Annotated in this window: 53 protein-coding genes (1 of these 53 only partly in view); 22 read left to right on the top strand and 31 right to left on the bottom strand. The window is 59.5% G+C overall.

All coding sequences use genetic code 11. The features are described from left to right. Nucleotides 1-386 carry the 3' portion of a gamma carbonic anhydrase family protein gene (locus ABRP87_RS03955; RefSeq protein ID WP_349867813.1) on the top strand. Its footprint begins 154 nt before the window's first position, so only the last 386 of its 540 coding nucleotides appear in the window; the start codon falls outside the window, past its left edge; its stop codon occupies nt 384-386. Nucleotides 387-393: 7 nt separating this feature from the next. On the opposite strand, the gene ABRP87_RS03950 is transcribed toward ABRP87_RS03955, so the two are convergent. Continuing rightward, nucleotides 394-1,047 (bottom strand): hypothetical protein, encoded by a 654-nt coding sequence (locus tag ABRP87_RS03950; RefSeq protein ID WP_349867812.1) that lies wholly within the window; start codon nt 1,045-1,047, stop codon nt 394-396. Nucleotides 1,048-1,230: 183 nt separating this feature from the next. Between ABRP87_RS03950 and ABRP87_RS03945 the strand changes: the two genes are divergently transcribed. Genes ABRP87_RS03945 through ABRP87_RS03935 form a run of 3 tightly spaced genes read left to right on the top strand, consistent with a single transcriptional unit; the run spans nt 1,231 to nt 5,408 of the window. After that, nucleotides 1,231-3,609 carry an MMPL family transporter gene (locus ABRP87_RS03945; RefSeq protein ID WP_349867811.1) on the top strand — a complete coding sequence of 793 codons (2,379 nt, stop codon included), beginning with the start codon at nt 1,231-1,233 and terminating at the stop codon, nt 3,607-3,609. After that, the gene (locus tag ABRP87_RS03940) at nt 3,602-4,201 is read left to right on the top strand and encodes a TetR/AcrR family transcriptional regulator (RefSeq protein ID WP_349867810.1); all 600 of its coding nucleotides are present in this window, start codon (nt 3,602-3,604) and stop codon (nt 4,199-4,201) included. The genes ABRP87_RS03945 and ABRP87_RS03940 overlap by 8 nt, the downstream gene beginning before the upstream one ends. Nucleotides 4,202-4,226: 25 nt before the next feature. Next, a complete protein-coding gene (locus ABRP87_RS03935) occupies nt 4,227-5,408 on the top strand; it encodes a DUF6882 domain-containing protein (protein WP_349852462.1) in 1,182 nt (393 codons plus the stop codon). Here the strand turns inward: ABRP87_RS03935 and ABRP87_RS03930 are convergent. Further along, nucleotides 5,398-6,432, bottom strand: a complete 1,035-nt coding sequence (locus ABRP87_RS03930) for a 3-hydroxyisobutyryl-CoA hydrolase (RefSeq protein WP_349867809.1) — start codon at nt 6,430-6,432, stop codon at nt 5,398-5,400. The genes ABRP87_RS03935 and ABRP87_RS03930 overlap by 11 nt on opposite strands. A 68-nt stretch (nt 6,433-6,500) precedes the next feature. On the opposite strand from ABRP87_RS03930, the gene ABRP87_RS03925 reads away from it, so the two are divergent. After that, the gene (locus ABRP87_RS03925; RefSeq protein ID WP_349867808.1) at nt 6,501-7,298 is read left to right on the top strand and encodes an HAD family hydrolase; all 798 of its coding nucleotides are present in this window, start codon (nt 6,501-6,503) and stop codon (nt 7,296-7,298) included. Nucleotides 7,299-7,436: 138 nt separating this feature from the next. Continuing rightward, nucleotides 7,437-10,490: an acyltransferase family protein gene (locus ABRP87_RS03920; protein ID WP_349867807.1), complete on the top strand. Its 3,054-nt coding sequence runs from the start codon at nt 7,437-7,439 to the stop codon at nt 10,488-10,490. Nucleotides 10,491-10,716: 226 nt separating this feature from the next. Here the strand turns inward: ABRP87_RS03920 and ABRP87_RS03915 are convergent, their stop codons facing one another. The 4 genes from ABRP87_RS03915 to ABRP87_RS03900 form a co-directional block, all read right to left on the bottom strand. After that, a complete protein-coding gene (locus ABRP87_RS03915) occupies nt 10,717-11,040 on the bottom strand; it encodes a putative quinol monooxygenase (protein WP_005279956.1) in 324 nt (107 codons plus the stop codon). Between the two features lie 100 nt (nt 11,041-11,140). Next, nucleotides 11,141-11,719: a hypothetical protein gene (locus tag ABRP87_RS03910; RefSeq protein WP_349863020.1), complete on the bottom strand. Its 579-nt coding sequence runs from the start codon at nt 11,717-11,719 to the stop codon at nt 11,141-11,143. A 138-nt stretch (nt 11,720-11,857) separates the two neighbouring features. Beyond that, entirely contained in the window at nt 11,858-13,591 is a 1,734-nt protein-coding gene (locus tag ABRP87_RS03905) for an alpha/beta-hydrolase family protein (RefSeq protein WP_349867806.1), read from the bottom strand. Then, entirely contained in the window at nt 13,558-15,366 is a 1,809-nt protein-coding gene (locus tag ABRP87_RS03900) for an ABC-F family ATP-binding cassette domain-containing protein (protein WP_349867805.1), read from the bottom strand. Before ABRP87_RS03900 ends, ABRP87_RS03905 begins: the two co-directional genes overlap by 34 nt. Nucleotides 15,367-15,457: 91 nt before the next feature. Between ABRP87_RS03900 and ABRP87_RS03895 the strand changes: the two genes are divergently transcribed. Further along, the gene (locus ABRP87_RS03895) at nt 15,458-16,777 is read left to right on the top strand and encodes a hypothetical protein (RefSeq protein ID WP_349867804.1); all 1,320 of its coding nucleotides are present in this window, start codon (nt 15,458-15,460) and stop codon (nt 16,775-16,777) included. 51 nt (nt 16,778-16,828) lie between these two features. Here the strand turns inward: ABRP87_RS03895 and ABRP87_RS03890 are convergent, their stop codons facing one another. The 4 genes from ABRP87_RS03890 to ABRP87_RS03875 form a co-directional block, all read right to left on the bottom strand. Next, nucleotides 16,829-17,809 (bottom strand): 4-(cytidine 5'-diphospho)-2-C-methyl-D-erythritol kinase, encoded by a 981-nt coding sequence (locus ABRP87_RS03890; RefSeq protein ID WP_349863013.1) that lies wholly within the window; start codon nt 17,807-17,809, stop codon nt 16,829-16,831. Then, the gene (gene rsmA, locus ABRP87_RS03885; RefSeq protein WP_023026016.1) at nt 17,806-18,669 is read right to left on the bottom strand and encodes a 16S rRNA (adenine(1518)-N(6)/adenine(1519)-N(6))-dimethyltransferase RsmA; all 864 of its coding nucleotides are present in this window, start codon (nt 18,667-18,669) and stop codon (nt 17,806-17,808) included. The genes ABRP87_RS03890 and rsmA overlap by 4 nt, the downstream gene beginning before the upstream one ends. A gap of 100 nt (nt 18,670-18,769) precedes the next feature. Continuing rightward, entirely contained in the window at nt 18,770-19,945 is a 1,176-nt protein-coding gene (locus tag ABRP87_RS03880; protein ID WP_023026014.1) for a resuscitation-promoting factor, read from the bottom strand. A gap of 271 nt (nt 19,946-20,216) precedes the next feature. Further along, on the bottom strand, nt 20,217-21,056 hold the full coding sequence (locus ABRP87_RS03875) for a TatD family hydrolase (RefSeq protein WP_349867803.1): 840 nt from the start codon (nt 21,054-21,056) through the stop codon (nt 20,217-20,219). Between the two features lie 25 nt (nt 21,057-21,081). Here ABRP87_RS03875 and ABRP87_RS03870 point away from each other — a divergent pair, with 25 nt between their 5' ends. Both ABRP87_RS03870 and ABRP87_RS03865 read left to right on the top strand, forming a co-directional pair. After that, nucleotides 21,082-21,576 (top strand): GNAT family N-acetyltransferase, encoded by a 495-nt coding sequence (locus ABRP87_RS03870; protein WP_349867802.1) that lies wholly within the window; start codon nt 21,082-21,084, stop codon nt 21,574-21,576. A 10-nt stretch (nt 21,577-21,586) separates the two neighbouring features. Next, nucleotides 21,587-22,087, top strand: coding sequence for a GNAT family N-acetyltransferase (locus ABRP87_RS03865; RefSeq protein ID WP_023026007.1), 501 nt, complete (start codon nt 21,587-21,589; stop codon nt 22,085-22,087). Between the two features lie 94 nt (nt 22,088-22,181). Here ABRP87_RS03865 and metG read toward each other — a convergent pair whose 3' ends face one another. From metG to rsmI, 3 genes are all read right to left on the bottom strand, one after another. Beyond that, the gene (gene metG, locus ABRP87_RS03860) at nt 22,182-24,014 is read right to left on the bottom strand and encodes a methionine--tRNA ligase (RefSeq protein WP_349867801.1); all 1,833 of its coding nucleotides are present in this window, start codon (nt 24,012-24,014) and stop codon (nt 22,182-22,184) included. A gap of 134 nt (nt 24,015-24,148) precedes the next feature. After that, nucleotides 24,149-26,005: a BCCT family transporter gene (locus ABRP87_RS03855; protein ID WP_349867800.1), complete on the bottom strand. Its 1,857-nt coding sequence runs from the start codon at nt 26,003-26,005 to the stop codon at nt 24,149-24,151. Between the two features lie 282 nt (nt 26,006-26,287). Next, nucleotides 26,288-27,136: a 16S rRNA (cytidine(1402)-2'-O)-methyltransferase gene (gene rsmI / locus ABRP87_RS03850; RefSeq protein ID WP_349867799.1), complete on the bottom strand. Its 849-nt coding sequence runs from the start codon at nt 27,134-27,136 to the stop codon at nt 26,288-26,290. A gap of 24 nt (nt 27,137-27,160) precedes the next feature. Here rsmI and pmt point away from each other — a divergent pair, with 24 nt between their 5' ends. Beyond that, on the top strand, nt 27,161-28,786 hold the full coding sequence (pmt, locus tag ABRP87_RS03845) for a protein O-mannosyltransferase (protein ID WP_502879276.1): 1,626 nt from the start codon (nt 27,161-27,163) through the stop codon (nt 28,784-28,786). A 20-nt stretch (nt 28,787-28,806) separates the two neighbouring features. On the opposite strand, the gene ABRP87_RS03840 is transcribed toward pmt, so the two are convergent. Both ABRP87_RS03840 and ABRP87_RS03835 read right to left on the bottom strand, forming a co-directional pair. After that, nucleotides 28,807-29,508: a zf-HC2 domain-containing protein gene (locus tag ABRP87_RS03840; protein ID WP_349863004.1), complete on the bottom strand. Its 702-nt coding sequence runs from the start codon at nt 29,506-29,508 to the stop codon at nt 28,807-28,809. Further along, nucleotides 29,495-29,908 carry a DoxX family protein gene (locus ABRP87_RS03835; RefSeq protein WP_005279936.1) on the bottom strand — a complete coding sequence of 138 codons (414 nt, stop codon included), beginning with the start codon at nt 29,906-29,908 and terminating at the stop codon, nt 29,495-29,497. The genes ABRP87_RS03840 and ABRP87_RS03835 overlap by 14 nt, the downstream gene beginning before the upstream one ends. A gap of 172 nt (nt 29,909-30,080) precedes the next feature. On the opposite strand from ABRP87_RS03835, the gene ABRP87_RS03830 reads away from it, so the two are divergent. Then, nucleotides 30,081-30,740: a DNA-3-methyladenine glycosylase I gene (locus ABRP87_RS03830; protein ID WP_349852424.1), complete on the top strand. Its 660-nt coding sequence runs from the start codon at nt 30,081-30,083 to the stop codon at nt 30,738-30,740. Here ABRP87_RS03830 and sepX read toward each other — a convergent pair whose 3' ends face one another. From sepX to ABRP87_RS03810, 4 genes are all read right to left on the bottom strand, one after another. Then, nucleotides 30,741-32,207 (bottom strand): divisome protein SepX/GlpR, encoded by a 1,467-nt coding sequence (gene sepX, locus ABRP87_RS03825; protein WP_349867798.1) that lies wholly within the window; start codon nt 32,205-32,207, stop codon nt 30,741-30,743. A gap of 145 nt (nt 32,208-32,352) precedes the next feature. Further along, complete coding sequence (locus tag ABRP87_RS03820) at nt 32,353-33,063, bottom strand: GNAT family N-acetyltransferase (RefSeq protein WP_023025989.1); 711 nt, start codon at nt 33,061-33,063, stop codon at nt 32,353-32,355. Further along, entirely contained in the window at nt 33,063-34,397 is a 1,335-nt protein-coding gene (gene glp, locus ABRP87_RS03815) for a molybdotransferase-like divisome protein Glp (RefSeq protein ID WP_023025986.1), read from the bottom strand. Before glp ends, ABRP87_RS03820 begins: the two co-directional genes overlap by 1 nt. Before the next feature lie 75 nt (nt 34,398-34,472). Continuing rightward, nucleotides 34,473-35,399 carry a UTP--glucose-1-phosphate uridylyltransferase gene (locus ABRP87_RS03810; RefSeq protein WP_034659306.1) on the bottom strand — a complete coding sequence of 309 codons (927 nt, stop codon included), beginning with the start codon at nt 35,397-35,399 and terminating at the stop codon, nt 34,473-34,475. Between the two features lie 68 nt (nt 35,400-35,467). On the opposite strand from ABRP87_RS03810, the gene ABRP87_RS03805 reads away from it, so the two are divergent. Continuing rightward, nucleotides 35,468-36,049, top strand: coding sequence for a 5-formyltetrahydrofolate cyclo-ligase (locus tag ABRP87_RS03805; protein ID WP_349867797.1), 582 nt, complete (start codon nt 35,468-35,470; stop codon nt 36,047-36,049). 41 nt (nt 36,050-36,090) lie between these two features. Beyond that, nucleotides 36,091-36,816, top strand: a complete 726-nt coding sequence (locus tag ABRP87_RS03800) for an SAF domain-containing protein (protein ID WP_349862995.1) — start codon at nt 36,091-36,093, stop codon at nt 36,814-36,816. Between the two features lie 53 nt (nt 36,817-36,869). Here the strand turns inward: ABRP87_RS03800 and ABRP87_RS03795 are convergent, their stop codons facing one another. Together ABRP87_RS03795 and dcuC are read right to left on the bottom strand one after the other, a co-directional pair. Further along, nucleotides 36,870-38,201 carry a lyase family protein gene (locus ABRP87_RS03795; protein ID WP_349862993.1) on the bottom strand — a complete coding sequence of 444 codons (1,332 nt, stop codon included), beginning with the start codon at nt 38,199-38,201 and terminating at the stop codon, nt 36,870-36,872. A gap of 48 nt (nt 38,202-38,249) precedes the next feature. Next, complete coding sequence (gene dcuC / locus ABRP87_RS03790) at nt 38,250-39,617, bottom strand: C4-dicarboxylate transporter DcuC (RefSeq protein ID WP_023025975.1); 1,368 nt, start codon at nt 39,615-39,617, stop codon at nt 38,250-38,252. A 243-nt stretch (nt 39,618-39,860) separates the two neighbouring features. Between dcuC and mscL the strand changes: the two genes are divergently transcribed. Further along, complete coding sequence (mscL, locus tag ABRP87_RS03785) at nt 39,861-40,358, top strand: large-conductance mechanosensitive channel protein MscL (protein WP_349867796.1); 498 nt, start codon at nt 39,861-39,863, stop codon at nt 40,356-40,358. Nucleotides 40,359-40,468: 110 nt separating this feature from the next. Here mscL and ABRP87_RS03780 read toward each other — a convergent pair whose 3' ends face one another. The 5 genes from ABRP87_RS03780 to ABRP87_RS03760 form a co-directional block, all read right to left on the bottom strand. After that, nucleotides 40,469-40,702 carry a hypothetical protein gene (locus ABRP87_RS03780; RefSeq protein WP_349867795.1) on the bottom strand — a complete coding sequence of 78 codons (234 nt, stop codon included), beginning with the start codon at nt 40,700-40,702 and terminating at the stop codon, nt 40,469-40,471. 28 nt (nt 40,703-40,730) lie between these two features. Further along, a complete protein-coding gene (locus ABRP87_RS03775; protein ID WP_023025969.1) occupies nt 40,731-41,339 on the bottom strand; it encodes a MogA/MoaB family molybdenum cofactor biosynthesis protein in 609 nt (202 codons plus the stop codon). 61 nt (nt 41,340-41,400) lie between these two features. Continuing rightward, entirely contained in the window at nt 41,401-42,882 is a 1,482-nt protein-coding gene (locus tag ABRP87_RS03770; RefSeq protein WP_349867794.1) for a S1C family serine protease, read from the bottom strand. A 463-nt stretch (nt 42,883-43,345) separates the two neighbouring features. Further along, complete coding sequence (rpmF, locus tag ABRP87_RS03765) at nt 43,346-43,519, bottom strand: 50S ribosomal protein L32 (RefSeq protein ID WP_005279913.1); 174 nt, start codon at nt 43,517-43,519, stop codon at nt 43,346-43,348. 15 nt (nt 43,520-43,534) lie between these two features. Further along, nucleotides 43,535-43,804, bottom strand: coding sequence for a type B 50S ribosomal protein L31 (locus tag ABRP87_RS03760; RefSeq protein WP_005279912.1), 270 nt, complete (start codon nt 43,802-43,804; stop codon nt 43,535-43,537). Between the two features lie 517 nt (nt 43,805-44,321). Between ABRP87_RS03760 and rpmB the strand changes: the two genes are divergently transcribed. The 6 genes from rpmB (at nt 44,322) to ABRP87_RS03730 (ending at nt 47,242) form a co-directional block, all read left to right on the top strand. Further along, nucleotides 44,322-44,558 (top strand): 50S ribosomal protein L28, encoded by a 237-nt coding sequence (gene rpmB / locus ABRP87_RS03755; RefSeq protein WP_005279911.1) that lies wholly within the window; start codon nt 44,322-44,324, stop codon nt 44,556-44,558. A 2-nt stretch (nt 44,559-44,560) separates the two neighbouring features. Continuing rightward, nucleotides 44,561-44,725 carry a 50S ribosomal protein L33 gene (rpmG, locus tag ABRP87_RS03750; RefSeq protein ID WP_023025964.1) on the top strand — a complete coding sequence of 55 codons (165 nt, stop codon included), beginning with the start codon at nt 44,561-44,563 and terminating at the stop codon, nt 44,723-44,725. Nucleotides 44,726-44,728: 3 nt separating this feature from the next. Beyond that, complete coding sequence (gene rpsN / locus ABRP87_RS03745) at nt 44,729-45,034, top strand: 30S ribosomal protein S14 (RefSeq protein WP_005279906.1); 306 nt, start codon at nt 44,729-44,731, stop codon at nt 45,032-45,034. A gap of 15 nt (nt 45,035-45,049) precedes the next feature. After that, nucleotides 45,050-45,304 (top strand): 30S ribosomal protein S18, encoded by a 255-nt coding sequence (rpsR, locus tag ABRP87_RS03740; protein ID WP_023025961.1) that lies wholly within the window; start codon nt 45,050-45,052, stop codon nt 45,302-45,304. A 324-nt stretch (nt 45,305-45,628) separates the two neighbouring features. Next, nucleotides 45,629-46,411, top strand: a complete 783-nt coding sequence (locus ABRP87_RS03735; protein ID WP_023025943.1) for a putative nucleotidyltransferase substrate binding domain-containing protein — start codon at nt 45,629-45,631, stop codon at nt 46,409-46,411. 111 nt (nt 46,412-46,522) lie between these two features. Further along, the gene (locus tag ABRP87_RS03730) at nt 46,523-47,242 is read left to right on the top strand and encodes a TetR/AcrR family transcriptional regulator (RefSeq protein ID WP_349862984.1); all 720 of its coding nucleotides are present in this window, start codon (nt 46,523-46,525) and stop codon (nt 47,240-47,242) included. A gap of 60 nt (nt 47,243-47,302) precedes the next feature. On the opposite strand, the gene ABRP87_RS03725 is transcribed toward ABRP87_RS03730, so the two are convergent. The 5 genes from ABRP87_RS03725 to ABRP87_RS03705 are packed head-to-tail and all read right to left on the bottom strand — an operon-like array spanning nt 47,303 to nt 52,889. Beyond that, a complete protein-coding gene (locus ABRP87_RS03725; RefSeq protein ID WP_349867793.1) occupies nt 47,303-47,914 on the bottom strand; it encodes a hypothetical protein in 612 nt (203 codons plus the stop codon). Between the two features lie 32 nt (nt 47,915-47,946). After that, a complete protein-coding gene (locus ABRP87_RS03720) occupies nt 47,947-48,936 on the bottom strand; it encodes a hypothetical protein (RefSeq protein ID WP_023025936.1) in 990 nt (329 codons plus the stop codon). Between the two features lie 31 nt (nt 48,937-48,967). Then, the gene (purH, locus tag ABRP87_RS03715) at nt 48,968-50,500 is read right to left on the bottom strand and encodes a bifunctional phosphoribosylaminoimidazolecarboxamide formyltransferase/IMP cyclohydrolase (RefSeq protein ID WP_349862978.1); all 1,533 of its coding nucleotides are present in this window, start codon (nt 50,498-50,500) and stop codon (nt 48,968-48,970) included. A gap of 27 nt (nt 50,501-50,527) precedes the next feature. Further along, complete coding sequence (gene purN, locus ABRP87_RS03710; protein ID WP_349867830.1) at nt 50,528-51,136, bottom strand: phosphoribosylglycinamide formyltransferase; 609 nt, start codon at nt 51,134-51,136, stop codon at nt 50,528-50,530. 22 nt (nt 51,137-51,158) lie between these two features. Continuing rightward, nucleotides 51,159-52,889 (bottom strand): cell division protein PerM, encoded by a 1,731-nt coding sequence (locus ABRP87_RS03705; RefSeq protein WP_349867792.1) that lies wholly within the window; start codon nt 52,887-52,889, stop codon nt 51,159-51,161. 517 nt (nt 52,890-53,406) lie between these two features. Here ABRP87_RS03705 and ABRP87_RS03700 point away from each other — a divergent pair. Then, the gene (locus ABRP87_RS03700; protein WP_349867791.1) at nt 53,407-54,162 is read left to right on the top strand and encodes a M23 family metallopeptidase; all 756 of its coding nucleotides are present in this window, start codon (nt 53,407-53,409) and stop codon (nt 54,160-54,162) included. Between the two features lie 247 nt (nt 54,163-54,409). After that, on the top strand, nt 54,410-56,050 hold the full coding sequence (locus ABRP87_RS03695; protein ID WP_349867790.1) for a histidine-type phosphatase: 1,641 nt from the start codon (nt 54,410-54,412) through the stop codon (nt 56,048-56,050). The last annotated feature ends 197 nt before the right edge of the window (nt 56,051-56,247 follow it).

Below are 56,247 nucleotides of genomic sequence, written 5' to 3'. Positions count from 1 at the left end.
TTGGCAGCCGGTGCAATATTCAAGACAATAGCGTTGTCCACGTGGAGCGGGACGCGCCGTGCGTCCTTGAAGACGATGTCACGGTAGGCCACATGGCCATGCTCCACGGCACCCATGTGGGCGCTGGCAGCCTGGTGGGCATGTCCGCTACCCTGCTGTCTCGCTCCACCATTGGGCCCGGTTCGCTCATCGCCGCCGGCGCGCTGGTGCGCGAGGGCGCAGATATCCCGGCGCGTTCCTTGGCCGCCGGTGTCCCGGCCACCGTGCGCCGCGAGCTTTCCGCCGAGCAATCCGCGGCGTTTATCCCGCACGCCGCGCGCTACGTGGACATAGCTAAGCAGCAATCCGGCACCGAACTGACGCTGGATGATGTTTACTTTGACTAGCGCATCCTTATAGGTTCACGACACCCATGATGATGAGGAAGGCGGCGACGACATAGCCGCTGATGAGCGCGACCCGCGTGCTGTTTTCGCGCGCCGCCGCAAAGACTCGGCCCGCAGCTGAGTCTGGGTGGGCGCGCACCACGGCAATGAAGAGTCCGCACACCACCGGCAGGGAAAGCGCCAGGGTGGCGTACCACAGCAGGCCGCCGTATTGGGCGGCGAGCGACAGATCCTCGGTGGCCAAGAACATGAGGCCGAAATAAAACGGCACGGAGGTCAGCGATTGAACTACGCCCATCACAAACCCGATAAGCACGGTGACGAAAGAGGGCGTGCGCAGCGGCTGCAGCATGCGCCCGATCAAGGCATTGGGTTTTCCTTGGGAATGCCAGGCGGCGAAGGCCAGGGCGATACCGACGATGATGAGGATGCCGCCGGCAATCGGTGACTCCAAGATGGCCGCGATCTGCTCGCGCACGCCCAACAGGACGAAAATGACCACGGCAGCGGCGGTAAGAACTCCCAACCAATCGCCCAGGATGACCAGGCCTGCGATCCAGCGGTACTTCCCGCGCGGGAGCATGATGCCGATGGCCACGAGGATGCCAATGAGCAAGGCATTGACCGAATCCAAGAGGGCGAAACTTACCGCGTGAATCATGCGCGATAGTCTACCTATCCTTCGCGCCACCCTGTGCTCCCTGGCCGCGCGTGGGTTATAGGTCACTCTAAAGAGCTACTATGCCTACCTGCACCTTACTTTGCACCATTTCCGCAAGATTGCATAAACTATGCAAGGTTTCAGAAGCAGCGTCCACTCTCTCACTCGTAAAGGAGATCGCCCATGTCCAGATTCCTCTACCGACTGGGAAGCTGGTCATACCGCACGGTATGGCCCTTCCTTGCCTTCTGGCTCATCGTCTTGGTAGCGATGGTTGGCCTCACCGCCGGCTTTGCCAAGACCCCGAATCCCAACTTCGCCATGCCGGAGATGGACTCCACCACCACTCAAGAAGAGATGATGGAGCACTTCGATCAAGACACCGATGCTATGAGCGCCCCAGAGGGCACCGTGGTCATCCAGGCACCTGAGGGCAAGGAGCTGAGCGATGATGCCGTTGCCGGGGACATCGACAAGCTGCTCCAAGACCTCAAAGACACCGGTGCACTGAAGAACGAGGATGAGCTGGTCAGCCCGGTGCTCGCCGCTGCCGGCATGGAAAAGCAGATGGGCGAGCAGATGCGGGCCCAGGGCATGCCCGAAGAACAGGTTGCGAAGAACCTGCAGCAGCTGTCCCCGCTGAGCGAGGATAAGACCACCGGCACCGTCACCATCGCCTTCGATGCCAAAGACGTCATGGACATCAATGATGACGATATGGCTGCGGTAACGGATGTCCTGCACGAGCATGACGGCGACGGCCTTTCCGTTAAGTACCAGGGCAATGCTTTCGCGATGGCCGAGGCCGGCATGAACGGCAGCGCCGAGCTCATCGGCATGGTGGTTGCCGCCATCGTGCTGCTGGTGACCTTCGGCTCCTTCATCGCGGCCGGCATGCCGCTGATTTCCGCGGTTATCGGCGTGGGGATCGGCATCTTCGGCGTGCAGCTGGCCACCGTCTTTACCGATACCGTCTCCGATATGACCCCGACGCTGGCCTCCATGATCGGCCTGGCCGTGGGCATCGACTATGCCCTATTCATTGTCAACCGCTTCCGAAATGAGCTCATCACCTCCTCCGGCCTGAATAACTTGACGCCCAAGGAACTGGCCAAGGAGCTGAAGAAGATGGATAAGGGAACCCGCGCCCACGCCATGGGCATGGCGCTGGGCACCGCCGGCGGCTCCGTCGTCTTTGCCGGTACCACCGTGGTCATCGCCCTAGCAGCCCTGACCATTATCGGCATCCCGTTCCTATCCACCATGGCTATCGCCGCTGCGGGCACCGTGGTCATCGCCGTGCTAGTGGCCAATACCTTTATCCCCGCCGTGCTGGGCTTGCTGGGCACCAAGATCTTCGCCGGGCGCGTGCCCGGCCCCAAGGTTCCAGACCCCGAAGACGAGAAGCCAACCATGGGGCTGCGCTGGGTCCGCCGCGTGCGCGCTCACCCGTGGCTGCACCTAGGCGTAGGCGTTATCGTGCTTGCCATCCTGGCCATCCCGTTTGCGAATATGCGCCTGGCCATGCCCACCGATGGCTCCGCCAAACCTGGCACCCCACAGCGCGAGGCCTACGAGATGTCCGAGGAGGCCTTTGGTCCAGGCCGCAATGCCCCGATGATCGCCTTTGTCAATGTGGAAGACGTCTCCGAACAAGACCGCATGCCGGCCTTCCAGGATCTGCTCCACAAGTTCAACGACACCGAAGGCGTGGAAAACGCCCAAATCATCCAAACCACGGACAATGGCGATGCCGCCCAGATCATGATCACGCCGACCACCGGCGCAACCGATGAGAAAACCACCGAAACCTTGGAGCGCCTGCGCGAGTACCAGGGCGAGTTTTCTAAGGACGGCGGCTCCTACGGCATTACCGGCATCACCCCGATCTTTGACGATATTTCTGAGCGCCTGAGTAGCGTGCTCGTGCCGTATGTTGCCATCGTCTTGGGCCTTGCCTTCATTGTCTTGATGCTGGTATTCCGCTCCATTTGGGTTCCACTCATTGCGGCCGCGGGCTACGGGCTTTCCGTAGCCGCCACCTTCGGCATCACCGTTGGCATCTGGCAAGAGGGCATGTTCGGCCTCGTCAACGACCCGCAGCCGCTGCTATCCGTCCTGCCCATCATGCTCATCGGCCTGACCTTTGGCCTGGCCATGGACTACCAGGTCTTCCTGGTCACCCGCATGCGCGAGGGCTACGTCAGCGGCAAGACCGCCGCCAACGCGACCTCGAATGGCTTTAAGCACGGCGCGCGCGTGGTGACGGCCGCAGCGCTCATCATGATCTCGGTCTTCGCAGCCTTCATCTTGATGGACGAGCCATTCATCAAGACCATGGGCTTTGCCCTGGCAATGGGCGTGCTTATCGATGCCTTCGTTATCCGCATGATGGTCATCCCCGCCACCATGTTCCTCTTGGGAGACAAGGCGTGGTGGTTCCCTAAGTGGTTGAATAATATCGTGCCTAATATGGATATCGAGGGCGAGGCCCTGCACAAGGAGCGCGAGACACTCATGCGTTTTCAGCACGACAAGGTAAGAAAGGTTCATCGTGACTAGTTTGCGCGAATCCAAGAAGCGAGCAACGCGCCAAGCCATGTCTGATGCCGCGGCCCGCCTCGCCTTGGACGGCGGCGCTGAGGCAGTCACGGTTTCAGGTATCACCAGCGCCGTCGGGGTCTCCCCGCGCACGTTCCACAATTATTTTTCTTCCGTGGCGGATTCTCTCTTGCACTACACCGCGGATGTCCTCGAGGCATTCGCAGAAGATATTCCCACCGCATTTCCCGGCGAGCCCATCTCTTCGGTCTTGGAATTAACGCTCATTGATGCCCTGGACAATGAATACATGGAGCTGCGCTCGCTGCACAGCCTGTTCAAGATCGGCGAGGCGATGGAAAACCTCAGCCACACCGCCGAGGAAAAGAAGAAATTCGATAGCGTGACACACCGTGTCATCGTTGCCTTTCAAGATCGCTACCCCGAATATTCGGCCTTTGAGCTCACCATCATCTTGAACGCGTGTGGCAGCACCGGCAATGCCTGCCAACAAGAGCTGAAAAGGCGCTGCGAAAAGGGCAAGACACCCAGCAAACGGGAACGCGACGAGCTGGTCCACCACGCCTTTGCCACCCTGCGCGAGCTCGTATGAGGTTTCAGTATCCTCGTAGGTAATTATGGATACTTCAAATTCGCTTGCCCAGGCCACCCGTGACGCCTGCTTTATTCAGGCGGGCCTTGATGCCGCCTTCCGGGCCCGCCTGGGCGATACCACCGATGTGGAATTTAATTTCCTCACCCCCTCAACGGATTCCGAGGGGCACCTCAACCACAATCAGTCCGTGGAGATCCGCTGCAGCTCGCCCTCCGGCGTCAAAGACTTCCGGGGCACGCGCATCGCCGTCATCGATTGCGCCGGCTCGCCTACCTGGCGGTGGGCGATGCAGGCAGAGGCTGACCTGCCACAGGGCGGGGATGACCCGGCGAAGTTTATCCCCCTCGCCCGCCTCCTGGCCGGCAATGCCCCGGTGCTGCGTGCGTGGCAAGGCGATCATGAGGCGATCATTGCCGTGGATTTTCACCCTCGCCTCGACTTTCCCACCAGCATTGCCGCGGGGCTTCGCCGCAGTTCGCCGGACATCGATGAGCAGCGCGCGGTGCACGAACTCGCCCACCACTTGGGCATTACGCTCGCGGAATCTGCCGCGGATGCTGCTACGGAGACCGCCGAGCATTTCTCCGATGGAACGACGCTGCATTTTTCTAGCGCACTAGGCGCGCCGCAGATCACGGCCATCGAGCCGGGCATGAAGGATACCCGCATCATCGAGGATGCCTTTTATTACGGTATGGAGCACCAGATGTACTTCCAGGGCAATTTCCCCGAGTCCACGGTGCACCTCAATGCGGACGAGGCTACGGCGGAAATCCGCTATTCTGGCGGGAAATCCGAGGCCATGGCGGTACTTATCGCCACCATTTCGGAGGAACAATTCCTGTGGGCGTGGGCCGATCCCGCGGTCAAGGACACCGCGGCCGCGCAGGCCGCCGCGAACCTGTACCGCTTCGGCATCGATCACCAAGTCCCAGCCTTGATCAGGCCCGCGCTGCCCTTGGACTACGCGCGCGCCCGGCAGGTACCGCAACTAGCCCTGCCCATCCTGGGCATGTGGACGTTGGTGGGCACCACGCTTGCCGATGGCCGCGTCGGCCTCGTCCTCCTCGATTCCGAAGCCCTGCATTTACCGCAACCTACCTCCGCGGCCACGGAGGCCACGCTGGCGGCTACCCCACCCCGAGAGATCAATGAGGCGCAGGCCCGATCGGCCTACGCCTCTTTCCGCGGGATTAGCCTTTAGCTAATACGTCACGGATAGCGTCTACATCCACCTCCGCGACGCTTGCGGGGTTAAATGCCGCGTCATTGGATTTATCCACCAATACCGCGCGCACGCCATCGGAAAAGTCATCGCGGCGATACATATAAGCGCCGAGTTTCTTTTCCAGCTCGAGGGCATCGCGAATGCTCGAGCACTGCGCCTCTGCCCGGTAGAGCTCCAGCGCGGCCACGATGGAGGTTGGGCAGGCCTGCGCGGTGAGCTTTTCTACCAGCTCCTTTAGTTCCGGGTATTCCTCTGCGGCCGCGGTGATGTCTTGCCAGGAATCGTGGCGGAAGCTAGCCTCGATTCCCCCGATGAGCTCCGCAAGTGGGGCCTCGTCTTCCGGCTGCACGGAGTGCTGTTCCAGCGCGGCATCAATACCTTTGTCAATGACGTCGTTGGCAAAGGCATCGCCGTCTTTGACGTAGTCCGTGGCCAGCCCGCTCCATACGAGGTCTGCGGCGTACATGCGGTAGCCGGTAATGCCCCAGAACTTCGCGAGCTCTGGCGAAGCCTTGCCGCGCGTGCCCACGGCATTTTGGGAGGCATAGGCCATGCCCACATCCGTGACGTAGCCGATATTCATCTCCGGCATGGAGGCGAAGGTCTTATCCGTGACCACGCAGTGCGAGCCGTGCGCGGACACACCCAGCCCGCCGCCCATAGCGATGCCATCGACCAGCGCGATGACCGGCTTGGGGTATTCCGCAATATCCCCGTTGAGGGTGTATTCCGAGGCAAAGAAGTCATCCACCTCGTCGTAGTTGCCGTCGACGATGCCATCGCGGGCCAGGCGGACATCGCCGCCCGCGCAATAGGCCTTGGGGTTGGTAGAGGTCAAAAGGACCTGCTCTACCTCGTCATCGGCGCGCCACTTATCCAAGGCAGCGGCGATGAGATCGATCATTTCTGGGCTCAGGGAGTTGAGAGCCTTTGGGCGGTTGAGCTCAATGACTCCGGTATGGTTGCGGATTGAGGACACGATAGGTGCATCATTAGTCATATCCTCTATTGTGACACACAACTCATGTACCTAGCTACCGTTTGCGACTTCACAGATAGGTCTTAATCTTGCTTCCACAGCTTATCGCCCTAGACATGGACGGCACCCTACTCGATGGAAACGGCGACTTGCCGCCAGGATTCGCGGCGACCAGCGAGCGCGCAACCGAGCTTGGCATCACCCTCGTTCCGGCATCGGGGCGCCAGCTCGCCACCCTGCAAGAGATGTTTCCCCATGAAGAGACCTTTATTGCAGAAAATGGCTCCGTGGTTGTGCACAATAACGAGCTGCTGAGCACCACGCCCCTGCCGTCATCGGCCGTCCACGCTGCGGTAACCGCGCTCAACGCGGTAGCCCAACCCCACACCGTGGTGCTGTGCACGCCGGCTACGGCGTTTGTGGAAAGGGGCATCGACAAGCAAGCCTCCGCCGAGATCTCTAAATACTATAAATCCATCATCTGGGTGGATGACTTGCACGATCCGCTCGATGAAGAAATTATCAAAATCGCGGCCTTCTGTGCCGATGGTAGCGAGAAACACCTCCACGATCCGCTGCGCGAGGCTGTGCCCGAACACAATATTGCGGTATCTGGGGCGGTGTGGCTCGATGTGATGGCGGCCGGGGTCAATAAGGGCGTGGCGCTAGAAACCATGGCGTCGCTGCTAGGTATCCCCCAATCCCGCACCGCGGCGTTTGGAGACTTCCTCAACGATTTCGAACTACTCCAGGCCGCTGGAACCGCCATTGCGATGGACAATGCGCACCCTAAACTCAAGGCCATCGCAGATACCATCGCGCCGCCCAATACCGAGTATGGGGTGCTGACAGTGCTTAATCAGCTTTTTGCCAGCGAACAGGACTAGACTCTTTTCTTTCACCATCTATCCGTTAAATTTTGCCAATTTCCCGCGCCACGCCGTGCTCTCTACTTTGAGTAATGGCACTGCTCGCGGTCTAAAATTGGCCGATTAGTACATTTTCGTAGTGCAATGGGAGTTCATGTGAATCGTTTTCTGCGCTCGCTGCTGGGGAAGAAAGATTCCGAGCGTAATGAGGCCACGCCGCCGCCGACGCGGCAAAAAGATGGGCCTACAGGTGATTCCTCCACTGAGGCTTCCACGCCTAAATCCACCGCACCCGCCGAACCGAATGCGGAAAGCCACACTGATAAAGGCGCGCGGGAGCAACAACAGGCTCCCAGCTCGAGTGGGCAAAACAGCAAGTCAACACCACAGTCCAAAGGCAAACAGGACAGTAAGAAAGCTGCACAAACAAAGCCCACGGACATCGACCGTGGTCTCGCGCGCCAGTCGCGCCAGATAGGTACGCCCACGCCGCAACAAAAGCAGGCTACCCGCGCTCAAAATGCGAAGGCTGCCAAATCCGCTCCGACTAAGAGCACTACCCAAAACAAACAGAACGGTTCCGCGCAGAAAAAAGCCGAAGCGAAAAAGCGCCAACCGATAAAGCCAGCCACGGCCAAAGGATCTAAGAAACCGCAGCAACCCGCGGCCGAGACGAAGGAATTCCCAGCGAGCCCCGCCGGTACGTCCAGCAGTCCTAGTACTTCCCGCCCTAAAAACTCCGCTAGCGCATCCCAGTCTTCCGGTGCTACTCGGTCTTCCGACGCCGCTCGGCCTTCGGGTACGGCTAAGCCTTCTGGCCCTGCAAAGCCTGCCGATGATTCGGCGAACGCCGCACAGGGAACCCCTGAATTTCCCACCCAGCAGTCTTGGCCCGCCCAAAAGCCCAAGCAACACACGCCTGAGCAAGCTAAGCCCAAACAGCACAAGCCTGAACAGCGCGCATCTAGTCGCAAGCGACCAGAGCAACGCCAAACCGCACAAGAATCTGCCGCTGCCCAAGGGCCCGCCTCTGTCCAGGAGCCTGCCTCTGCGCAAGAACAGAAGACTGGGAACCCGGGTAGAGAAAAGACCGCACCCACGAGGGCCGCTCAGCCTCAGCGCATTCCTGCCGAAGAGAACGCGCGAGAACAACAGCCTGCAACCGATCACTCTGCAGAGAAGTCATCTTCGCAGGGCAAGCAGGGCGCCAATAAATCGAAATATTCCTTGCAGAATCAACAAAACGACTCTGAAGTACTCGCAATACCGCCAGAGGATAAAAACGTGCGCAAGAAGCGGCACGCGCGGCTACGCCAAGTCAAGGGCCTTGATGGCCTGCGCGGCCTAGCCGTTGTCGCTGTGGTCTTATACCACTTTTTCGGTGGCGCCCTACCCGGCGGCTACTTGGGCGTGGACATGTTCTTCGTCCTCTCCGGCTTCCTTATTACATCGCTCCTCGTGCGCGAATACCGCACGTCCGGGACGATTAGCCTGAAGGACTTTTGGGCCCGACGCTTTAGGCGCATCCTGCCGGCCGCCGTCGCCGTGCTCGTTTTCTGTACGGCAATCGTTGCGTGGATTGGCGGAGATTTGGCCGTCGGCCTGCGTCAGCAATTCTTCGGCACTCTGTTCTTTGTCAATAACTGGACACAGATTGCCACCTCGCAATCCTATTTTGCTGATAACGAGATACAGGTATTCGCCCACTACTGGTCACTCGCCGTAGAAGAGCAGTTCTACCTCATTTGGCCGCTGCTCATGCTGGGTTTTTTCCGCATCTCATCGCGCCAGCCGCGCCGCCTTCCAGTCGTGGTCGCGAGCGTGCTGGGGCTTGCCTCCTTCGCGGCCATGTGGTTTATCTTCACCCCAGGCGAAGATCCCACCCGCGTGTACTACGGCACGGATACCCACGCTTTCGGCCTGTTGACCGGTGCAGTCCTCTCCTTGTTGATGACCTCTACGAAGTCCGATCCCAACGCGGATTCCTGGGCCACCACCGGCAGGGTAGAAACCCGCGCCGCCGGCATCATTGGCTTCTTGGCACTTATCGGCTACGTTGCGCAACTATTCCTCATGCCTGACGATGCCGAATTTACCTACCGCGGCGGACTCTTCCTCACCAGCATCCTTGGTGCCCTCATGGTGTGGGGTGTCATTCACGAGTACGGCCCGATGACGCCGCTATTTAGGACCAAAGTCATGCGATGGTTCGGTCAGCGTTCCTTCTCGCTGTACCTCTGGCACTGGCCGGTCATCATGATTTTGCAGGCGCTATTCCACGGCAATCAGAACTCTGAGAATACTTGGATTCTGGGTCTTGTCGCCGTCCCCATCTCCCTGATCCTTTCGGAGATCTCTTATCAGTTCATCGAGAATCCTTTCCGCCGCGGCGGATACAAGAAGACGTGGAAGAACTACTGGGCCTCGCGCCCGAGCTTCAGCGAACTCAAGGATGGTTTTGGCAAGGCCATGTGGCCAGTGGTCCCATTCTTGGTTGTCGCCTCTCTGGTTGGTGTTGTCTACGGCGTGGTCAATTCCAGCGACAAGACCGAGTTGGAGCAGCAGCTCGACCAGCTCCAGCAGCAAAACGAAAGCAATAACCCACCTCCACCGGAGGCATCCGCGCCATCGACAGCATCGACTGAAGACGATAAAGACGGGGCGAAGGAAAAGGACGACGCCAAGACCCGCCCCATCCCGAAGGGAACGGACATTACCGCGATCGGTGATTCGGTGATGCTGGCGGCTAGTGATGCCCTCAGCCAACGGTTCCCTGGCATTTATATCGACGCCCAGGAATCCCGCCACTACACGGTGGGTATCCAAATCCTTCAGCAAATGAAGGATGCCGGTACGTTGCGCGATACCGTATTCTTGGGATTCGGTACCAACGGCGCCGCCCAGCCAAATCAAATCAGCCAGGCCATGGACATCATCGGCAAAGACCATACCGTGGTAATGGTGGTTCCCTACGGTGACCGCGAGTGGATGGCGCAGTCCCAGCAGGACGTCATCGACGCCGCCAAGGAATACGACAATGCCTATATCGCTGACTGGTGTGGCTACGCCGAAAATAATCCGGACATGCTCTACTCCGATGGCGTCCACCCGCTTCCCGAAGGCGCCACCGGCTATTCCGACGCCTTCTATGACGCTCTGAAGCAATATTCCAAATACGACAAGAGCGTGTCCTCACAATGCCAGGCTTAACGGAGAGCGCGGCGGTAGGCAGTTAGCGCATGTGCGTCGGCTTCCTACCTTGGCCCCACCCTCGCCCGCCCCTTCGCGCTCGCGGGGTGGTTCGATCTCACCGGGCGGGTTCCCCGCCCGTGACCGCGAAGGGCGGGGTTATAAGCTCCGACTCGCAGGTGAACGCATAAATGAAGACCGCACCTATGGTTCACATGAGTGCGGTCTTTAGTATAAGGCAGCGTAATTAATCGACGGCGAACTCGCCCATCTTGTCCCACCCGGTGCGTCCATCGATGTGGACGTTGATGATGTCTGGGGTCTCTACGAGGTACTTAGGGAATTCGTCGCAGGCGCGCTTGAAGTGCTCGCCCTGAACGTGCTCTACGTCCTTGCCATCTGCGTAGGACTCGAGCAGCAGGAAGCGCTGAGAGTCTTCCGGATCGCGGTACCACTTGAAGTCGATGCAGCCAGGCTCGGCGTTGCAAGCCTCGGTGTACCAGTTGATCTCATCAAGGAAGGTATCGGCGTATTCAGGCTTTACGTGGAACTGTACGTTAATCAAAATCATGCCCCCGATTCTACCAATGATGTGTCCACTACGTCATGGCTGTTCTGCCATGCACGCGGACCTCGGAAGAATCGGGGGCAGGTTCCGCGGAAGCTAAGAACTAGTTGAGGAAGTACTCCGCGATGTAGATGAACTCGCCGTCAAAGGCGGTGGCGACGCCATAACCGTACTCAGGTCCGGGGGTTACCTCGAGGCCCCGGTTAAACCAGTTGAGGCGCTCCTGGGCTTGCTCTTCGGACAGACGGTAAACATTGCCCTGCCCTTCTTCAGTGTGGGTCACGCCGCTTGCCACATCGCCGTAGTACTTTAGCTCACCGTTTGCACCCTGGTTTGCCCATTCCTGCGCGATAGCGCTTGCGGTCTCATCCGGGTGGTGGCCAGCCTGGGCTAGGTGATCAGCGGTGGCTACCTGCAAGTCAGCGGCAACCTGCGGGGCTTCGAAGGCTTCAGGCTCCGGTGCGGCTTCAGCCGTAGGCGCTTCTTCCGCTGCTACTTCCGGTTCAGCTTCGGGTGCGGCCTTTAGAAAGCTGGGCAAAGTAACGTTGTATTTTTCAGCAAAGGTAGACACCTGCTGAACCTGCGGGGCCGCGTTAAGCTCCGCAGAAGCCACTGCCGTGGTGCCGGACAGGGCGAGTACGGTGGTCAGGACTGCTGCGGTGGCGCTTCGAATCGGCTTCATAATTTTCAGCCTGTCATAACTTTTCAGAGGGCGAAAGCATATCGCCGGTTCCACCGCACTTCGATATGGCTTTGTTATAGAAACGGCGCTCGGTGAGTTCTCGGCTACCTCGCGGTAGTGAAGAAGCCTCCAGGAGGCCTAATAAATACCTACATCGAGTTCATCGAATTGCCGCTGCAGCTCCTCCGAATCAATGGAGCGGGCAACATCGGGCCCGGCGATGGCCGCAAAGCCATCGAGGACAGAGTTCCCGTAATTATGGCCCACACCATCGGGAACATCCTTGGCTCCGGGTAGATCCGCGGCAACTTGCAGGTAGGTAATAATAGGCATCCACTGCATCACGCGTTCACGGGAATAGGGGGTATCTTCTTTCATCCAATCCGGCTCTTTGAAGGCCAATTCGGGCGACCACCAGCTCACTGGATCGGAAGGATGCTGAATATACAGCATGCGGGTCCTGCCCCACTCCTCTTCCGGAACGCGTCCCCAGCGGCGAACCTGGTCCACGTCGTTGGCAAAGCGAACCACGAGGCCGCCGGCGTAGACCGGCGAGATTTCTGTGGACCCGGGATCACGGCGCTCCACAAACTGCGAGCGCAACTGGTTAAAGTGCGGCGGGCCAGTCAATAAGATGCCATCGACGGAATTGGCAATATCGCGCACCCCGGAAAAGGCGGCCTCGATGCCGGTTGTGCCTAAGGACTCGCCGTAGAGGTAGAGCTTGGGCCGGTCATCTTCTGGCAGTGAATTCCACCAGTCCACGATGGGGTTGATGAACTCTTCCCCGGCGCGCTCTACTTGGCCGCCGCCGCCAAGGAAGTGGAATACAGACGGCATGGCGGAATACTGCGCCGCGGCAATGGCGGTATCCCCACCATAGAGTAGTTCGAAGGCTTGCGCGGAATAGGACGATACCCAGCCGGTGCCGGTAGTCATGGTCAACAGGAGGGCCTTGCGGTCTTGGGCGTGGGTGCGCTCGAGTTCATCGATAAGCAGCTGCGCCCGCCCCTCATTGGAGTCGCGGTTACCTAGGCCGGCGTAGGCGCGGATGGGTTCTTTGGCAGGTTTCCCGGTCACCTGTTCTAGCTCGGCCTTATGCGCGCCGGAGCTGAGGAACCGGGAGCCTTGCAGGCCGACGCCGTGCCAATCGACATCGGAAGTAGGCGATCCGGAGCGCTCACTCAGGGTGGGGCGCTGAGTGTCCGGATCGGGGTCGGCGTTCTGGGCGGTAAATACCCTATCGCCCAAGCTCACGATGGCACCGGGAATGATGTTTTCAACGGTGTAGATAGCGATGACCGCAACGATGAGTACTGCCCCGAGGCGGCGGTATGTGGAGCGGAACCGCTGCGGGAAGCGCCGCGCTAACCAGCGCACCAGAAAGATAATGGAGCGCAGGATGAGCAGGAAGACGGTAAATACCGCCAGCGCCAGGGGCACTACCAGCAGGTAGCTGGACATAGACGGCACGGGCACGGAATATACGCTCGCGAGCTCGTGCTGCCAGCGCACGGCGATAATGACGAAACCGACCAGCCAAGCTATGAACGCACCTGTGGCGATGCGCGCGAGCAGCCGGTAGTGTTTTGGCTCCCATGCGGAGGCGGCAAGCCAGGGATACTTATCCGCCCATTTGCTCACGACGAAGCGGTACCACACCAGCTTCACGCCGATGCCCACCACATAGCCGAACCCGGCGGCAAGGCCCGAAATCAGGCCTTGATAGGGCCAATCGCGGGGCAAAATGGACGGAGTAAGGCCCAGCGTAGACAAAATGGCGGCGCCGATAATGCCCCACGGATCGAGGTGGCGGACAATATCGGCGATGCGAGCTTCTACTGCTCGAGCTTCTCCCCTAACTCCAGCCATTCCATCTCCAAATCCTCATAGGCGCTGCGATTGTCCTTTAATTCCGTATCGAGGCGAGTCATCGCTTCGGTATCGACTTTTTCTGCCGCCGCGGCCAATTTCTCATTGATCTGCGCGGCGGATTTTTCCAGCTTCTGCATCTTCCGCTCAAGCGCGTTCATCTTCTTGGTGATTTCGCGCTCTTGCTGGGAAGAAAGCTTCTTTTCCGGCTTCGGCGCCGGCGCGCCCGTCTTCTTTTCTCCCAGGTTTATAACCCCTGTGTTCTTGCCGGCCTCGATTTCTTCGCGCTTGCGCAGGTACTCGTCGATGCTACCGGGAAGGTTCGTCAGGTTGCCATCCCCAAAGAGCGCATACGTATTATCCGCAATGCGCTCGATCAGGTAGCGATCGTGCGAAATGACCACCAGGGTACCCGGCCACGAATCGAGTAGGGATTCCAGTTCCTGGAGCGTATCGATATCCAGGTCGTTGGTGGGCTCATCGAGGAGTAAAACATTGGGTTCTGCCATGAGCACGCGGGTGAGCTGGAGGCGGCGGCGCTCGCCACCGGAGAGATCACCGACCGGGGTGCGCTGGCGCTTGGCGGAAAAGCCGAGGCGCTCGGCCAGCTGAGAGGCGCTGAGCTCCTTTTTGCCTAGCTGCACGTAGGTGGCAACATCCTCGACGGCATCGAGAAGCCGCCGCTGCGGATCCAAGTCATCGAGTTCCTGGCGCAGCCAACCTAAGCGCACGGTTTGGCCCTCGATGCGCTTTCCGGCTGCGAGCTCGTATTCGCCAGCCAGTGTGCGCAGCAGCGTGGTCTTTCCGGAGCCATTAACACCCACGAGGCCGATGCGCTCGCCTGGGGCCAGGCGCCAAGTGAGGTGATCGACCAAGGTGCGGCCATCCGGGGACTTCACGGTGGCATCTTCTAGCTCGATGACCACGCGGCCCTGACGCTGCTTGGAAAAGGACATGAGCTCGACCTTGTTGCGCGGCTCGGGGACATCAGAAATCAGCGCTTCCGCAGCCTCAATCCGGTAGCGCGGTTTCGAGGTACGCGCCGGTGCCCCGCGGCGCAACCACGCCAATTCCTTGCGGGCTAAGTTTTTGCGGCGTTGCTCCATCGCATCGGCCTGGCGGGCGCGCTCGGCGCGGGCGAACGTCCAGTCGTTGTATCCGCCCTCATATGCATCGACCGTGCCGTCGTGGACCTCCCACGTCCACGTGGCAATGGTATCGAGGAACCAGCGATCGTGGGTGACCACGATGACGGCAAGGTTGCGCTTGAGCAGGTGATCCGCCAGCCACTGCACACCTTCCACGTCAAGGTGGTTCGTGGGCTCATCGAGCACCACCAGGTCTAAATCCTGCACCAACGCGGCCGCGAGGTTCACGCGGCGGCGCTCGCCACCGGACAGGGAGCTCACGGGAGTATCCAGCCCTAGGTCCACGATGCCGAGTCCACCGAGCACATCGCGCACCTTGGCATTGGAGGCCCATTCGTAGGTCTCGAGCTCGAGGGGTTCAATGATCGCCTGAGCGATGGTGAGCTCTTCGGGCAGATCAAAGCGCTGCGTCACCACGGCCATGCGCAGATCCGAGGTGTGGGAAACGCGGCCGGAATCTGGCGGCTCGATGCCGGTGAGCACCTCCAGCAGGGTGGTCTTGCCGCCGCCGTTGACGCCCACGATGCCGATGCGGTCCCCGGTTTGTACGCCGAGGGATACCCCATCAAGGAGAGTTTTTAAGCCATAGGACTTGGTGACTTGCTCGAGGTTAATCAGGTTTGCCATAACAGGGACTCATCTTAATACCTCCCTACCTCCACCCCCGCATTCCCAAACATGTTGCTACCGAATTTCACTTGCAATACTCTGCGTGTGTATGAAGAAGCACACACTTACCCTCTGCACTATCCTCTCTGCCTCAGCGCTCACCATCGCTTCCTGCTCGGCGCCGGAAGAAGACACCGACGCCCAAAACACCAGCGAATCCACCACCGCGGAAAGCCACGAACATGACCATGACCACGATCATGATCACGAGGGCCACTCCCACGACGGCATGGAGGCAGAAGAAGGACAGACCGAGGTAGCCCAGCTTCCCACGCGCATCGTCTTCTCCCACGCTGATGGTCTGACCACCTACGATGCCAAATCTGGAGACGTCCTCGATGAAGAAGAGATGAATGCCTTCCTTCGCCTCAATGACGCCGGCAACGACCGCCACGTCATGGTAACCAAGGGCGATAACTTCCTCACCTACGACACCGGACTCATCACCAAGGCTCACGGCGACCACAACCACTACTACACTGCGGATCCAGAGCTGGGCGATGACAAGATTAAGGCGCCCCACGCTGGCCACGTAGTCCACCACGATGGTTTTACCGCCCTATTTTCTGATGGCGATGGCGTAGCCAAGATTTATAAGACCGAGGACATCGGCTCCAAGGACGCCAAGCCCGTCAACACCGTCAAGACGGGCGAGGCGCACCACGGCGTGGCCGTCCCGCTTGAGGATGGCTCCGTGGTCATCACCAAGGGTACCGAGGACGAGCGCCACACCATCCAGCACCTGGACAAGGACGGCAAGGTCTTGGATGAGACCACCAAGTGCCCCGGCGTCCACGGCGAAGCAGCCGCTGGAAATGGAAAGCTCTTCTTTGGCTGCGAAGACGGCCCCGTAGTCTTTGATGGCTCCAAGTTCCACAAGGTAGACGTCTCCGGCTATGCCGGTGCCGATGGCTACCAGCGCTCCGGAAACGCCGCGGGTTCTGAGGAATCGAACGTCATCCTGGCCGATAATAAGACCGACAAGGACGCCGAGTCCGAGCACCCCACCTCCGTGACGCTGATCAATACCGAGGACTACTCCGCCAAGAAGGTGGACTTGGACGGCTCCTACTGGTTCCGCTCCCTGGCACGCGGCCCGATGGGCGAGGCTCTGGTGCTGACCACCGACGGCAAGCTCAATGTCATCGACCCAGACTCCGGCGAAATCACCAAGCAGATCGACGCGATTTCCCAGTGGAAGGAAAACGAGGAATGGCAGCAGCCGGGCCCAATCCTGAAGGCCGCCAATGGCTATGCCTACATCACGGACGCTCAGAAGAAAGAACTCGTCGTCATCGACCTCCTGCGCGGTAAGGAAACCGACCGCTACGAGCTGGACTTCGAGCCCACCGAAATGGCCGTGCTCTAAGTCTCCAGCGCTCTAGTGCTCGTGCTTGGCGATGCCCCCACTCGCCCCAAGCTAGAGCACCTCCGCACCCGCAGCCGGGCCCTGGGCTACAACGCCCTTGGTGCCCGGTATTTCTATGCTGACCTGTGCTGCGACTTCCTCCGCATCTTTGCGGGTAGCGCATAAGAACGCGCAGGTGGGACCGCTGCCGGAGACGATACCGTTGAGCGCGCCCGCATCCATGCCCGCCTCCAACGTCTTGCGGAGATCTGGGCGCAGGGATAGCGCGGCGGGCTGTAGATCATTGTGTAGGTGCGCCGCCACACGGTGGGCATCGCCGGAGATAAGCGCCTGGGAAACCTCCGTCGTATCGAGCGCCGGCGCGGTTACCCGCCCTGCATCACGCAATTCATCGAGTTTGCTGAACACACTTGGTGTTGAGAGCCCACGGTCAGAAGCGATCAGCGCCCAGTGATAGGTGCCCCTGGTCATCATGGAGGTCAACTGCTCCCCGCGCCCAGTACCAAGCGCTGTGCCGCCCAGCAAGGTAAACGGCACATCGGAGCCGAGGGCGGCGCCCAAGGCATTCAGAATGTGATCTCCTACCGAATCAATCCCGTAATAACGGCCGTAGCAGCGCTCGGCAAGGCGCAGCGCCGCCGCGGCATCCGCAGAACCGCCCGCCATGCCGCCGGCGGTGGGAATCGCCTTGTGAATCTCAAGGCCCACCTCTGGAATCTTGATGCCGCCGCGGGTGACATACAGGTGCTGCATGATGCGGTCTACCGCAGTCCAGGCCAGGTTCGTATCGTCCTCGGGCACGCCCGCCGCGTGCGGACCGGATACATTGAGGTGCTGCACGCGGGGCTTATCCACTTCGGGGTTGCCTAAATCAGTCAGCGTTACCGTATCGTGCAGGCTCAGGGACTGAAAGACCGTGACTAGCTCATGAAAGCCATCCTCCCGCGGTTCCGCCACGCCAAGGTGCACATTGACCTTGGCGTGCGCATGTGCGGTATAGGTGATCGGCTCGCTTTCGTGTGGTGCGCTCACTGTAGTCCTGCCAATCGTACAAAGTCTGCAACAGCGAGCTTTTCCCCGCGCTGCTTCGGATCGATTCCGGCCGCGCGCAAGGCCTCCTCGGCGGCCGCGCCGGAGCCGTAGTGGCCCGATAGCGCGGCGCGGAGGGTTTTGCGGCGTTGGGCAAAGGCGGCATCGACAAGCGGCCAGACCGCAGCGCGCGCGGCATCGTCAACCGGCCAAGGCGGGGTATCGAAGACATCGATGCGCACCAAGCCGGAGGCAATATTGGGCGCGGGCCAAAAGACATTCTTGCCAATGGTCCCAGCTTGGCTCACCGTGCCATAAAATCCGGCCTTCACGGAAGGCACGCCGTAGATCTTGCTGCCGGGCTCCGCGGCGAGGCGCTGCGCCACCTCCAGCTGCACCATGACGAGCACGCGGCGGATGGAAGGAAACGTCTCCAAAAAGTGCAAGAGCACTGGCACCGCCACGTTATAGGGCAGGTTGGCCACCAGCGCCGTAGGAGCCGCTACATCCTCGCTGGTCACGCGCAGCGCGTCCTTTTCCACCACACGCAGGCGCTCGGCGTAGTCCGCGGCGCGCTCGCCCACCGTTACCGGCAGCTGCGCAGCCAAGCGCGGATCGATCTCCACCGCGGTGAGATCTTCAACGATCTCCACCAGCCCTAGGGTCAGCGACCCCAATCCGGGGCCGACCTCCACGACGCGGTCTGCGGGATCCAGATCCGCGGCCGCGATGATGCGGCGAATGGTATTGGGATCATGGAGGAAATTCTGCCCCAATTTCTTGGTGGGCGTGATATCCAGTTTCTCCGCTAAAGCTCGGATTTCTACTGGGCCTAAAAGCGCGGCGCCCGGGGAATCAGTCATGCTCTCTAACCTAGTTGAAGAATGCAGAAAGTCGCACCCCGCGCCGTGGTGACGCGGGGTGCGGTGCAGAATGCGCGGTGCTGCGGGTGCTTTATGCTTTTTAACGCAGGCCCAACTTAGAGGTACATGCCGGCCATGCGCCCCAGCCCTGGGAGGCTTGTACCTTTTGTGCCACGGCGATTTGCTGCTCGCGGGTGGCCTGCCATGCCTCAGGCGCGTATTCGGTGCCGCCGAAGCCAGCCCAGGTGGACGGCGTGAATTGCAGGCCACCGGAGAAACCGTTGCCGGTATTGATGGACCAGTTACCGGTGGATTCGCACTGCGCGATGGAATCCCAGACGGAGCCATCGGCCACGGCGGGGGCAGCCGCGCCCGAGTTACCGCCTTGCGGCTCCGGCTCCGCCTGCTTGGTACCGCGGGCGATGGTCGCGGGCTTTGGCCCTACAACGACCTCATCCTTGATGACCTCTTCGGATTCCTTCTTGCCGTTCTTCATAACCACCTTGCGGGTGATTTCGCGCTTGCCCTTTTCGCCCTGCTCGCGCACCTCTTCGGCGCCGGCTTCCAGCTCAGGGTCATCCACGAAATGCGGCTCGGCGTCGAATTCCTCGGTGGCATTCTCGGTCTGAATGTCTATCCGCTCAACCTTGATAGACATGCCCTCGGTGACTTTTTCTTCCTTGGCTGGGAAGACGCGGTCATCCTCACCGAGCTTGATACCGCGCTCCTTGAGCACATCGCCCACGGTCTTGGCGGCAATCTTGGTGTAGGTATTCTTGCCGCCATCGTTAATCTTGATGATCTTGGGGGAAACGACCTCTAGATCCATGCCATCTTTTAGCTGGGTATCTTTGTCCACGTCATCCTCGCCAGACTTCACGGCAGCTCCCGGGTTTACGCCCTGCAGGTTATTGAGCAGATCAGAAACGGTGAGATCGGTAGTGGAAAGCTGCTGCTGTTCACCATCGATGGATACGGCGACTGGCTTGGCGGTGCGCACGGAGATCTCATCGCCATCGGTCACGGACTCAGATGGTGCGGGCGAGACGATGTCCTCTTCGCCCACCTGAACGCCGGCGGCCTGCAGGGCGCCGTCCACGTCCTTGGCAAAGGTAGCCAGCTCCACCTTGTCGCCGTTGACGTCTACGACCAGGTCTTTCTGCGCAGCAATCGCCACGACACCGCCTACAGCGAGGGTGCTCAATACGCCACCCGTTGCCAGGCGCAGCGGCAGGGAACGTGAATTATTAATGCGCTTAATGTGGTGAGGTGCCATGTGTAGTTAATCTCCGGTAGTGCTGTCTATCCAGTATCAGAATTGTTACCGCTGGCTAGGGAAACCAGCGGCGGTGCCCGCTACTGCCCCGACTGTGGAGCAGCGCGGTGGGAAGGTAGAGACATAAAGCCTCAACGAACAATCAATAACAATACGATAACGAGTAAGGAAAGTCGAGAAACGTTGCGCCACAGCTATAACTGGCGAAAACAGTTGTCACATCAAGCACCCATACCACCAGCGACCAGCGGGTTTAATTTTGTGACACTCCTCACTCATCTTCCGTGTTAATCCCATACACGCGATCAAAAGTCTCGTTGACCTCCGCCGCCAAAGCCTGAGTGGTCTGGTGGCGCGCCCGGGCAATGCAGTCATAGGTGTGTCCGATCAGGGAAGGCTCATTGCGCTGCCCGCGGAACGGCTCTGGGGCCATAAACGGCGCATCGGTTTCCACCAGCAATTGTCCCGCCGGGGCCAGCGCCGCCGCCTGGCGCAGTTCCGCATTGCGCTTGAAGGTGACATTGCCAGCAAAGGACAACACGTAGCCTCGCTCGAGTGCTTCTTCTGCTACCCGCAGCGGCGAGGAGAAGCAGTGGAGCATGACGGTGGCGGGCGCGGGGGCATCGGCAAGAATGCGCAGCAAATCCTCATCCGCCTCGCGGTTATGGATCATAAGCGTCTTGCCGGTGCGCACCGCCAGATCGATATGCCAGCGCAGGGATTCTTCTTGCTGGACCAAGCTCGCGGTGGTCTCCGGTTCGTGGTGGACCCAGTAGGCGTCCATGCCGGTCTCCCCCACCGCCACGCACTGCGGATCCGCCACCATGTCCTCCAAGGCGGCCTTGGTGGGTGTATCTAACTCATTTGCCCGCACTGGATGGATGGCGCAGGCAGCGTAGACATTGGGAAATGCGCGCGCGGTGGCAAGAGCCGCTTCGGATTCGCGGCGGTCATCGCCTACCGTTACCAGGCGGGATACCCCGGCTGCGCGGGCGCGATTGACCAGCACCTCATCGGTATCTTTATGCGAGAAAAGGTGGGTATGCGCATCACTGAGCCCGCTGAGCCCTGGGGCCGGAATGGGAGTAGGACGTGGCTTCTTTTTAGACATACCCGCAATTGTAATATTGGCAGCTATGTTGATCAGACCAGCGGACCTGAGCGATGTCCCCGCCATAACCGATACCCTCAACTGGGCCATCGAGCATACCGACGTCATCTTTAACTCCACCCCAGTCACCGTGGCTGAGCGCGAAGAACACCTGCGCCGCATCCAGGACATGGACTGTCCCTTCCTCGTTGCCGAAACCGATGCTGGCGAATACTTGGGCTGGGCGCTCTACCACCCCTACCGCGATCCCCGCATCTGGCAGGGCTGCTATGAAACCACGATTTACCTTTCCCCCAATGCCCAGGGCCAAGGCGTGGGCACCGCCCTTATGGGTGAGCTGGTAGACCGCGCCCGGGCGGATGACAAGGTGCATTCGCTGCTCGCCTTGATCGTGTCTACTAATACGGCATCATTAAAGTTGCATGAAAAGTTCGGGTTTGAAAACGTGGGAACTCTCAAAGAGGTAACCTACAAATTCGATCACTGGCTTAGCCTCACCCACTTAGAACTTCTGGTGTAAAGGACTTTTGATGCATATTCGCCCCGCCGAGCTTGCCGATGCCCCCTCCATTTCCGCCATCTACAATGCTGCCTCCGCTGCTAAACCGGCGAATAACCTCATTACCTGGCAAGAAGAGGTCTCCGACCGCGAAGATTGGCTGAAGGACATGTCCAAGGCGGGCTCGCCCGTGCTCGTTGCCGTAGACGATGATGAAATCATCGGCTGGGCCGCCTACTTTCAATTCGTCACGCCCGCCATCTATTACGGCACCGTCGAAGATTCCGTATACATCTCCCCCGTCGCCCAGGGCAAGGGCGTAGGCTCTGAGCTTCTCGATGCCCTCATGGACATTGCCGCCGACGATCCCTATATCGAAACCATGATTACCTACATCGTGGATACCAATGCCGGTTCCATTGCGCTGCACAAGAAATTTGGGTTCACAGAAACTGGCCGCATGCCCAATATCCACACCAAGGACGGCGTGCGCCTAGGCCTGGTTCACCTGCAGCGCGATTTCCAGCACTAGGCAGAACCTTTAAGGCATCGCAAAAGCGCGGTGGCCCTCCCTTTTCATTGGGACTGGCCACCGCGCTGTGTGTATCTAGCGGGACGTTACCGCGCTAGTTCATCACCGGCGCCCATTCCGGGCCGGTTTCGCCGAGCTCTGGATCCAGCTTGGAAATGAGCGGCTTCGGTTTTGCCAAGGGAGTACCTGGTGCCACCTGGATGCGCTCCCACTTGGCCTGCTGCTGGGTGTAGTCACCCATAATGACAGGATATTCGTGGTTTTCTGGGGGAAGCCCCGCGCCCACGAGCTCAACCGGGATATCGTCCTTGACCTCGCGCACCTCAGGCTGCGCGGCCCATTCGCCGGTGCGGCCCAAGGTCTCGTGCACCCTTTGCGCGGTAAACGGCAGGAATGGGGTGAGCATGACATTGCAGTCAGACACGACCTGCAGGGCGGTCCACAAGACGGTAGCTAGGCGCTCGCGCTGGGTTTCATCCTTGGCAAGCTTCCACGGCTCTTGGGAGGCAATATAGGCATTCGCCTCGCCCACCACGTGCATGATGGAGACGATGGCCTGCTTGAACTTGGATTGCTCCAGCAGGTCACCGGCGGTGGTGAAGGTCTCCTCCGCCAGCTGCAAAATGGCCTCGTCGCGCTCCTCCAGGGCCGCCGGAACCGGAACCTCGCCAAAGTTCTTGTGCGCCATGGATACGGTGCGGTTGACCAGATTGCCCCAGCCATTGGCCAGCTCATTATTCACGCGGCGCACGAATTCATCCCACGTAAAGTCCGCGTCGTTGTTTTCCGGGCCAGCTACGGCAATAAAGTAACGCAGCGGATCCGGGCCGAACTCCGCAAGGAAGTCCTTAACGTAGATCACCACGCCCTTGGACGAGGAGAACTTTGAGCCGGACATAGTCAAGTATTCCGAGGACACGATTTCCGTTGGCAGGTCCAACTCACCGTACTGGTGCAGCTCGCCGCCCTTTGAGCCCTTGCCGGCATAGCCCAGCAGTTCCGCCGGCCAGATCTGCGAGTGGAAGGTGATATTGTCCTTGCCCTGGAAGTAATAGTGGCGGGTTTCTGGGTCCTGCCAAAATTCCTTCCACGCCTCCGGCTGGCCGGTGCGGTGCGCCCACTCGATGGAGGCGGACAGGTAACCCACGACGGCATCGAACCACACGTACAGCTTCTTCGCGTTATTGTCCTGCCAGCCTTCCACCGGAATGGGAATGCCCCAGTCAATATCACGGGTCATGGTGCGCGGACGCATATCCTCCAGCAGGTTCAAAGAGAACTTCAGCACGTTCGGGCGCCAATCCTCGCGGGTGGAAAGCCACTTTTGCAGCTCGTCCTTAAGCGACGGCAGATCCAGCAGGAAGTGCTCGGTCTCCACGAACTGCGGTGTTTCGCCGTTGATCTTGGACACTGGGTCAATCAGGTCTACCGGGTCCAGCTGGTTGCCGCAGTTATCGCACTGGTCACCGCGGGCGCCATCGGCACCGCAAATGGGGCACGTGCCCTCGATATAGCGGTCCGGCAGCGTGCGGCCGGTGGACGGAGAGATTGCCCCCTTTGTGGTCTCTTTTAGCATGTAGCCGTTCTCATTGAGACCCTTGAACAGCTCCTGTACCACCGAATAGTGGTTGCGGGTGGTGGTGCGGGTAAAAAGGTCATACGACAACCCGAGGTTGGCCAGATCGTTGACGATTTGGCGGTTATAGCGGTCTGCGAGTTCGCGGACGGATACGCCCTCCTTATCGGCTTGGACCAGCAACGGGGTGCCGTGCTCGTCCGTACCGGAGACCATGAGTACGTTGCGGCCGCGCATTCGCTGGAAGCGGGCGAATACGTCAGAGGGAACGCCAAAGCCAGCCACGTGACCGATGTGGCGCGGGCCATTGGCATATGGCCAGGCAACATTTACTACTAAAGACTCAGTCATGGAGTCCAGTTTATCGAAGCACCTGCACGAACACACGTTGAGGGCACATTACCCCAACCACCGAAAAGCGCCCGCCTCCTTCCCTAGTTTGGGAAAGCGGCGGGCGCTACTACCGAAAGCGGTAGATACTTAATCTACTTGCGCTTCATCGGGTTCTTCAAACGCTCGTTGCGGCGCTTCTTGAGCTCCTGCGTGCGCTGGTAGTCGCGGTGCAAGCGGCGTTCGCGGGCCATCTTGCGCTGGAACTGTTGCGCCTCGCGGTACTCAAGGTAAATGATGTCCTGGCTCAAGTCCTTGTAGATGGCGAACATCAAGCCAATGACGATGAACAAGAACGGCAGCGCCGCCACGATGGTGACGTTCTGCAGGTTGGACAGTGCATCCTCATTAACCAAGAGCAGGGTCAAACCAACGGCTGCGGTCAGAGCACCCCACAGGGCGGATAGCCACGGCTTCGCGGTTGCGGCACCATTTTGTGTCATCGAACCCATCACGGTGGACGCGGAGTCCGCGGAGGTAATGAAGAAGGTGGCCAGCAAGATGACGGCGACAACGCCGGCAATGAAGCCACCAGGCAGGTTGTGCAGGAGGTTAAACAGCTCTACCTCGGCGGATTCGCCGGTGATGGATTCGCCGTTTTGCTCCATGTGGATTGCGGTGCCGCCGAAGATGGCGAACCACAGGGTGGAAACGCTGGCTGGGATGAGCAGGACGCCCAAGCAGAACTCGCGGACGGAGCGGCCGCGGGAAATGCGCGCCAAGAACATGCCCACGAATGGGGACCAGGAGACCCACCATGCCCAGTAGAAGATGGTGTAGCCAGACAGCCACTCACCGGCGGTACCGTTCTCGGACTCTGCGGTACGGCCGATCATCTCGGTGAAGTAGTTGAAGTAGTTACCGATGGATCCCGGAATCTGGTTCAGGATGGTCACGGTTGGGCCCAAGATGAAGACGAAGATAGCCAGCACCGCAGCCAAGACCATGTTGGCATTGGACACGTACTGAATACCCTTGCCCACACCGGAAAGTGCGGACAGCAAGAAGGCCAGGGTCAAGACCAAGACAATGCCGATAACCACGGACTGGGTTGGGTTATCGATTATGCCGGCAGCTTCCAGGCCTGCCTGAATCTGCAGCGCGCCCAAGCCCAGGGAACAAGCGGTACCGAAGACGGTGGCGAAGATGGACAGGATGTCAATGAACTTGCCCAATCCGCCGTTGGCGCGGCGCTCACCGATGAGCGGCACGAAGGTCTGGCTTAGCAGCTGCTTGCGGCCGATGCGGTAGGTCGAGTACGCGATGGCCAAACCAACAATGGCGTAAACAGCCCAGGGGTGCAGCGTCCAGTGGAACATGGCGTAGGCCATGGATGAGCCCACGTTTTCCGTTCCTCGGCCGGGCGTACCGTCGCGGTAGTTCGCCAGCGGCTCGGAAGCACCGTAGAACATGAGGCCAATGCCCATACCCGCAGCGAACATCATGGCGATCCACGAAGGCGTGGAAAACTCCGGTTCCTCGTTAATGTGGCCCAACTTGATGGAGCCAAACTTGGAGGAAGCAATAAAGATCACGAAGGCCACGAAGACGGTGCCAAAGAGCACGTAAGCCCAACCGAACTTATCGACGACCCACGTCAGGGCCGCGGAAGAAAAGTCGGCGAAGTTATCCGGGGCGGCAAGGCCCCAGATAACGATGGCGGCAACGAGAACACCCGCAATACCCATGATGGTCCAGTCAATCGGGATATTATCGCGGTCCGCAGCAACTTCGATTTCCGGGTCGTCATACTCTTCGGGGTGGAACCCCTCAGAGTTGATCATGTCCTGGATCTGGCTCGTCGCCGTCTGTTCATCCAGTGCCTCTTCTACCGTTTGATAATCCTCAATCGGCTGCTCGCTCGAAGCAGTAGAAGTGGTCCCAGCAGGCGCTTCGCCGGGCCCCTTCCCTTCTTCGGGCACGCCAGTGCCGTTATTTTCAGTATTAGTCATGCTCTCTACAGTGGTGTTATGCCCCCAATTTTTCAAACCGTTTTGTTACCAAAACCCCAGCTTATGCACATTTTTGAGCATTTCCTTAATGCTTCCTGCGCACTTATAAGCCGCATATCCCCACGTAGACGGCTTTTAGGCGCCACACGCCCGAGCAAGATAACGATTCGATAACACATATAGAAGCGTGAAACCTACTGTTAGCACGGCCAATTGTGACCGTTTATACAGCGCATAGAAATAACCTGCGTACGATTCAACAAGTGCTCAACTAGCGGGCAGTCAGCGGGCATCCAAAGCGGCATCGTATAACTCCCGATTGGACACCCCAGTACCCTTGGCGGCCTGCTTGCACGCGTCCTTCAAGCGCATGCCGGCCTCGGCCAACTCCAAGGCCTGCGGGACAAGGTCCGCGGCGGTCACGGCAGCGGCGGTTCCGCCTTCGATGACCACGGTAATTTCGCCCTTGACTCCCTCGCTCGCCCACTCGGCCAGCTCAGCTAGCGGGCCGCGGCGCACCTCCTCATACGTCTTGGTCAGCTCGCGGCACACTGCGGCGGGGCGATCGCCGCCGAGGACCTGGGCGGCATCGGCAAGCGTCTCGGCGATGCGGTGGGGCGATTCAAAAAATACGATGGCGCGCTTTTCATTGCGCAGCGATTCCAGCCACGCCTTTCGCGGGCCGGGCTTGCGCGGCGGAAATGCATCAAAGAGGAAGTGGCCCACGCCCAGGCCAGAGAGGGCGAGCGCCGTAGGCACCGCCGAGGGGCCTGGGAAACACGTCACGGGAATATCGCGTTCGGCGGCCGCGGCCACTAGAGACAGGCCTGGATCGGAAATAATCGGCATGCCGGCATCGGTGACCACGAGGACGGTGCCGTGCTGGGCGGCATCGATAAGCTGCTGCGCACGCGCCTGCTCATTGTGGTCGAAGTTGGACACCACGGACCCGGAAATCTCGATGCCCAGGGCCTGCGCCAGGTTGCGCACGCGGCGGGTATCTTCGGCAGCGATGACATCAGCATGCGCCAATGCCTGCATCAGGCGCGCCGAGGCATCACCGACATTTCCCAAGGGCGTGGCGGCAAGAATGACGCCGCGCGGAAGTGGTTCCAGACCTAAAGCTGACATGCCTCTAGCATTCCACATTCTCCTATGCACCCGCGCGCAGGCTCGTCGCCTAAACTCTTTTTCGTGACTATTGCTACCGCTGCCCCCTCTAGCTCACCGCGCACCCCGCATAACCGCGTGATGCCGCCGGCACCGCGCACCTACACGTGGGGCAAGGCCGATTGGATAAGCACCGGCATCATCGCCGTTCTCGCACTGATCACCCGGTTCGTGGGCCTTACCGCGCCGGTATCACAGGGCACACCTGTCTTCGATGAAAAGCACTACGTTCCCCAGGCCTGGGACATGGTCAAAAGCTGGGATAACTTATTCATCGGCGGCATCGAGACCAACCCGGGCTTTGGGCTCGTGGTTCACCCGCCGCTGGGCAAGCAGATCATTGCCATTTCGGAATGGGTCTTTGGTTATACCCCGCTGGGCTGGCGCTTGATGACGGCCCTCTTCGGCGTCGGCACCGTGCTGATGACCATGGCGCTGGCCCGCCGGTTGTCCTTTTCCTGGCAAGTGGCCACCTTTGCCGGCATTCTGGCCGTCTGCGATGGCGTCCTCTTGGTTTCTGCGAAATTCGGCATGCTGGATATCTTCCAGGTCTTTTTCATCGTGGCCGCAGCGTGGGCACTAGCCCGCGACCATCAACAGATGCGCGAGCGCCTCCACCACGCCCTGCTAAGCGGTGGGATGGGCACCTCCCCATTCGGGCCACGCTTTGGCTTCCGGTGGTGGCGCTTTACCGCCGGAGTCTTTTTAGGCCTATCACTTGCCGTGAAATGGTCTGGGCTGTACTACATCATGTTTTTCGGCCTGCTCTGCGTCTTTAGTGACCTCGCGCTGCGCCGCAAGTATGGCATTCGCCGCTATATTGTGGGCACGCTCATCCGCGATACGCCCGCGGCACTTGCCTCCCTAGTAGCCGTGCCAATAATGATTTATGTGTGGAGCTGGCGCGCGTGGTTTGCCTCAGAGACCGCGGTCTACCGGCACGCCAAGGTGGATGGGACCATCGGGGAAGACTCTTGGCTCATGCACTTACCGGAGCCTGTGGCCGGCTGGTTTTATTACCACTCCTCCGTATTGGATTTTCACGCCAGCTTGACCTCTTCTGGTGGCCACCACCACCCGTGGGATTCCAAGCCGTGGGCATGGCTGGCCGGGGCTCGGCCCATTTTGTATTACTCAAGTACGGACCTGGAATGCAGCGGCGGTGGCGAATGCCGCAAGATGCTCTACCTCTTTGGCACCCCGGCGATCTGGTGGCTGGTAGTCCCCGCAGTACTTTGGGGGCTTTGGTCGCTTATCATCCGCCGCAACCGCGCCTTCCTCATTCCCCTCGTGGGCTTTGCGGCCGGATTTCTCCCGTGGCTGGCGGCCTTTGACCGGCAGATGTACTTCTTTTATGCCACCGCGTTTATCCCGTTTGTCATCGTGCTTCTCGCCCTCACGCTAGGCCAAATGGTCGGACGCGGTAAGCCCATCAGGTGGCGGTGGATTAGGCGCATCGCTGGCGGGCCGATGCGGCGGGGAACGTTTGCAGCCGCCTGCTATCTCGCGCTGGTGGTCGCAATGTTCTTCTACTTCGCGCCCATCTTATACGGCTTCATCATCCCGGAGTCTTGGTATCAATCCATGATGTGGCTGCCCAGCTGGAAATAGGTGGCAGAAACCCGTTCGCCTTAGTGCGGCTGCGCGTTCAAGGATTTCCACCACGCGCGCACCAGGTAGCCCTTCTCGGCAGCCCACGCCCAGGCCAGACTAATGGTCGACAGCGCGGTAGCGATGAGCAGATAGACCTGTTCCATGGTGACGGTGCCGAGCGCAATATCGCGCACGCCAAAGCCAAAAAGAAATGCAAACATCGTGGCGGATACCGGGAAAAGCCCGGTCACAGAGGCTGGGCGCCAGGCGCTCCACAGCAGGCCACACGCCATGCCAAAGCGCACGGCCGCGCCTTCCATCAGCAGGTTGGCGCGGTCTGGATCGGCCGCAGGGTCCAGCACCGAACCCTCTGTGCCCAGCGGCACTAGGCCGGAGGCACGCACCACTTGCACGATGGCCCACACCGCAAAAACGAGTCCCATGACTACCAAGGCACTGCGTGCCACCGTGAGGTTGGCCTGCCTAGCGCTCGATGCCCGCTTCCACTCCGGTTCTACCCCGGCGAGGATCACCTCAGAAAGATCCGTCGGCGGCGACATGCCGGAATCCGCCGGTTCCACGAAGCTTAAGGAACGCGATAGCGCCGCTGCCTTATCGCGAAACGCTCGGCACTCCGCGCAGTGTTCTAGGTGGGCGTCGATGACGTCTGCGGAAAGCTCCGCTTCTTCGCCATCCAGCTGGGCGGAAATCGCCGCTTGCACTTGGCTATGCGTCAACATTGCTTAACGCCCTATCCAAGCTCGCCCGGCCAGAACCAAAAATAACGATCATTATGAGGGACATGCACAGCACCAAGGGGTACTCGATGCCACCGTCGCCGGCAAAGAGGCCATTTCCCCAGTGCACGAAGTACAGCGCGCCCACCATGTCCACGGCCAGCGCCGCAGCGGCAAAGGTGGTTAACAAACCAATGACGAGGAAGGCGCCACCCACCATCTCCCCGATTGCGGCGGCATAACCGGCTATCTGTGGCTGCGGGATGCCGAGGGCAGAAAACTGCCCAACCGTCTCATCCATTCCGTCCATGAACATCTTGTCCACGCCGTGCGCAATAAAGATGAGCCCGAGGACCAACCGAAAAAGCAGCAACGCGGCATCACGAACGGCAGGTCTATTCATGGTCAATAGACTACATCGAATGCCCACCCCAACGCGAAGACACCGCCGCCCCACGCCCTGAGCTCGCAATTTCACCATCTGGCGAGGTACACACTGCATCCCACCCGCAATCGCTGCTTCAATGGAGAAAGACAAGGAAAATAGGCACAACACACCAATAGGAGAACCATCCATGGACACTGACACCACCACCGAAGAACGCACCCCGCTGGCCTATGACGAGCACGGAGTAGCCCGCACGCCGTGGGCCGTGACGTCGTCGCTATTGACGGATTATTACGACACCGAATGGGGCCTTCCCATTAGGGACGAGGCCGGCCTATTTGAGCGCCTGAGCCTGGAGTCCTTCCAGTCTGGGCTGTCTTGGGCCGTGGTATTAAAAAAGCGCCCCGCCTTCCGCAAGGCCTTTTGCCACTTCGATCCGGAAAAGGTCGCGGAATTCGGCGAGGCCGAGGTGGAGCACTTGCTTGCCGATGCCACCATTATCCGCAACGAAACCAAGATCCGCGCCACCATTAATAATGCGAAGGCCACCATTAAACTGCGCGAAGAGGGTGGCTTAGCGGATTTCATTTGGAGCTTTCAGCCCACAGAAAATATCTACCCCGAGGTCATGGAGGATATTCCGAACAAGAGCCCAGAATCGCAGGCCATGTCGCGGGAATTGAAAAAGGCCGGTTTTAAGTTCGTGGGGCCGGTGACCTGCTTTGCGCTCATGGAGGCAATAGGGATGGTCGATACCCATCTCTTGGGCTCCCACCGCCGGGCTACCTCCGGTGTATGGCCGGAGGAAACCGAAAAGCTCCACGGAAGCGAGGGCGCAGCCGGCTAATTAACCTGCGCGGCGAGCGGCTAGGTCATCGCGGCGCCCTACCCCACTGGGCCCGGCGTGCGGGCCATCAAAGTCGCCATCTTCATCATCGCTGTAGCTTAAGGGAAGGTGCTCAAAGTCGGGGCTTTCATCATCGATTTCGACGACGACCGCACCCGGGCGGCGCAGGTTGCGGGGGATCTTCAACGCCTCATCATCGGTATTGTGAACGCCCAACCGCGCCCGGCGCAGGTGCTTTACCCGGCGGCGCAAAAGTGCTTGTTCTTGCCGGACTTGCGCGCGCAGCGCCACCAGGTAGGTCCCAGTCAGGATGCCGACGATGCCTGCCAGCCACCAAGTCCATCCACCGGCCACAATGCCCAGGGCCACGGTGAGGACCACTGCGATGGCTAGGCCGATGAGCGTGCGCTGGCGGCGCTGGTAGCGGGTAGCGGACTTCTCCTTTTCCGCTACTGGGTCCCAACCACCGCGGCCAAGGCGCCGCTGAGCAAATGCCACCTCGTCCTCGGAAAGGTCCGTATTCAACGCCGCGTCCTCAGCACCCTGGGCACTGTACTCATCTGCTTCCGCCGATTCCTCTGCTGCGCCTTCGGATTCAGACTCTGCGGAGTCGGTTTCTGCGGAGTCCGGTTGTTCTGCATCAATGACTGGGGCGGGGTCCACCGCGCCCGGATACATCAGGTCAACCGGGGAGGTATAGGTCTCGTCATAGTCATACGCGTCTTCTGCAATGTCCGCTGCCACCGGCGCGGTGAAGGACTCGGTGGAATTGGCAACCACATCGCCGCGGCGGCCCTTGCGCTTTGCACCGCCTGCTTCCTCGCCGGCGCGCTCGTCATCATCGAGCAAGACATCATCGACATCGTCCGTGTTCACATCTGCATCGTCGGAGTCCCTAGACGTACGCGCGCTATCGGCGGGAGTGGTGGCATTGGTCGCATCGGTGGTATCAGCGGCAGCGGCTGGAACCGCGGATTCCTCAATGACTTCACCCTCGATGGTCTCTGCCGTCTCCTCAGTTGGGGTGGCGTGCCCATTGCGCGCGTCCGCTTCGTTCTCATCGGCGGCGGAGCGGAATGCGCGGCCACCAACGCCGAAGGGTTGCGCCCGGGCGCGGCGGGCAGCACCGGCGATGGTCCGCGACTGTGCGCGGGAAGCGCGGTCCTCTACTTCTTCCTCGATCAGCACGTCATCGACGTCTGCCTCGCGGTCCGAGTCCTCCGTGGAAGCGGATACGACCTCGTAGTCTTGATCCTCATCCGACGCACTGCGGTGGATATCATCGGCGCGCAGGCGCGGGCGGCGGCGGCCGGCGACATTGCCGGAATCGCCGGAAAAGAGCACGCGGGTATCCTCAAAGGCCTCTCCGGTATGGCTCATCGGGCGATTGCTCCTGCCCAATAGCCACGGCGCGAGCACGAAGAGCCACACCACGATGATTGCAATAACTGGCACAGCTGTGGACACGACTTAAGGACCTTCCCTTGGGGTGCATATGATTACTCCACTGTAATCGCTAAAACCGCACTTTAGGGGCCACAGAAGCCGTAAATTACAATGTTGTTACTTATGTGAAAACTGAGAAAGCATTCCCCGGAATTAAGGATGCTTTTCACACCAAACGCCCAGCTTGGCGCAGCCGCTCAACCGCTGTGGATGCAAAATCTTCCTTGACTAGGGCCACGAAATGGTGATCCCGCCAGGCGCCATCGATATGCAGGTTGCGGCGCAAAAATCCCTCGGAGCGAAAACCGTTGGCCTCCAGCACGCGCCCGGAGGCGGGGTTTTGTTCCAAGTAGGTTGCGGTCACTCGGTGCAGGCCTACCCGCCCAAAGGCATGGTCCACGCCCAAGGCCGTGGCCGCGGTGGCAACGCCCGCGCCCTGCACGGCGGAATAAACCCAATAGCCAATCCAACAGTCCTGGATGCTGCCGTGCTGGATATTGCCTAGTGTTACCTGGCCGGCGAACTTTCCCTCGAGCTCAATGGCTAGGGGGACTACCTGCGCATCGCGCGCGGAGTTGCGCAGAAACATGAGGTAATTCCACCAGGCCTGCGAGCTATGGGCCGCTGCCCAAGTGGTCGCCTGGGTCGGCTCTACCGGCCGGAGCAAGGGTTCGTCCTCAATGCGCTGGCGCCGCCATTCGGGACCATCCGAGCGCAGCAAAGGCCGCAGCCGCAATCGTCCGCCAGACGGCAGTGTCCCCGAGGCAGGAAGCTGCACCGTCGGCGTCGCTTCTGGCCAACCGGGGTGCAGATCATCTGTGGGCCCAGTAACTGGATGGCGCAGCTTCGCCGCAGCGGTACCGAAAGGGTCAAGCATTAGCTGCGCTGGGTAAGGAATAAGACATCAACGACATCGCCCGGGCGAATCTCGGTGACTTCCTCAGGGACGCGGATCATGGCATTGGCTTCGGACAGTCCCGCCAGAAGGTGCGCCGGCGCACCGGTCGCTCCGCCAAGGCCCTCGACCAAATAATCTGCGGTCTCGGCATCGCGCATCAAGCGGGCGCGGATGAAGCCACGGCGTCCGGGGCGGGAATCAATGTGGTTCAGTGCGCGGGCACGCACCACTCGGCGGTGGGCATTGCGCTTGCCCAAAGCCAGGCGAATCAAGGGACGAATATAGATTTCGAAAATAACCAGCGACGAAACCGGGTTCGAAGGAAGAAGGAATGTAGGGATGCGCTCATCTCCTACTAGCCCAAAGCCTTGCACGGATCCTGGGTGCATGGCCACGCGGGAGGTATCGATATCGCCGATTTCCGCCAAAATCTCCCGGATCTGTTCGGCACCGGCGCCACCAACGGCACCGGTAATCACGAGGGCCTCGCTGCGCGTGATGTGGGTTTCTAGCACTTCCCGGATGCGGCGCGGCTCGCCTTCGGCAATGCCTACGCGGACCACGTCCGCCCCCGCTTCTTTTGCGGCGGCGGCCAAGGAGTAAGAGTTCACATCAAAGACTTGGCCTAGGCCCGGTTCCTTATCCACATCGACCAACTCGCGGCCAAAGGACACGATGGTCACGCGCGGGCGCGGATAAACCAGCACCTTGGACCGGCCCACCGCGGCCAATAAGCCAATCTGCGCTGGGCCAAGGACGGTGCCGGAGGACACAGCGACATCGCCGGGCTGGATATCATCGCCCACGCGGCGGACGAAGTCGCCCGAGCGCACCGTCCGGTGCGCCGTGATGCGCTTGCGGCCGCGGTCGGTCCACTCGAGGGGTAGGACGGCATCGGCAAGCGTGGGCAAGGGCGCGCCCGTATAGACCCGCACGGCTTGCTTGGGCTGTAAACGCAACGGCTGCTTCGAGCCGGCCGGCACCTCGCCCACCACGGGCAAGGAACGCTCAACCTCTGGTGGGGCGGGCTGCGCGGCGGCGTCATCGGCCTGCTCGGGGGCATCCTCACCCTCGCTGCCTTCTTGGTCCTGATTCTTCGGGCGCCGAACCTTCAACCCGCGCTCGCCACCGATATCAACGGCGCGAACCGCATACCCATCGATGGCCGCCTGGGGAAAGCCCGGTAAAGGCTGATTGGCCTGCACCTGCTCGGCGCACATTAACCCCAGTGCATTAGAAATGCTCATCCGCACCGGCTCCGGGGTCGTCGCCGCATCAGTAACCAGCGCCAACTGGTCATCAACTGAACGCATACGGTCTCTGCCCGCCCTTTCTTATTGCCCTTTTACCTTGCTGCCCTAAACGCACGTGCGCGCGGTGCAAGGTAATTAGTTAAGGCCTTGTTCCGCCTCGAAATCGGACATGATTTGTTTAATAGCTTTATACAGCGCTGGGCCGTATTTTTCATCGCGCAGGCCAAAGTCCACGTTGGCCGGGATATAGCCACCGGGGTTGCCCAAATCGTGGCGCTTACCCTCGTGGACCACCACGTGGACGGGCTCGCCTTCTTCAATGAGCAACTCGATGGCATCGGTCAGCTGCAATTCGCCACCCTTGCCCGGTTCGATCCGGCGCAGCGCATCAAAAATCTTGCGGTCCAAAAGGTAGCGCCCAGTAGCAACCAGGTTGGACGGCGCGTCCTCTGGGTCCGGCTTTTCCACCATGCCGACGACCTTTTTCACGCCCGGCGCGTCAGTATCTTCTACGTCAAAAACGCCGTAATTAAACGTCTGCTCCTGCGGCACCGCAAACGCGCACAGCACGCTGCCGCCGAGCTCGGCGCGAACACGCGCCATATCCGCCATAACGGTGGCCGGCAATACGATGTCATCCGGCAGCATGACGGCAAAGGAGTCCTCATCTTCTGCCAAGACTTCTTCCGCCAGCCCCACGGCATGACCCAAGCCCAAGGGCTTTTCTTGCTCTACCGCGATGGGCTCAATGAGCTGGTGAGCGCGGTTGACCTTGGCCACCTGCTCATCCTTGCCGCGGGAATCTAAGGTTTCTACCAGATCTGGAAACTCCGCAAAATGGCGCATTACTTCTTGCTTTTCAGGTGCGGTAATGACCGCAAGCCGGCGCGCGCCCACTGAAGCTGCCTCCTCAGCAATCAATTCAATGCCGGGAGTATCCACAACGGGCAGCAATTCTTTGGGGACGGTTTTCGTGGCGGGCAGAAAGCGGGTGCCCATGCCAGCCGCTGGAACTACAACCGTGGTGATTCCGGAGGCGGAATCTTCGCGTTCATTAGCCATGGATCTTAGGGTACAACGGCGCACGATTTTCCTGTGTAGCGCTACGCCACGGACGCTATTATTTATTTATGCCTTCTTCCAGCGACATCAAAGCTCAACTCCGCACCCGCCTGCTTCGCGCGCGCCGCAGCCTCACCGCAGATGAGCGCGCGGAATGGACCACTGCCCTGCGCGAGCAGTTAGAGCCCGACCTTTCCGGCGTATCGAGCGTCGCTGCCTATTGGCCGCTGGGCACAGAACCAGGCGGGGCGGATTTCATCCCGTGGCTTTCCCGCCGCGTCGACCGCGTTTTATTGCCCATCACCTGCGGCAATGGCGTTTTGAACTGGGCAGATTACAAGGGCCCGCACAGCATGCAGCCTGGTCAGTTGGGTATTTCTGAGCCGGCTGGCCCGCGTTTTGATAGCCGCGTGCTGTGCGGTTGCGATCTGATTTTGGCCCCCGCCATGGCCATCGATGCGGCCGGAAACCGCCTGGGCAAGGGCGGCGGCTACTACGACCGCGCGCTTTCCCGGGTTCCGCGCAACCACCCCGCGGTACTCGCCATGGTCTACCCTACCGAGTTCCTTGACTCTATCCCGGCCACATCCCACGATCGCCGCGTCGAGGCCGTGGTTACCGCCGCAGGAATCCACCGCTTTTCTTCCTAAACGCAGGGAACCGTGCAGGCGGTAGCGCAGTCTAATTGTGCATGGCTCATTCTCCGTCACCGCGAATCTCTCAATTCTTTCGCACTCTTCGCACCCCTGGCCACCGCCGCGGCGTGCTCGTGCGCCGCGTCATCGCGCTGGTCCTGCTCGTTGCCGCGCTGGTTTCCGCGATTTCCAGGGCGAAGGAACTGCCGCAGGTGCTGGTCTTTAGCCACGATCTGCCCGCCGGCGCGGAGCTTTCCGCCTCCGATGTTTCCCTCGAGCGCCTGCCTTCTTCTTCCATACCTAGCAGCGCGCTTGCCGATGCCCCCTCCGACCTCGCCGGCCGCATCATCACCGCCGCCGCGGGCAAGGGTGAGGTAGTCACCAGCAAGCGGCTCCTAGGCCAAGAGTTGGTGTCTAGCCTCGTCGCGAACTCGGGATCAGAGGATTCTGCGGGAGGCAGCTCTGGCCGCATGATCCCTGTAAAACTTGCCGATCCAGACATCATTCCCCACCTACAGCACGGCGATACCGTCGACATCGTCACGGCAAGCAATGCCACCGATTCCCAGCCCGCGACCGCCCGCGTCATCGCCTCCGGCGCCCGGGTGGTCTCCACCACCACCGCGGAGGGCGAAGTTTCTTCTGCCACCGTCTTGCTCGCACTTCCTAATGAGCATGCCAATGACGTGGCCGCGGCCTCTTTAAACCAACCGCTGACCGTGGTCATCGTGGGCGATCGCGCCCAGCCCCAAGCCGTCGATGACGCAGATGCTGCTACTTAAAGACAGCCTGAACCTTTTGCGTAGTGGTGGTCTTTGCAGTACTTATTCCTGATCTATTCCTTCGCCGATTTCGCGATTTCAACAGCTTGGCCGATGTAATTGGCTGGGTTTGTCAAGGCATCAAAGTCCAGCTTTTCCGAAACACCTGCAAGCTTAGAGTGGGCCGCGCAAAACTCTTCCAGGCTGGTACCGTTCTCTCTATTTTCTCGGGCGAATTCCTGAAGAGCGTCGTGTGCGGCACTATGACCAATATGCGGAGCCAACTCCATCATGATCCCTTCAGTCATCAATGAGACACCCGCGCTTTTTACATTGTCTTCTAATGCTTGTGCATCAAAACGCAAGCGAGGAAAGAGCTGGCCCAACTTTTCCAGCGCTCCATCGACGGCAACAAAGATTTGTGGAATCAGGTTGCGGTGGATCTCGGATTGGCGGTGGTCGCGTTCAAAGGTGGCCGGCGCTTGCGTGAGCATGTTTGCCGCCATGCCACAAGCCATGCTGGCTCCCACGGAAATTTTCATTGTGGCAAAGGGATTAAGTTTTTGCGGCATGGTGGACGAACCGGAAGTATGTGCATCCATCTCCTCGCGGGCCTCGACCAAATCGGATTGCTGCATAGCGAAGAGATCCTCTGCAATCTTGGCCAGACTTTGCCCCAAGGTAGCCACGGTCGTCACAAGCTCTGTCATTGTATCCGAGCTCGCATGCCAAGAAACCGGTTGATAAACCAGTTCCAATTCTTTGGCAAGGCGCCGACTTAACTCAGGGCCTTGTTCTCCAAAGGACGCCAGCGTGCCTACAGCACCGGTAAATTGAATCTGTTCCGTGCGCTCGCGCATCGCTTCCAAGCGTTCCCTGCTCCGGCGCAGTTCCGCATTCCACCGCGCGAAGCGCGTACCCAGTGTCGTCGGCAATGCATACTGCCCATTGGTGCGCGCAACCATTAACGTCGTGGCATGCTCGTGAGCAAGTTTGGCGGTAGCTGCAATCACAGCGTTCAGGCGTTCCAGTATTAGGTCAGTCGCTGCCTTGATCTGCAGGGCCCGCGCGGTATCCAAAATATCTTGAGTCGTCGCCCCGAAATGGACCCAACCGCGTTGGTCTTCCGGAACCGCCTCCCGCAGCGCATCTAGGACAGCGACCGAAGGATTGCCAACCCCGCCGCTTTGGGCTTTTTCAATCAGCTCATCACTGGCGACTGCATTATCTGAGATCGCCTCGGCAGCCTCCTGCGGGATGATTCCCATGTGTCCCTGCGTCCGCGCCATTGCCGCTTCAACAGCGAAAATCTTCCGGATAAGTTGTGCTTCTTCCCAGTGGGCTTCCATGTCCGCTGTGACATAGCCTTTCTTCTGAAAAGACGAGTTCAGTGCGCCGATTCCCATGATAAATTCCTTACTTTTTCAGATGTAGGTTGTGACCCCAGAACGTGCTTAGAGCAAGATCAGGCTGGATACGATCATCACGACAAAGCCAACCCCCATTGGAAGGAGGGTGCGGCGAATAAGCTCGGTGGTAGAAATCCCTACGCCACCGGCGACGGAAATGATTACCCCGGAGACCGGAGAAACCGCGCGGAATAAACCACTGGCAAATTCCATTGGGGTAATCACTGCCGCTGCCGAAGCACCGAGCCCACGGCTGACATCAGGCACCAGGCTGGCAAAGGAAGAAAATGCGCCGACACCGGAACCGGTCAGGAACGTCACTAGGCCCACGATCAAGGTGAACATGAGGGTGATGACGATAGCGCCGGCACCGAGTTGCTGGCCTCCATCGATGAGCATGGAAATGGCGCCCGTAGCCGTCAACCCGGTGGCGAAGATTTGCGCTGCGATAATCAATGCGACGATGCCACCAAACATCTTTCCCATACCCGTAAAAAAGGATGTGGCTTGTTCAGTTGCGGTGGCAAAAGAACGATGGCGGATGATTTCGCACAGCATGGCCAATAGCCAGACAATTACGAATGCTCCCACTGTGCTCAGCTCGATGCTGTCATTGACCAAGGGACTGAAGATTATCAACAAGATAATGGGCAGTGCGAGAAATAAGCCATACCACTTCGGGCCTGCTTCGCCAGAACCATCGCCCATGGTGTCGGTTTCCTTGTACTCTTCCAAATCCCGCTTATCGTAATGCTGCTGCACGAAATAGTGAGTGATAGCAATTGCAATAGCAGTAGGAATGGCCACGATCAGCTGGTACTGAACAAAGTAGACGACTGGGGATAAATCAATGGTTCGCGCCGACAGCACCGAGGTTCCCGATGCCGGCCCCATAGGCAATGCAGAGGCTGACACGATGACCGCGCCTGCTGCTGCGGGGCTTACCCCTACCGCCTTCAGCACTGGAAGCAATAGCACTAGAAGCAAAATAGCGAGCCCAGCAGCGCTGGGGATAAACATAAAAAGCACCACGCCGAGGAAATACGTGAGGATTAGCGTGATGTAGGGGTGCTTGAACTTTGCAATTGGGGCGGCAAGCACCTCGACCAGTGCCTGTGAAGCGCCGATCTTGTTCATATATGCCGAAAAGCCGCCGGCCGCCATAATGATTAGGCCGACGCCTGTTAATTGGCTACCAGCAACTTGTTCGAATATGCCAATGATGTCTAGCCACCGAGATCCGGTAGAGTCTTCCTCATCTAAAACTCCGTAGCCAGCTTTGGCCGCGGTAGAAACTGCAATGAGAATAAACCCGGCAAGCAATAAAATGATGACCGGCTTATGACCTTTAACAAGGAGGTAGCCTGCACCAATGGTGACTGCCAAGGCAAATAAAGCGAGTGCGATATTCATGCTGGGATCCCTTCTGCCCACGCATTAGAATACTGTTATTTTTACAAACAATATTTTTATATTCCGCTTTCACACTAACACCAAATACCTATATCGCAACCGGTGTGCATTAGTTAAATAAGTAACAATATTGCCAACTCTAATCCTCCCAAGTTGTGAATACTTTTAGCTTGAACTAAACTCCCTGCTTGCTCGAGGTTCAGCCTCATCTTCAACTATCCCCAGAAAGGTCCGTTTTCTCCCATGCTCAAGGGCTTTAAAGACTTCATTATGCGCGGCAACGTGGTCGAGCTTGCCACCGCAGTCATCATCGGTTCCGCATTCACGGCGATCGTCACTTCCGTGACGGATTCCATCATTCAGCCGATCATTAACTCCCTCGGCTCCGCCGAGGTCGATGGTTTGGGCTTCCAAATCACCGACAATAAGTCCACCCTCGTAGACTTTGGCGCCGTCATTACAGCCGCGATTAACTTCCTCATCATCGCCGCAGTGGTCTACTTCCTCATTGTGATGCCGCTCAACAAGCTCACTGAAGCTGCTAAGCGCCGCCAGGGTGTGGACCCAGAGGCTCCGGCACCAACCTCGGAAGAACTCTTGGCAGAAATCCGCGATCTTCTGCAAGCCCAGAACGCTGATGCTGTCGCCGCCGCAGATAAGGCACTTGGGGATGCCACTGCAGCCGAGGGCGCCGATAATTCCACCGCTTCTGAGGGCAAGCACAGCCGCCACGACGACTAATTCTTACTAAAGACGCAGCTGAGCCCGTGTCCACCTTCGCGATGAGGGAGGACACGGGCTTTTGTTATGGCTGCTTCAGCATTTCCTGGCTCGGGACAAGGATGCGCGGGCTATCCGCCATGGTGCGGCGGCTGGTTTTCGCGGTAAAACTCTTCGCCGCGCTCGGCTGCTTGAGCACCGTCGCCTTCCGCTGCAGCATCATCAATAGTGACGATGCGCTGTGCATCGGCACCTTCTCCACTAGCTAAGTCCTGCCCTACCGGGCTGTCCGCGCTGCGGTCATATTCCGACGCATCTGATTGCCTGAATACGCGCCTGCGCTGGCGGCGTGGTTGAGAGGTCATGGCAGTATCTCCACCCCTTTCCTTGGCGCTATTGCACGCTGGATTCTTGCAATTGATCCACGAGGTGGTGGACCAGCGGGGTCAATGTAGCCATTCCATCGCGCACGGCAGCGCGCGACGGTGCGAGGTTGACCACGACGGTGGAACCAGAAACGCCCGAAATACCGCGGGATGCACACGCATCGACCGCGCCGCAGGCCTGACCAGAAGAGCGCAATGCCTGGGCCACGCCCGGCACCATCTTATCGATGACCCCAGTGGTAGCTTCCGGGGTCTTATCACGCGGGCCCACGCCAGTGCCGCCGACGGTGAGCACGAGATCCACACCGCCGACGACGCCGGTTTCAATAGCCTGCCGGATCTTGGATTTCTTCGAGCGCACGACCACCGAACCATCGATGCGGAAATCCGCCTCTGCTAAAAGTTCAGTAACCAGTTTGGAGGTGCTATCTGAATTTTCGCCGGGGTGATCCGTGACGATCACAACGAGCGCGCGGCGCGGCGCCGCCACTCGGTCCTCCTTCTCACTGGCCAAGAGGTAAGCATCATCCGGCTCCGCCACATCCCGCAAAGCGTCTGTGGAAGCCGAATCCTCCAACCTGGTCGAATCGGTCAAGTCTTGCTGAGAGTCTGCCATTTTTCTCCTTCAAAGAAACGTCGGGGGCGCAATGCGGACACGGCGCGGGCTGGCTTTTAATCTACTCGCCCGTCAGGGTTACCTCTACCTGACGAGTATCATCCGAATTTCCATCGGATACTTCCAAGGTGACGGTCGCACCGAAGTCCTGGGAACGAGCGGCCGCGATAAGCGCATCGGCGTTTTCAATCAGCCGGTCATTGACGCGGGTGACGATATCGCCCTGCTTCAATCCTGCTTGTTCCGCTGGGCTGCCCGGCTCGACCTCGGCAATGCGCGCGCCATTACCGTCATCGCGCGCCAAGACCTTAACCCCCAAGGTGGGGTGAGTTACCTGGCCTTTATTGATGAGCTCATCCGCCATGCGCTTGGCAAAGTTGGAAGGGATGGCAAATCCAAGGCCGATAGATCCGCCCTCGCCCGTGGCTTTATCAGACAACGAGGCAATCATCGAATTCATACCGACGATATTGCCGTCCATATCCACCAAGGGGCCGCCGGAATTGCCGGGGTTAACGGCGGCGTCAGTCTGGATGGCATCGATAAGCGAAGACTCGCCACCCTCCTGGGACGCACGCACCGGACGGTTCTTTGCGGATACGATGCCAGAAGTCACCGTGGCATTGAGGCCGAGCGGCGAACCGACGGCGACTACCTCTTGGCCGACCGCTACCGCATCCGAGTTACCGAATTGCAAGTGCGGTAGGTCTTGCACGTCCTTGATTTTGATGACGGCGACATCCGTATTGGCATCGGAAGCCACGAGATCAGCTTCGTGCTTGCTGCCATCGTTCAAGGTCACCTGCATGATGCCGCCCTGTTCCGCACCGGCGATGACGTGGTGGTTGGTTAACACGTAACCATCGGGAGAAATGATCGAGCCAGAACCTTCGGCAGCCGAGGTCCGAGTGGCGGTCTGAATGGATACCACGGCCGGCAAAACCTTGGCGGAAACCGCTTCCACCGAACCTTCCTCTGGCTCCTTACCCATGCTATTGGCGGCCGGTTGACTATGAAGAGCCTCGTTAACCACGGACGTGCCGCTGCTGGATTGGTTCTTGCCCACGACCACACCGGTAATGGAGCCTGCTGCGATTGCCGCTACGGCAGCGATTGCCGTCGCCACGCCAAGCCCGATCTTCTTTTTCTCCTTTGGCTGCGGCGGCAACGGCGTTACCCCAGGCACAGGCGGCTGACCGGGTTGGTTATTTGCAGGCCCCTGCTGGGAGTACTCGCTGTACTGGCTAGCGAAGCTAGATGTTTCATCCTGCCCGCGGGTACCACTCTGCTGAGCGTCACCAAAAAGGCGATTGCTGGGCGGGGTGTGCTGCCCGTGTGCGGAAGCTCGTGCCTCCTGCTCGTTGATGCGCGGCTGGTTCCAGCCCTGGGAATAGGTTCCATTGGAATAAGCGGATCCAGAATCCTGCTGCCCACCGCGCGGCTGGCTATACGGCGTTTGCCCATTGTTCGTATCGTAGGGTTCCTGCGGGACACCGTGCGACTGGCCATTATTGCCGCGGTTGTCATCATTCCTCATGTTCATAGGAACACTATGCCTCGCTTCGCTTAGTCACAACTTAAACTACTCTGCCAACGTACTAGAAGTTCCTGTGAAGTTACTGTAGGCAATAAGCTGGTTAAACTCGCCGCACCCGTCGCCTCCTTCATGCTCGCACACGCCTCCACCATCGCCCCACTAAGCATTTTTCATTCTGGTGCCCGAGCCGCCGTGAACACAATCACAGAGGAATAAGACTGATCCACCATCAGATTAGCGCACTTTTATATTTACTTTATGGCTAGCCTTGCTTTAATTTGAAGTGGATTTCGCTAAGTCTTTAAGGCCCAAGGAGTAGACAGCACTGTCACGGCTCAAGTCCTCCCCCACGGCCTAGCGCCACCCTGGCCGAAAGGCGCTTTTTAATACCCCACCTAGGAGCCTAAAACATCGCAACCCCCTCGCAGTCACTAAAAGCAACCGGGAGGGGGTGGGATTGAATGCAGGCTTAGAACTGCTCTACGTCAACCAGGCCGAGCTTAGCGGCCTTGACCAGACGGCGCGGGATGCGCACGGTCTGACCGTCGATGGTGACTTCCTGGAGGGCGACGTTGTCAGCCTTCCACTGGGAACGACGTGCGTGGGTGTTCGCACGGGACTTCTTAAACTTAGGAGTTGCCATTTTCTTTTCTTCTCCTTACGCGTTCTTCTTCTTGCGGCGAGCCATGGCACCGAAGCGCTGGTTGAAGCGCTCGACACGGCCAGCGGTATCCATAACGCGCTGTGCACCAGTCCAGAACGGGTGGGACTCAGCAGTAACGTCAACGACGATGAGCGGGTACTCGTTGCCGTCTTCCCACTCAACGGTGCGAGAAGAGGTAGCGGTGGACTTGGTCAAAAAGGAGTGACCGGTACCAGCATCGCGGAAGACCACTGGGTGGTAATCCGGGTGGATGTCTTTCTTCATATATATTCCCTCAGGGTTGGACTACGGGTCGGTTCCGCACACTGGGCTGCTATGCCGGTACGGATCGTGCCCGAGTTGGGATGTACAGTTACAGCTCGCCCGGCGCCACAATGCGCGCCGACCGATAACCTGAATTATCCTACATTCCACGGCCATATATACGAAATTGCTCACCTGCGGCAACCACAGTCGCCACAGGCGCGCATATGCGCCTCATTCGTTATAGTAAGGCCTCGAACCTCCCCCAATGCCTTGGTTACAGTTGCTCGATCTCCAACACAACGCGAACAACATTAAGTACGGGGCGATTGCGGTAGCGATTAGGTATATCGCGAGTAAGTCTGTAAGATTTGCTCTTGCTGTTGTCAAAATATACGTATTACGCCCCGTCTACTGGTTTTTGACGACGATGCCGCACCTGCTCACACCTCACTTTTTGAGCACTGCCACCCTCACACGGCAGTCGGCACGTAGTCGTTTATAGCCACGATGTGGGCGGCTAGGAGAAAGAAGACCCATGTCGGCTATTTGCCAGGTAACGGGCCGCAAGCCGGAATTCGGCAAGCAGGTCTCGCACTCGCACCGCCGCACTTCGCGCCGTTGGAACCCCAACGTGCAGCGTCGTCGCTACTACCTGCCCTCTGAGGGCCGTACCATTACTCTGAATGTTTCCACCAAGGGTATGAAGATCATTGACCGCGACGGCATCGAGTCCGTTGTTGCCAAGATCCGCGCACGTGGGGAGAAGATTTAAGTATGGCACGTAACGATATTCGCCCAATCATCAAGCTGAAGTCCACTGCGGGCACCGGTTACACCTACGTGACCCGTAAGAACAAGCGCAATAACCCGGATCGCATCTCCCTGAAGAAGTTCGATCCGATCGCCCGCAAGCACGTCGAATTCCGCGAGGAGCGATAATTCATGGCTAAGAAGTCCAAGATCGCTAAGAACGAGCAGCGCAAGGAAATCGTCGCCCGCTACGCGGAGCGTCGCGCTGAGCTCAAGAAGATCATCAAGAACCCGAACACCCCGGATGAGGAGCGTTTGGAGGCTCAGTTCGAGCTGAACCGCCAGCCTCGTGACGCTTCCCCAGCCCGCGTTCGTAACCGCGACGCAGCCGATGGCCGCCCACGCGGTTACCTCCGCAAGTTCGGCCTGTCCCGTGTCCGTATGCGCGGCATGGCTCACCGTGGTGAGCTGCCGGGCGTTCGCAAGTCCAGCTGGTAAAGGGGTAATTGCACAATGGCTAATAAGCGCAATAACCAAAAGAAGTTCCGTATGGAGCAGAGCCGTCGCCCGAAGAAGAACCCTTTGAAGGCTGAGGGCATTGAGAAGGTGGACTACAAGGACACCAAGACTCTGCGTCTATTCATCTCGGATCGCCACAAGATCCGTTCCCGTCGCGTCACCGGCTTGAACCCGCAGCAGCAGCGTCAGGTTGCTACCGCAGTCAAGAACGCACGCGAAATGGCTCTCCTGCCGTTCACCACCCGCTAAACAGTAGCTGGGTATCAACAGCGCACTTTTGCCGCTGGCAAGTGTGACACGGTAAAAGAACCATAAACTTTCGCCGCCCCGCCTTTCGAGGTGAGGCGGCGAAAGTCGTTTTTAGGGTCTCGCTACGCCGCAAACGCCACACGCCGCGGCAACACCAGCCGCAAAACTCGTCCACGAACGCCCACTGCCACGGACGCGACGAACCCGCTGCACACTCCCCCAAGCGCTACTGCGCTTTCACATAAGTGTTACATTTATAGCAATCCTGCGCCGCACAACTTTTAGAAGCGCACCGCTTTGTAATGAGTGAAAGGCAGTGACTGTATGGCCCTGCACCAATCCCTTCTCGATCTTTCGGAGCTTGCTCCCCATTGCCAATCCCGGGCAACCGCTCGCGGCTTGTTGGCGGAGGCACAAGATGTCTTGCGCAATGCGGTAGCGCACCAGGATGATGAGATTGAATTAGCCTCCTGGTTTTCGCGGCTACTGACAGACATCGTGCGCGCCCCAGGCGTGGACGCGGATGTCCGGTTAACCGGCGCGGCGGCGCGCGGGGATCAGCTGCCCAGCATGCCCATCGAGTGGATGGGAGAAGACAGCGACTTGGAGTCTGTTTTTCGCGATGTTGGCCTAGAGGTGCACCAAGCAGCCGATTCCATGGCAGCGCGCGTCGATGCTGGCCTGCCTTTAGGCCACGGCGGCGAGCAGGCGTTGTTGGAGGAGGCGTTGGCCCAGCGTCCGCCATTGCTCCAGCGCGTTGGCGGTTTGCCCGATCGCAGCGCGGCCGTGGATATTAAATCCATGCTGTTATCCCCCATCGCCGCCATTGCGCGGTGGGCGGCACCGGGGCCGCGACCTACGGTCGATCGCCTCGCCATTGGTCAAGAACGCGGAATGCTCACAGCGGAGGACGCAGAGACCTTGGATCTTGCGTGGCGCACAGGGTATTCGGTAGAAATGCGACGCTGGTTCGACAATGTGCACGGCCGCGAATCCACGCTGCAGGATCTCCCGCCGCTGGAGCGCACGGCCTATGGCACAGCTTGCCGCATGGTGTCTGCGACCTTCGAATCCATCTCCCAACGCGCCGCGGATGGCGCACATTAAAATCGCCACAAAATGCTGTGGCCATGCATGCGCTCCGCGCCGTCTGGCTGCGGGGCTGTAGAGTTGTTGAGTAAAAGCATTTTCTGCTGAGAGAAAGGAGGCGTCCGCCGCATGTCAGGAAACGTCGGTAGGCCGCGTAAACATAGCCCCCGCCGCAGAGGCAATAGCGCCCGGGAAGAGATTCTGGACGCCTCCTCAGAGTTATTTACCACCCAGGGCTTTGCCACGACGTCGACCCACCAAATCGCGGACGCGGTGGGCATCCGGCAGGCATCGCTGTATTACCATTTTCCCTCCAAGACGGAGATTTTCCTCGCACTGCTTAATTCCACCATCGAGCCCTCGCTGGAGCTTGCCGATGAGCTGGTAGATTCCGATGCCGAGCCCGAGCAGCGCCTGTGGTCGCTGGTCGCCGCGGAATCGCGCCTTTTGCTCACCAGCGGTTGGAACGTCGGCCGGTTGTACCAGTTGCCGGTGGCCAATTCGCCTGAATTCTCGGAGTATCACAGCTCCCGCGAGCGGCTGCAGAACCACTTCCGCACCACCGCCGCCGCGATTGTGGGAGATGCGGATCCGCGCATCGAATTGCCCTTCCACGTCGCGCTATCCGTCATCGAGATGCGCCCCAATGATGGCACGCCTCCCTATGCCGCGGCCCAGTCGGTTCCGGAGACTGCCGCCATGCTTGCCGATGCCGCCCTTGCCGTCCTCGGCGCCACAGTCCCCGAGGACGCCGAAGCCATGACGCTTGAGCTACTGAAGAACCGCAATGACTCGATCTCTGCGGCTGCGGCGGCCGCTGCTGATCGCAAGAAGAAAAAGTCTCGCTAACTATTTCCTTGTGGCTTCGCTAACCACATCCTTGTGGCGACGTTAACCACTTACCAGTGGTTAACGTTGCCAGGATTCAGAAAAGTCCGCAGTGGCGGCCAGTCCGCCGCCTTCGCGCACGCTAATCCCGCTGGAGGTTACGACAATGGTCGAGGGCGTGGCATCCACGTAGTAGTTGCCACTATCTTGGCCAATGATTGGCCCGGTAAACTCGCCGCCGAAGATGGTCGACCGGTAGGTCAGCGTTCCTCCCGTGTTTTCGCAGACAATCGCTCTGCCGTCTGGACCTTTGCCTGCGAAGACGACGCGCTCAAAACGGTGGCAATTGGCGTAGGTATTAATATCGGTCCAGCCGTACTCACCCAGGCCATCGATGAGGTCACCTCCGCCGCCATTATTGTTTTTCGGTGGCTGTGCCTGTGCCTGTTCCTTTTCGGTCACCGTCACCACGGGTGGTTCTTTGTCCTCGGTTTCCGGGGACTCGGTCGTCGAGGTTTCTTCTGCGGAGGTATCCGTCGTGCCCTCTACGGTGGTCATGCCGCTGTCACCAGAAAATTCGGGCTGCTCCCCATCCGTTCCATTGCTGCAGGCGCTTAAAACGATGCCCGCAGTCGCTACCGCGCCGAGGCGCAGTCCCCAACGCAAACCTGAAGTTAGATTAAAGTGCGGCATGATAAGTCCTTTCTCACAAGCCGGGGTGAGGGCTAACAAGCTGGGGTCGGCCAAGCAACGTCGGCCTTGGAAAGATCGACCGCCATGCCCGAAAGTATTGGTTGGGCGGAGGCGTATTGACCATCGGGGGCCGAGGCGATGAGTGCTACCGCAACCTCGCGGCCGCCGATGGTGGCAAGACCCATCTGCCGCACATCATAGCCGCCGGCGGTATCTGGGCCCCAGCCGCCTTTGAGGGCGGCACCCTCTAGGTTACGCAGGCCATAGCTTTGGGCGGGATCGGGCGTAGACATCGCGCTGAGGATGGGCTCCGCACCGTTGACGCAGCGCAGCTTCGCCATGAATGCGGCTTGGTCGCCCACGCTCCACTGCGTTTGTCCAAAGGCGCTAAATTCCGGGCGGGTGACCTGGCTTTGTACCTGGGTGGTGGTATCGCCGGCCTCGGCAAGTACTTGTTGCGCGGCCTGGGCGGCTTGTGCGCCACCGCCAAGTGCGTCCCAGGCGGATTGCGCCGCCTCATTATTGGAATAGGTAATCGCGGACGTGACCACGTCCGGGCCAATGAGCCCTGCGCGATGCGCGGCGATGAGCACCGGCACCTTGGAGGTGGACCAGGCGGTTTCGGGCGCGGTGCGCCCGGCTGCAACGGTAGTGGTGCCATCCGACACCGCGATGCCCACATTCCCGTAGTTGGCGGCGATGCGGTCGAGTTCGCTTTGCAAATCACCAGCCACAGCCGGCCCGCCATCTTCGGCAGCTTTCGCGGCATCGGATTGGGCATCAGCCGGCGCAGCCTCATCCTGCGCTGCGGCATCGCGAGGGCTATCCTCCCTATCCGCCCTATCCGCCGTGCTCTCCGTAGAGCGCGACGTCGCCTGCTTGGCGATGCCCGGCTCTGATTCCGGCTCCTGCTCGCCCTGCCCGCACGCGCTAAGACACAGCGCCCCGGCGATCATTAGGCCGCCGAGCGCCATGCGTCTCGGTGTAGTACGCCTCGGTGCGGTGTGGGTTGGTGCGAACATGGCCAGGCTCCTTAGGTCTCGGGCGCTATCGCTAGTGAGCGAAGTGGCGCGTTCCAGTGAGATACATCGTAACACCAGCGGCCTTAGCTGCCTCGATAACTTCTTCATCGCGGATGGAGCCGCCGGGCTGGACAACGGCTTTGACGCCGGCATCGAGAAGCACCTGCAAGCCATCGGCGAAGGGGAAGAAGGCATCGGAGGCGGCGAAGGAGCCTTGGGTGCGGTTGGTGGCATCGGCAAGCGTATTGGCGCGCTCGACCGCAAGCTTGGCGGAATCCACGCGGTTGACCTGGCCCATGCCCACGCCCACGGTAGCGTTGTCCTTGGCCAGCAGAATCGCATTGGACTTAACCGCGCGCACCGTGCGCCAAGCGAATTCGAGCTGGGCCAAGTCCTCGTCGCTCAGGGCCTCGCCCGCTGCCAGGGTCCAGTTTTCGGGCTTATCGCCCTCGGCCTGGTAGGTATCCGGTTCTTGGCGCAGCACGCCGCCGGAGATGTACTTGCGCTCCTCGCCCTGTTCCTCTGGCTCGGCCAAAAGCACGCGCAGGTTCTTCTTGCTCTGCAGGATTTCCAGCGCCTTATCCTCATAGGCGGGTGCGACGATGACCTCGGTGAAAATGCCCTTGACTTGCTCGGCCATCTCTACGCTGACCTCGCGGTTGACGGCGATGACGCCGCCGAATGCGGACATTGGGTCGCAGGCATGCGCCGCGCGGTGGGCTGCAGCGATGGACTCGTCCGATACGGCAATGCCGCACGGGTTGGTGTGCTTGATGATCGCGACGCAGGGCCGCTCGTGGTCCCAGGCCGCGCGCCACGCAGCATCGGCGTCCTGGTAGTTATTGTAGCTCATTTCCTTGCCGTTGAGCTGCTTGGCGTTAGCCAAACCCTTGGTGCCAATCCGGGTCACGGTGGCGGCCTGGTGGGAGTTCTCGCCGTAGCGCAGCGAGGTGGTCTCCTCGCCTTCGCTGAGCTGGTCAACGAACCATGCGGAAACCGCCGCATCGTAGTTAGCGGTGTGGAGGAAGGCATCGCGGGCAAGCCCTCGGCGCTGGTCAAGGCTAAATCCACCCTCTTCAACGGCCTGGGTTACCTCGCCATAGCGCGCCGGATCCACGACCACGGCAACGGACGGGTGATTCTTGGCCGCCGCGCGCACCATGGAAGGCCCACCGATGTCGATCTGCTCCACGCATCCATCGAAGTCCGCGCCGGAGGCTACGGTTTCCTGGAAGGGGTACAGGTTGACCACGACGAGCTGGAAGGGCTCTACCTCAAGCTCATTGAGCTGCGCTAGGTGGTCTTCCTTGCGGGTATCGGCCAGAATCCCGGCGTGCACGCGCGGGTGGAGCGTCTTGACGCGGCCTTCCAGGCACTCGGGGAAGCCGGTTAGCTTTTCAACCGGGGTGACCTCGATTCCCAGGTCTGCAATCTTCTTGGCGGTGGAGCCGGTAGAGACGATCTCTACGCCTGCCTTATCAAGTGCGCGGGCCAGATCCTCCAGCCCCGTCTTGTCGTACACGCTAATGAGTGCGCGCTTTACCTGCTTGCGGTCTTCGCTCATGAGGAGGATTAAGCCTTTCGAAAAGTCTTAGTCTGCGAGTTGAATAAAAAGTTCCTCGCCGCGGGGCTGCGCCGCGCGCAGCACATCGACGATAAGTTCGCGCTCTACCTTTTTAATGCGCTCGTGGAGGCTGGCCTCATCATCGTCTACCCGCACGGCCACCGGCCGCTGCGCAATGATGGAGCCGGTATCCACGCCCGCGTCCACGAAGTGGACGGTAGAGCCTGTGACCTTCACGCCGTATTCCAACGCATCGCGCACCCCGTGCGCGCCCTTAAACGCGGGCAATAACGCCGGGTGGGTATTGATGGTGCGACCTTCGAAGCGGCGGAGGAAGCCCTCCCCCAAAATCTTCATAAAGCCTGCAGAAACAACAATGTCTGGCTGCGCAGCATCTACTGCATCAGCCAGACATGTATTCCATTCGGCACGGTCGGCGCCCATTTCCACGACCTCAGTATCGATATCGCATTCGCGGGCGCGTTCAATACCTCGACACTGCTTATCCGCTACCACCTTCACCACACGGTAGTGCTCATCCTGGGCTTCCAGGATGGCTTGCAGAAGCGAGCCCGTCCCAGAGACAAGCACGACAACTCGTAGGCGATCAGTGGCAGCAGTAGCGCGTGGTGGCATCGGTGAAGTCACGCGCTATAGCCTAGTCCCTCCTACCGCTTTCAGTAGAATCTGCCGCGTCAGGGTTGCCCTCATCTGCGTCCTCTTCCACGAGCTCGCCTTCCAGGATCTCGGGGTCTTCAGCCGCTTCGCGCTCGCTGCTTTCCGATGCCCCTTCTTCCCCACCATCGCCCGCGGTACTTTCCGCGTCATCGTCGTCGTCGCTGTCTTCAACGACCTCCCCTTCGATGACCTCGTCGGTGCTGTCTGCGCTGCCCTTGGATTCTGCGGCAGCGTCATCGTCGTCGGCTGCATCCTCTGTTTCTTCCGCAGCGGACTCAGCGGCATCGCCGTCACTCGACTCCGATTCATCCTCGTCGGATTCGCTTTCCCCAGATTCGGCATCAGCATCGTCGGCTTCAGCATTTTCTGCATCGTCCGTGTCCACATCAGACCTCTCTGCGTCAGCGGTGTCCTCTGCAGCCGAATCTTCTGCCGACTCTTCGGTACCGTCTGAATCCTCTTCGGTAGCCTCCGCCTCGGCTGCACGAGCGTCCCGCCAAGTCATGAACGCAAAGGCTGCCGCGACGGCCAAACCGACGACGGCGAACCACAGCGCGGCAAGGCCGGCAGCGGTCCACAGGTGCGGGCCGGTGTGGCCGTAATAGCCCAGCGTGCCGCTGACCAGGTAGCACGCGAAGAACATGATGACCGCGGTAGCCACCGTAGCTGCAAGCACCTTCTGGAAGGATGGGCGCTTCTTATACAAGGACAGCGTCGCCGCGATGAGGGGAACCACCATGAACACAACCGCCCACCCCGGCGAGGAGGCCGGAATGCCACCGGTAATCGGCAGCGGCGGCAGCGGAACAAGGTGGGTGCTAAAAAGGCTTACCTGCGCTTCTCCTGCCGAAAACTCCGACCCCACCAGCACTACTCCGGTGCTGACGATGGCATTAGGAATATACAGCAGGCTCAACAAGATGAGGGTGAAAATTCCCAGCCCGGATATGGAAGGGTACTCATCCATCATCTCCCCTTGGCGCGAGAAGTTGACGATGAAGACCAGCACGAAGACTACTGCCGCGCCAATGGCGAGGTAGGCGAGGTAGCGCAGGGCAATAAGGGCGGCATCGACAAGCAGCGGCGGGGCGCCATAGCGCTTAGCCAAGGCGCGCCACAAGCGGGTACCCATGCCCGCTGCCATCGCGGCCAAGTGCACCACGATAACCCGGGCCAGCGCGGCAGCAAGGTTGGGCGGGGAAACGTCAAAGACCTTGCCGGCATCCCACAGCATCACCCAGGCAATGCAGGTCAACACCACGGGGACGCCAACCACGCAGGCGACGAGTATGGCTAGGTCCTTCACGCTGACTTTGTGTTTTACCGCGGCGCGCACGCGCACCGCCACCACCGTGGCGAGGATGAGGGCGGGCAAGGCAGGCAAGAACGACAGGTCCACCCCGGCCGCCGATACCGGCGCGAGGTTAAAGACCATCCACGCTTCCGCCACGATGGTGGGCAACCATGCGAGGGGCGATCCAAAGAGCAAGAGCGCGCCAAAAGCGAGCGCCACAATAATAAGGACAACAATAATATTCGGCAGGGCCGCCGACATGAATAATTGGCGGATGCGCCCCGCTTTCGTCAGCGGGGCCGGAGTGCGACGGGCCTTCGCCTTCGACCCGGCTTTGCGCGCGACGCGTTCTGCGGAATTGTGCGGCTTTTGCGTCGCGGTGGCGTGGGGCGCACGAGGGGCGCGCTCTGTCTGCACTGTCCGGCCCCGCGCCTGGCTACGCGGGCGGGGCGTTGACCGAGATTGGGGGCTGGTGTTCTTGTTCATCGGCGTCCACTTTGCCACCTTTTGCGCGCGGTAGCGGGGTGGCGCGACGAGGCACTTCCAAAATCACCGTGGAGTTCTTCAGTAACTACTGTAGACATATATATAAGGAATGAAGTTTTCCCCCTTATCCCCCACTGGCCACAGTAATTTCACGCCACGGCGCCTCCGCAACCGGCTCCGAAGGCGCACTGTTACAGCTTCGGGGCTACCACGGGGGCTTGGTTTTAAGAGATTTATATCGCACTATGCGTAAAATTCTCCAGAAGTTGCCTGCATGTAGGCTTATTCCAGACCAGCGCGAGAAAATATTCACTTTTGGCTTGCTGTTATCTTTTTGAGACGCTACTGTTACATCTCGTTGGTAACAAGAAGGTCACAATCTCGTAACTAACCCAGAGACGATGTAACGCTCTTTTTGAAGATTGTGAAAGACACGAAAGAAGATTTAATGCGAAGCAAAGTTCAGCGTGGCGCCGGCCGCCATCGCAAGATTGTCACCGCGCAGACCACCAAGGGTCGTATCGCTGTCATGACCGTTGCAGCCGGTGCCGTGTCCACCGCCGGCGTAGGCGGCGCAGCTGCCGCAAACGTTGAGTCCGACAACACTGCATCTACCACCACCACGACGCAGTCTGTCGACTACAAGCTTGCCGCTGATACTTCCGAGGTTAATGACGCCCCAGCCGGTTCCTCCGATGCTGCGCCGCAGATCCTCAACGTGGCTGAGGCAAAGCCGGTCACCAACCTAGTTGACCAGCTGAGCAAGTCCATCCAGGCTTCCGCTGACCGCGCCGCCGAGGACCTTGCAGCTCGCGCCCCTTCCATTGCCCGCCCCGCTGAAGGCGCCTTCACCTCTGGCTTCGGCCCGCGCTGGGGTTCGTTCCACTCCGGCGTTGACATCGCCAACGCCATCGGAACCCCCATCCTTTCCATCATGGACGGCACCGTTATCGATTCCGGCCCAGCCTCCGGCTACGGCCAGTGGATCCGCATCCTCCACGATGACGGCACCATGACCGTATACGGCCACATGCAGACCCTCGACGTTGCCGTGGGCGAACACGTGCACGCAGGCCAGAAGATCGCTGGCATGGGTTCCATGGGCTTCTCCACCGGTTCCCACCTCCACTTCGAGGTTCACCCGAACTCCGGTGACGCCGTTGACCCACAGGCATGGCTGGCCGAGCGAGGCATCCAGCTCTAAGAGCCTTCTTTCCTTCTTGTTCAAGCGCCGCAGATATCCTCTGCGGCGCTTTTGCTATACCTACCGGCCCCATCCACCTCCGCTCGCTCGCAGCCGCAAAAATCAAACCCCGTTCGCCAACGCGTCGTACACACCGCCTAGGGCCGAAAAGTATTCCCGCAATTTACCTACATGCCATGTGATTGCAAGATGCGGCCCTTAAGCTGTCAGCTGTCTTTTTATCCAGCCCTCCACAAGGAATACTCATATGCGGACACGCACTCTCTCCCTCATCACTGCCCTTAGCTGTGCCCTCGCGCCCGCACCAGCTCTAGCTTCCGAAGGCACCACCTACTACTCCACCAAGCAGCATTACCAGCCACAGGGATCAAGCTACGCCGAAGCCCCCAGTGGGTTTCACCAGATTTACACCTCAACGGTAGATCGCCACGGATCCCGCGGGCTATCAAGCTTTAAATACGACGACCTCGCACAGCAGATGCTGGAGTATGCCCAACAACGCGGTCAGCTCACCGAGCTCGGCACAAAGCTCATCCCGCAAGTGGAGGCCATGATAACGGTAAACCAAGAGCTATCCGGTGGCCCTGGCCAAGAAGCCGGTTATGGAAACCTGACGGAAGTGGGACGAGAAGAGCTCGGGGGCATCGGCAAGCGCAATGCACAGCGCAATGCGGAGCTACTGGAATCGATTGCTGCCGAAGACCTCAAGGTGAGCTTTACTTCCTCAGGAGAGGACCGCGCCAATGACTCTGGGTGGAACTTCGGGGAAGGTCTACTGGAACAGTCTCCCGCACTGGCTGAGCACGTGGATGATGAAATGACAGACGGCCACGTCAACATCGCCGCACGCCCTGACCTGATGTACGCACACAAGGATAAAAACGCTGCATCCTATCAGCGCTATACGGAGTGGAAGGACTCTCAGGTTTTACAGGAAAAGGTACAACAGGCCTATGCCAAGCCAGAGTCACAACAGGCTGCACGCAGCTTACTGGCTAAGATTTTTGCGCCGGAATTTATCAATGCTTTAGCAGATGGTTCCATTCACTTTTCCGCCCGAGAAAAGGACGATAAATCCGTTGAAGGCATCGTCGATGCGGCCTTGCAGTTTTACAACCTATACATCATCGCTCCAGCTTTGGAGCACGAGGAAAAGGCCCCGGCGGAGGGGTGGATCTTTGATGAGTACATGGACGATACTAACGGACCGACCTTCGCGTACCTGCTTGACGTAGAAGACTTCTACGAGAAAGGCCCGGCTATCCAGGGCCAGACAGTTGCCTACGACAACTATGAACCACTGCTCGAAGAGATGATTAGAAACGTTGAGGACCGCGCTGCTGGCGGCGAGGTAGCCGCCAATTATCGCTTCGGCCACGCCGAGACCATCATCCCGCTTGCCGCGTTACTGAAGCTGCCCGGTTCCGAGCACGGTGTCCCAGAGGAAGATTTATACAGCTGGGATAACTCCGCATGGCGTGGTGATGCCGTCTCGCCGATGGGCGCGAATATTCAATGGGACGCATTCCAAAATGATCGCGGAGAGACCCTCGTGCGGATGCTCTACAACGAAAAGGAAATCCCATTCCACGATGGCTGTGAGCCCATTACCGCCGACTCAACTTTTTATACTATCGAAGAGCTGGCAGATTGCTTGCCCTTAGGCTCCACCTCAGATCACTCTCAAGCCCACCTCATAGACGCTGAAGACGCGACAGATCACCAGCCACCGGTTGCTGATTCCCTCTCTTCCAAGCCGCAGTTCTGGGGGATCATCGGTGCCCTTGCGGGCGCACTGGCCATCGGTATAGGAATCGGTGCGGTCAACGCTTTCGGCCCACAAATTCAACAGCAACTGCAGAAATTTAGCAGTCAGCTCCCTTTCTAGCGCCCTTAGGGATGGCCCCGCCCGACGGGGCCACAAGACGCTTTCAGCCGAGTCCAGTACAGGGCCTTGTCGCAGGTAGACGGCCTTTTACGGTCCTTCCCCAGCGCTCAAACCACCCTACCCATTACGTTGTTAGCAGTTCCGCTTGAGGTTACCCAGGATTCGTAACTCTGCCCCCATGCCGGGGCAGGTTATGT

Origin of the sequence: Corynebacterium sp. KPL2830 (assembly GCF_040225635.1) — a bacterium.
Classification (GTDB): domain Bacteria; phylum Actinomycetota; class Actinomycetes; order Mycobacteriales; family Mycobacteriaceae; genus Corynebacterium.
The sequence above is the reverse complement of the archived record's forward strand: the minus strand, read 5'-3'. Positions and strand labels throughout refer to the sequence as shown.

Bases quoted from the DNA above. Each gene is read 5' to 3' on its own strand.
- ABRP87_RS03875 (WP_349867803.1), bottom strand. From the start codon at position 21,056: ATGTCTAAAAAGAAGCCACGTCCTACTCCCATTCCGGCCCCAGGGCTC.
- rsmA (WP_023026016.1), bottom strand. From the start codon at position 18,669: ATGACTGATTCCCCGGGCGCCGCGCTTTTAGGCCCAGTAGAAATCCGA.
- ABRP87_RS03780 (WP_349867795.1), bottom strand. From the start codon at position 40,702: ATGACCTCTCAACCACGCCGCCAGCGCAGGCGCGTATTCAGGCAATCA.
- ABRP87_RS03725 (WP_349867793.1), bottom strand. From the start codon at position 47,914: ATGCCGCACTTTAATCTAACTTCAGGTTTGCGTTGGGGACTGCGCCTC.
- ABRP87_RS03935 (WP_349852462.1), top strand. From the start codon at position 4,227: ATGGATACTTCAAATTCGCTTGCCCAGGCCACCCGTGACGCCTGCTTT.
- rpsN (WP_005279906.1), top strand. From the start codon at position 44,729: ATGGCTAAGAAGTCCAAGATCGCTAAGAACGAGCAGCGCAAGGAAATC.
- ABRP87_RS03805 (WP_349867797.1), top strand. From the start codon at position 35,468: ATGCCTTCTTCCAGCGACATCAAAGCTCAACTCCGCACCCGCCTGCTT.
- ABRP87_RS03870 (WP_349867802.1), top strand. From the start codon at position 21,082: ATGTTGATCAGACCAGCGGACCTGAGCGATGTCCCCGCCATAACCGAT.
- ABRP87_RS03905 (WP_349867806.1), bottom strand. From the start codon at position 13,591: ATGGCTGGAGTTAGGGGAGAAGCTCGAGCAGTAGAAGCTCGCATCGCC.
- ABRP87_RS03770 (WP_349867794.1), bottom strand. From the start codon at position 42,882: ATGAACATGAGGAATGATGACAACCGCGGCAATAATGGCCAGTCGCAC.
- ABRP87_RS03855 (WP_349867800.1), bottom strand. From the start codon at position 26,005: ATGACTAATACTGAAAATAACGGCACTGGCGTGCCCGAAGAAGGGAAG.
- rpmF (WP_005279913.1), bottom strand. From the start codon at position 43,519: ATGGCAACTCCTAAGTTTAAGAAGTCCCGTGCGAACACCCACGCACGT.
- ABRP87_RS03840 (WP_349863004.1), bottom strand. From the start codon at position 29,508: ATGTTGACGCATAGCCAAGTGCAAGCGGCGATTTCCGCCCAGCTGGAT.
- ABRP87_RS03865 (WP_023026007.1), top strand. From the start codon at position 21,587: ATGCATATTCGCCCCGCCGAGCTTGCCGATGCCCCCTCCATTTCCGCC.
- ABRP87_RS03930 (WP_349867809.1), bottom strand. From the start codon at position 6,432: ATGACTAATGATGCACCTATCGTGTCCTCAATCCGCAACCATACCGGA.
- ABRP87_RS03835 (WP_005279936.1), bottom strand. From the start codon at position 29,908: ATGAATAGACCTGCCGTTCGTGATGCCGCGTTGCTGCTTTTTCGGTTG.
- dcuC (WP_023025975.1), bottom strand. From the start codon at position 39,617: ATGAATATCGCACTCGCTTTATTTGCCTTGGCAGTCACCATTGGTGCA.
- ABRP87_RS03880 (WP_023026014.1), bottom strand. From the start codon at position 19,945: ATGGCACCTCACCACATTAAGCGCATTAATAATTCACGTTCCCTGCCG.
- metG (WP_349867801.1), bottom strand. From the start codon at position 24,014: ATGACTGAGTCTTTAGTAGTAAATGTTGCCTGGCCATATGCCAATGGC.
- purH (WP_349862978.1), bottom strand. From the start codon at position 50,500: ATGAGCGAAGACCGCAAGCAGGTAAAGCGCGCACTCATTAGCGTGTAC.
- ABRP87_RS03895 (WP_349867804.1), top strand. From the start codon at position 15,458: ATGAAGAAGCACACACTTACCCTCTGCACTATCCTCTCTGCCTCAGCG.
- ABRP87_RS03830 (WP_349852424.1), top strand. From the start codon at position 30,081: ATGGACACTGACACCACCACCGAAGAACGCACCCCGCTGGCCTATGAC.
- ABRP87_RS03735 (WP_023025943.1), top strand. From the start codon at position 45,629: ATGGCCCTGCACCAATCCCTTCTCGATCTTTCGGAGCTTGCTCCCCAT.
- ABRP87_RS03795 (WP_349862993.1), bottom strand. From the start codon at position 38,201: ATGGGAATCGGCGCACTGAACTCGTCTTTTCAGAAGAAAGGCTATGTC.
- rsmI (WP_349867799.1), bottom strand. From the start codon at position 27,136: ATGTCAGCTTTAGGTCTGGAACCACTTCCGCGCGGCGTCATTCTTGCC.
- purN (WP_349867830.1), bottom strand. From the start codon at position 51,136: ATGCCACCACGCGCTACTGCTGCCACTGATCGCCTACGAGTTGTCGTG.
- rpmG (WP_023025964.1), top strand. From the start codon at position 44,561: ATGGCACGTAACGATATTCGCCCAATCATCAAGCTGAAGTCCACTGCG.
- ABRP87_RS03720 (WP_023025936.1), bottom strand. From the start codon at position 48,936: ATGTTCGCACCAACCCACACCGCACCGAGGCGTACTACACCGAGACGC.
- mscL (WP_349867796.1), top strand. From the start codon at position 39,861: ATGCTCAAGGGCTTTAAAGACTTCATTATGCGCGGCAACGTGGTCGAG.
- ABRP87_RS03775 (WP_023025969.1), bottom strand. From the start codon at position 41,339: ATGGCAGACTCTCAGCAAGACTTGACCGATTCGACCAGGTTGGAGGAT.
- pmt (WP_502879276.1), top strand. From the start codon at position 27,161: ATGCACCCGCGCGCAGGCTCGTCGCCTAAACTCTTTTTCGTGACTATT.
- rpsR (WP_023025961.1), top strand. From the start codon at position 45,050: ATGGCTAATAAGCGCAATAACCAAAAGAAGTTCCGTATGGAGCAGAGC.
- ABRP87_RS03900 (WP_349867805.1), bottom strand. From the start codon at position 15,366: ATGGCAAACCTGATTAACCTCGAGCAAGTCACCAAGTCCTATGGCTTA.
- ABRP87_RS03810 (WP_034659306.1), bottom strand. From the start codon at position 35,399: ATGGCTAATGAACGCGAAGATTCCGCCTCCGGAATCACCACGGTTGTA.
- ABRP87_RS03910 (WP_349863020.1), bottom strand. From the start codon at position 11,719: ATGAAGCCGATTCGAAGCGCCACCGCAGCAGTCCTGACCACCGTACTC.
- ABRP87_RS03695 (WP_349867790.1), top strand. From the start codon at position 54,410: ATGCGGACACGCACTCTCTCCCTCATCACTGCCCTTAGCTGTGCCCTC.
- ABRP87_RS03800 (WP_349862995.1), top strand. From the start codon at position 36,091: ATGGCTCATTCTCCGTCACCGCGAATCTCTCAATTCTTTCGCACTCTT.
- ABRP87_RS03950 (WP_349867812.1), bottom strand. From the start codon at position 1,047: ATGATTCACGCGGTAAGTTTCGCCCTCTTGGATTCGGTCAATGCCTTG.
- ABRP87_RS03820 (WP_023025989.1), bottom strand. From the start codon at position 33,063: ATGCTTGACCCTTTCGGTACCGCTGCGGCGAAGCTGCGCCATCCAGTT.
- ABRP87_RS03730 (WP_349862984.1), top strand. From the start codon at position 46,523: ATGTCAGGAAACGTCGGTAGGCCGCGTAAACATAGCCCCCGCCGCAGA.
- glp (WP_023025986.1), bottom strand. From the start codon at position 34,397: ATGCGTTCAGTTGATGACCAGTTGGCGCTGGTTACTGATGCGGCGACG.
- ABRP87_RS03700 (WP_349867791.1), top strand. From the start codon at position 53,407: ATGCGAAGCAAAGTTCAGCGTGGCGCCGGCCGCCATCGCAAGATTGTC.
- ABRP87_RS03945 (WP_349867811.1), top strand. From the start codon at position 1,231: ATGTCCAGATTCCTCTACCGACTGGGAAGCTGGTCATACCGCACGGTA.
- ABRP87_RS03760 (WP_005279912.1), bottom strand. From the start codon at position 43,804: ATGAAGAAAGACATCCACCCGGATTACCACCCAGTGGTCTTCCGCGAT.
- rpmB (WP_005279911.1), top strand. From the start codon at position 44,322: ATGTCGGCTATTTGCCAGGTAACGGGCCGCAAGCCGGAATTCGGCAAG.
- ABRP87_RS03915 (WP_005279956.1), bottom strand. From the start codon at position 11,040: ATGATTTTGATTAACGTACAGTTCCACGTAAAGCCTGAATACGCCGAT.